Origin of the sequence: Candidatus Electronema sp. JC (assembly GCF_048287365.2) — a bacterium.
Classification (GTDB): Bacteria; Desulfobacterota; Desulfobulbia; order Desulfobulbales; family Desulfobulbaceae; genus Electronema.
Window position 1 is genome coordinate 110,593 of record NZ_JBLWEM020000063.1, and the last position, 56,088, is coordinate 166,680.

At 58.1% G+C, this 56,088-nt stretch carries 54 protein-coding genes and 1 pseudogene (2 of these 55 cut by a window edge); 32 read left to right on the forward strand and 23 right to left on the reverse strand.

Annotated elements, in window-relative coordinates:
* On the reverse strand, positions 1–784 hold the 5' portion of the coding sequence (locus ACNKH3_RS10915) for a lysylphosphatidylglycerol synthase transmembrane domain-containing protein (RefSeq protein WP_417916545.1). 176 nt of this gene lie to the left of the window's left edge; only the first 784 of its 960 coding nucleotides appear in the window; it begins with the start codon at positions 782–784; its stop codon lies off the left edge, out of view.
* Positions 781–1,521 (reverse strand): acyltransferase, encoded by a 741-nt coding sequence (locus tag ACNKH3_RS10920; RefSeq protein ID WP_417916546.1) that lies wholly within the window; start codon positions 1,519–1,521, stop codon positions 781–783. Before ACNKH3_RS10920 ends, ACNKH3_RS10915 begins: the two co-directional genes overlap by 4 nt.
* A 181-nt stretch (positions 1,522–1,702) precedes the next feature.
* Between ACNKH3_RS10920 and ACNKH3_RS10925 the strand changes: the two genes are divergently transcribed.
* A complete protein-coding gene (locus ACNKH3_RS10925) occupies positions 1,703–2,644 on the forward strand; it encodes a DUF1566 domain-containing protein (protein ID WP_417916547.1) in 942 nt (313 codons plus the stop codon).
* Between the two features lie 67 nt (positions 2,645–2,711).
* Here ACNKH3_RS10925 and ACNKH3_RS10930 read toward each other — a convergent pair whose 3' ends face one another.
* Entirely contained in the window at positions 2,712–3,800 is a 1,089-nt protein-coding gene (locus ACNKH3_RS10930; protein ID WP_417916548.1) for a D-alanyl-D-alanine carboxypeptidase family protein, read from the reverse strand.
* A gap of 139 nt (positions 3,801–3,939) precedes the next feature.
* A complete protein-coding gene (locus tag ACNKH3_RS10935) occupies positions 3,940–5,598 on the reverse strand; it encodes a hypothetical protein (protein WP_417916549.1) in 1,659 nt (552 codons plus the stop codon).
* A gap of 176 nt (positions 5,599–5,774) precedes the next feature.
* Between ACNKH3_RS10935 and ACNKH3_RS10940 the strand changes: the two genes are divergently transcribed.
* Together ACNKH3_RS10940 and ACNKH3_RS10945 are read left to right on the forward strand one after the other, a co-directional pair.
* Positions 5,775–6,443 carry an XTP/dITP diphosphatase gene (locus tag ACNKH3_RS10940; protein ID WP_417916550.1) on the forward strand — a complete coding sequence of 223 codons (669 nt, stop codon included), beginning with the start codon at positions 5,775–5,777 and terminating at the stop codon, positions 6,441–6,443.
* A 253-nt stretch (positions 6,444–6,696) separates the two neighbouring features.
* Positions 6,697–7,056, forward strand: a pseudogene (locus tag ACNKH3_RS10945) (group I truncated hemoglobin); the annotation flags it as partial.
* A gap of 37 nt (positions 7,057–7,093) precedes the next feature.
* Here the strand turns inward: ACNKH3_RS10945 and ACNKH3_RS10950 are convergent.
* The gene (locus ACNKH3_RS10950) at positions 7,094–7,801 is read right to left on the reverse strand and encodes a Crp/Fnr family transcriptional regulator (RefSeq protein ID WP_417916551.1); all 708 of its coding nucleotides are present in this window, start codon (positions 7,799–7,801) and stop codon (positions 7,094–7,096) included.
* 297 nt (positions 7,802–8,098) lie between these two features.
* On the opposite strand from ACNKH3_RS10950, the gene napF reads away from it, so the two are divergent.
* From napF to ACNKH3_RS10990, 8 genes are all read left to right on the forward strand, one after another.
* Positions 8,099–8,629, forward strand: a complete 531-nt coding sequence (gene napF, locus ACNKH3_RS10955; RefSeq protein WP_420209269.1) for a ferredoxin-type protein NapF — start codon at positions 8,099–8,101, stop codon at positions 8,627–8,629.
* Between the two features lies 1 nt (position 8,630).
* Entirely contained in the window at positions 8,631–8,927 is a 297-nt protein-coding gene (locus ACNKH3_RS10960; protein ID WP_420209270.1) for a chaperone NapD, read from the forward strand.
* Entirely contained in the window at positions 8,924–9,154 is a 231-nt protein-coding gene (locus ACNKH3_RS10965) for a chaperone NapD (protein WP_420209271.1), read from the forward strand. The genes ACNKH3_RS10960 and ACNKH3_RS10965 overlap by 4 nt, the downstream gene beginning before the upstream one ends.
* 77 nt (positions 9,155–9,231) lie before the next feature.
* Positions 9,232–11,724 (forward strand): nitrate reductase catalytic subunit NapA, encoded by a 2,493-nt coding sequence (napA, locus tag ACNKH3_RS10970; RefSeq protein ID WP_420209272.1) that lies wholly within the window; start codon positions 9,232–9,234, stop codon positions 11,722–11,724.
* 11 nt (positions 11,725–11,735) lie between these two features.
* Positions 11,736–12,608, forward strand: coding sequence for a ferredoxin-type protein NapG (gene napG / locus ACNKH3_RS10975; RefSeq protein ID WP_417916453.1), 873 nt, complete (start codon positions 11,736–11,738; stop codon positions 12,606–12,608).
* On the forward strand, positions 12,605–13,441 hold the full coding sequence (gene napH / locus ACNKH3_RS10980) for a quinol dehydrogenase ferredoxin subunit NapH (RefSeq protein WP_420209273.1): 837 nt from the start codon (positions 12,605–12,607) through the stop codon (positions 13,439–13,441). The genes napG and napH overlap by 4 nt, the downstream gene beginning before the upstream one ends.
* 11 nt (positions 13,442–13,452) lie before the next feature.
* Positions 13,453–13,971: a nitrate reductase cytochrome c-type subunit gene (locus ACNKH3_RS10985; RefSeq protein WP_420209274.1), complete on the forward strand. Its 519-nt coding sequence runs from the start codon at positions 13,453–13,455 to the stop codon at positions 13,969–13,971.
* A gap of 250 nt (positions 13,972–14,221) precedes the next feature.
* The gene (locus ACNKH3_RS10990) at positions 14,222–15,571 is read left to right on the forward strand and encodes a multiheme c-type cytochrome (protein WP_420209275.1); all 1,350 of its coding nucleotides are present in this window, start codon (positions 14,222–14,224) and stop codon (positions 15,569–15,571) included.
* A gap of 109 nt (positions 15,572–15,680) precedes the next feature.
* Here ACNKH3_RS10990 and ACNKH3_RS10995 read toward each other — a convergent pair whose 3' ends face one another.
* A complete protein-coding gene (locus ACNKH3_RS10995; protein WP_420209276.1) occupies positions 15,681–15,893 on the reverse strand; it encodes a hypothetical protein in 213 nt (70 codons plus the stop codon).
* A 425-nt stretch (positions 15,894–16,318) separates the two neighbouring features.
* Here ACNKH3_RS10995 and ACNKH3_RS11000 point away from each other — a divergent pair, with 425 nt between their 5' ends.
* The 4 genes from ACNKH3_RS11000 to ACNKH3_RS11015 all read left to right on the forward strand — a co-directional run bounded on the left by ACNKH3_RS11000 (position 16,319) and on the right by ACNKH3_RS11015 (position 20,552).
* Entirely contained in the window at positions 16,319–17,485 is a 1,167-nt protein-coding gene (locus ACNKH3_RS11000) for a type IV pilus twitching motility protein PilT (RefSeq protein WP_417916156.1), read from the forward strand.
* The gene (locus ACNKH3_RS11005; RefSeq protein ID WP_417916157.1) at positions 17,482–18,219 is read left to right on the forward strand and encodes a hypothetical protein; all 738 of its coding nucleotides are present in this window, start codon (positions 17,482–17,484) and stop codon (positions 18,217–18,219) included. Before ACNKH3_RS11000 ends, ACNKH3_RS11005 begins: the two co-directional genes overlap by 4 nt.
* Positions 18,220–18,395: 176 nt before the next feature.
* Entirely contained in the window at positions 18,396–20,147 is a 1,752-nt protein-coding gene (locus ACNKH3_RS11010) for a 30S ribosomal protein S1 (RefSeq protein WP_420209277.1), read from the forward strand.
* A 117-nt stretch (positions 20,148–20,264) separates the two neighbouring features.
* A complete protein-coding gene (locus ACNKH3_RS11015; protein WP_420209278.1) occupies positions 20,265–20,552 on the forward strand; it encodes an HU family DNA-binding protein in 288 nt (95 codons plus the stop codon).
* A 116-nt stretch (positions 20,553–20,668) separates the two neighbouring features.
* Here the strand turns inward: ACNKH3_RS11015 and ACNKH3_RS11020 are convergent, their stop codons facing one another.
* Positions 20,669–21,160, reverse strand: coding sequence for a hypothetical protein (locus ACNKH3_RS11020; RefSeq protein ID WP_420209279.1), 492 nt, complete (start codon positions 21,158–21,160; stop codon positions 20,669–20,671).
* Between the two features lie 100 nt (positions 21,161–21,260).
* On the opposite strand from ACNKH3_RS11020, the gene ACNKH3_RS11025 reads away from it, so the two are divergent.
* The 3 genes from ACNKH3_RS11025 to ACNKH3_RS11035 all read left to right on the forward strand — a co-directional run bounded on the left by ACNKH3_RS11025 (position 21,261) and on the right by ACNKH3_RS11035 (position 23,241).
* Positions 21,261–22,028 (forward strand): ABC transporter ATP-binding protein, encoded by a 768-nt coding sequence (locus tag ACNKH3_RS11025; RefSeq protein WP_420209280.1) that lies wholly within the window; start codon positions 21,261–21,263, stop codon positions 22,026–22,028.
* Positions 22,028–22,741 (forward strand): ABC transporter ATP-binding protein, encoded by a 714-nt coding sequence (locus tag ACNKH3_RS11030; RefSeq protein ID WP_420209281.1) that lies wholly within the window; start codon positions 22,028–22,030, stop codon positions 22,739–22,741. Before ACNKH3_RS11025 ends, ACNKH3_RS11030 begins: the two co-directional genes overlap by 1 nt.
* Before the next feature lie 212 nt (positions 22,742–22,953).
* A complete protein-coding gene (locus ACNKH3_RS11035; protein ID WP_420209282.1) occupies positions 22,954–23,241 on the forward strand; it encodes a DUF2442 domain-containing protein in 288 nt (95 codons plus the stop codon).
* A gap of 170 nt (positions 23,242–23,411) precedes the next feature.
* Here the strand turns inward: ACNKH3_RS11035 and ACNKH3_RS11040 are convergent, their stop codons facing one another.
* From ACNKH3_RS11040 to ACNKH3_RS11090, 11 genes are all read right to left on the reverse strand, one after another.
* On the reverse strand, positions 23,412–23,726 hold the full coding sequence (locus ACNKH3_RS11040) for a type II toxin-antitoxin system mRNA interferase toxin, RelE/StbE family (protein ID WP_420209283.1): 315 nt from the start codon (positions 23,724–23,726) through the stop codon (positions 23,412–23,414).
* Positions 23,727–23,984 (reverse strand): hypothetical protein, encoded by a 258-nt coding sequence (locus ACNKH3_RS11045; protein ID WP_420209284.1) that lies wholly within the window; start codon positions 23,982–23,984, stop codon positions 23,727–23,729. It lies immediately after the preceding gene.
* 216 nt (positions 23,985–24,200) lie between these two features.
* A complete protein-coding gene (locus tag ACNKH3_RS11050; protein ID WP_420209285.1) occupies positions 24,201–24,521 on the reverse strand; it encodes a hypothetical protein in 321 nt (106 codons plus the stop codon).
* A 202-nt stretch (positions 24,522–24,723) separates the two neighbouring features.
* Positions 24,724–25,026 carry an addiction module antidote protein gene (locus tag ACNKH3_RS11055; RefSeq protein WP_420209286.1) on the reverse strand — a complete coding sequence of 101 codons (303 nt, stop codon included), beginning with the start codon at positions 25,024–25,026 and terminating at the stop codon, positions 24,724–24,726.
* Between the two features lie 3 nt (positions 25,027–25,029).
* Positions 25,030–25,326, reverse strand: coding sequence for a type II toxin-antitoxin system RelE/ParE family toxin (locus tag ACNKH3_RS11060; RefSeq protein ID WP_420209287.1), 297 nt, complete (start codon positions 25,324–25,326; stop codon positions 25,030–25,032).
* 232 nt (positions 25,327–25,558) lie between these two features.
* Positions 25,559–25,933: a hypothetical protein gene (locus tag ACNKH3_RS11065; protein ID WP_420209288.1), complete on the reverse strand. Its 375-nt coding sequence runs from the start codon at positions 25,931–25,933 to the stop codon at positions 25,559–25,561.
* 17 nt (positions 25,934–25,950) lie between these two features.
* The gene (locus ACNKH3_RS11070) at positions 25,951–36,294 is read right to left on the reverse strand and encodes a SpvB/TcaC N-terminal domain-containing protein (protein ID WP_420209289.1); all 10,344 of its coding nucleotides are present in this window, start codon (positions 36,292–36,294) and stop codon (positions 25,951–25,953) included.
* 140 nt (positions 36,295–36,434) lie between these two features.
* Positions 36,435–38,303 carry an asparagine synthase (glutamine-hydrolyzing) gene (gene asnB / locus ACNKH3_RS11075; RefSeq protein ID WP_420209290.1) on the reverse strand — a complete coding sequence of 623 codons (1,869 nt, stop codon included), beginning with the start codon at positions 38,301–38,303 and terminating at the stop codon, positions 36,435–36,437.
* A 115-nt stretch (positions 38,304–38,418) separates the two neighbouring features.
* Positions 38,419–39,426, reverse strand: a complete 1,008-nt coding sequence (locus tag ACNKH3_RS11080; RefSeq protein WP_420209291.1) for an NAD-dependent epimerase/dehydratase family protein — start codon at positions 39,424–39,426, stop codon at positions 38,419–38,421.
* 70 nt (positions 39,427–39,496) lie between these two features.
* Complete coding sequence (locus tag ACNKH3_RS11085) at positions 39,497–40,399, reverse strand: lipid-binding SYLF domain-containing protein (RefSeq protein ID WP_417916576.1); 903 nt, start codon at positions 40,397–40,399, stop codon at positions 39,497–39,499.
* A 73-nt stretch (positions 40,400–40,472) separates the two neighbouring features.
* Positions 40,473–40,628, reverse strand: a complete 156-nt coding sequence (locus ACNKH3_RS11090; protein WP_417916575.1) for a rubredoxin — start codon at positions 40,626–40,628, stop codon at positions 40,473–40,475.
* A gap of 267 nt (positions 40,629–40,895) precedes the next feature.
* Between ACNKH3_RS11090 and rplU the strand changes: the two genes are divergently transcribed.
* The 7 genes from rplU to bioD all read left to right on the forward strand — a co-directional run bounded on the left by rplU (position 40,896) and on the right by bioD (position 46,437).
* Complete coding sequence (rplU, locus tag ACNKH3_RS11095; RefSeq protein WP_417916574.1) at positions 40,896–41,207, forward strand: 50S ribosomal protein L21; 312 nt, start codon at positions 40,896–40,898, stop codon at positions 41,205–41,207.
* Between the two features lie 49 nt (positions 41,208–41,256).
* The gene (gene rpmA / locus ACNKH3_RS11100) at positions 41,257–41,571 is read left to right on the forward strand and encodes a 50S ribosomal protein L27 (protein ID WP_417916573.1); all 315 of its coding nucleotides are present in this window, start codon (positions 41,257–41,259) and stop codon (positions 41,569–41,571) included.
* A gap of 100 nt (positions 41,572–41,671) precedes the next feature.
* Positions 41,672–42,589, forward strand: a complete 918-nt coding sequence (locus ACNKH3_RS11105) for a HindIII family type II restriction endonuclease (protein WP_417916572.1) — start codon at positions 41,672–41,674, stop codon at positions 42,587–42,589.
* Positions 42,590–42,593: 4 nt separating this feature from the next.
* Positions 42,594–43,565, forward strand: coding sequence for a DNA-methyltransferase (locus ACNKH3_RS11110; RefSeq protein WP_417916571.1), 972 nt, complete (start codon positions 42,594–42,596; stop codon positions 43,563–43,565).
* A 6-nt stretch (positions 43,566–43,571) separates the two neighbouring features.
* The gene (gene obgE / locus ACNKH3_RS11115; RefSeq protein WP_420209292.1) at positions 43,572–44,597 is read left to right on the forward strand and encodes a GTPase ObgE; all 1,026 of its coding nucleotides are present in this window, start codon (positions 43,572–43,574) and stop codon (positions 44,595–44,597) included.
* Positions 44,594–45,769, forward strand: coding sequence for a glutamate 5-kinase (proB, locus tag ACNKH3_RS11120; protein WP_417917058.1), 1,176 nt, complete (start codon positions 44,594–44,596; stop codon positions 45,767–45,769). The genes obgE and proB overlap by 4 nt, the downstream gene beginning before the upstream one ends.
* Positions 45,766–46,437 (forward strand): dethiobiotin synthase, encoded by a 672-nt coding sequence (gene bioD, locus ACNKH3_RS11125; RefSeq protein WP_417917057.1) that lies wholly within the window; start codon positions 45,766–45,768, stop codon positions 46,435–46,437. The genes proB and bioD overlap by 4 nt, the downstream gene beginning before the upstream one ends.
* Positions 46,438–46,764: 327 nt before the next feature.
* Here the strand turns inward: bioD and ACNKH3_RS11130 are convergent, their stop codons facing one another.
* A complete protein-coding gene (locus ACNKH3_RS11130; protein WP_420209293.1) occupies positions 46,765–46,923 on the reverse strand; it encodes a hypothetical protein in 159 nt (52 codons plus the stop codon).
* A gap of 82 nt (positions 46,924–47,005) precedes the next feature.
* On the opposite strand from ACNKH3_RS11130, the gene ACNKH3_RS11135 reads away from it, so the two are divergent.
* The 7 genes from ACNKH3_RS11135 to ACNKH3_RS11165 all read left to right on the forward strand — a co-directional run bounded on the left by ACNKH3_RS11135 (position 47,006) and on the right by ACNKH3_RS11165 (position 51,684).
* A complete protein-coding gene (locus ACNKH3_RS11135) occupies positions 47,006–48,271 on the forward strand; it encodes a glutamate-5-semialdehyde dehydrogenase (protein WP_417917056.1) in 1,266 nt (421 codons plus the stop codon).
* 5 nt (positions 48,272–48,276) lie between these two features.
* Positions 48,277–48,915, forward strand: coding sequence for a nicotinate-nucleotide adenylyltransferase (gene nadD, locus ACNKH3_RS11140; protein ID WP_417917055.1), 639 nt, complete (start codon positions 48,277–48,279; stop codon positions 48,913–48,915).
* 75 nt (positions 48,916–48,990) lie between these two features.
* Positions 48,991–49,278: a type II toxin-antitoxin system Phd/YefM family antitoxin gene (locus ACNKH3_RS11145; protein WP_417916289.1), complete on the forward strand. Its 288-nt coding sequence runs from the start codon at positions 48,991–48,993 to the stop codon at positions 49,276–49,278.
* Complete coding sequence (locus tag ACNKH3_RS11150) at positions 49,275–49,706, forward strand: type II toxin-antitoxin system VapC family toxin (protein WP_417916290.1); 432 nt, start codon at positions 49,275–49,277, stop codon at positions 49,704–49,706. The genes ACNKH3_RS11145 and ACNKH3_RS11150 overlap by 4 nt, the downstream gene beginning before the upstream one ends.
* Positions 49,707–49,846: 140 nt before the next feature.
* A complete protein-coding gene (locus ACNKH3_RS11155) occupies positions 49,847–50,008 on the forward strand; it encodes a hypothetical protein (RefSeq protein WP_417916291.1) in 162 nt (53 codons plus the stop codon).
* Positions 50,009–50,194: 186 nt separating this feature from the next.
* Entirely contained in the window at positions 50,195–50,968 is a 774-nt protein-coding gene (truA, locus tag ACNKH3_RS11160) for a tRNA pseudouridine(38-40) synthase TruA (RefSeq protein WP_417916293.1), read from the forward strand.
* A 26-nt stretch (positions 50,969–50,994) separates the two neighbouring features.
* Positions 50,995–51,684, forward strand: a complete 690-nt coding sequence (locus ACNKH3_RS11165) for an arginine N-succinyltransferase (RefSeq protein WP_417916294.1) — start codon at positions 50,995–50,997, stop codon at positions 51,682–51,684.
* Between the two features lie 22 nt (positions 51,685–51,706).
* Here ACNKH3_RS11165 and ACNKH3_RS11170 read toward each other — a convergent pair whose 3' ends face one another.
* The 4 genes from ACNKH3_RS11170 to ACNKH3_RS11185 form a co-directional block, all read right to left on the reverse strand.
* Complete coding sequence (locus ACNKH3_RS11170; protein ID WP_417916295.1) at positions 51,707–52,714, reverse strand: SGNH/GDSL hydrolase family protein; 1,008 nt, start codon at positions 52,712–52,714, stop codon at positions 51,707–51,709.
* Positions 52,711–53,442, reverse strand: coding sequence for a hypothetical protein (locus ACNKH3_RS11175; RefSeq protein ID WP_417916296.1), 732 nt, complete (start codon positions 53,440–53,442; stop codon positions 52,711–52,713). The genes ACNKH3_RS11170 and ACNKH3_RS11175 overlap by 4 nt, the downstream gene beginning before the upstream one ends.
* A 50-nt stretch (positions 53,443–53,492) precedes the next feature.
* Positions 53,493–55,430: a hypothetical protein gene (locus ACNKH3_RS11180; RefSeq protein ID WP_417916297.1), complete on the reverse strand. Its 1,938-nt coding sequence runs from the start codon at positions 55,428–55,430 to the stop codon at positions 53,493–53,495.
* Positions 55,431–55,538: 108 nt separating this feature from the next.
* On the reverse strand, positions 55,539–56,088 hold the end of the coding sequence (locus tag ACNKH3_RS11185; protein WP_420209294.1) for a ribonuclease catalytic domain-containing protein. It continues 1,460 nt past the right edge of the window; 550 of the gene's 2,010 nt are visible here — the last part of the coding sequence; its start codon lies beyond the right edge, outside the window — the gene reads right to left on this strand; its stop codon occupies positions 55,539–55,541.

A 56,088-nucleotide genomic window follows, 5' to 3' on the forward strand; every position in this document is an offset into this window, starting at 1 on the left:
CCGGCAGGGCTTCCAGCAGGGTGATCAGCGGCACAAACGCGCTGAAATAGAAAAAAGCTGTCTGCGCATGAAGAGAAAGGGCCAGCAGCCAGACGATGACGATCACCGAGAGCTGAAACGCGAAGGAGATGGCCATCACCTGCGCCAGCAGTCTGCGGCTGGCTCCGTAGGCTTGAAAGGAGAGGAAAAATTTTTCCGCCAGACCGGTGAGGAGCGGGAAGCGGTCCAGTCTGGTGACGGCGAAAAAGATGCGCACCGGCTGCTCTTTGACCAAGGCGGCCAGCACGGCCAGCAGAAGCAGCAGAATGGTGAGCGGGGCGAAGAAAAACAGCAGATTGTCAAACTGCCGTGCAACAAGCACAGACGAAAGCAGGCTGAGGATGACCAAGGCGAGAAAGCCGGACAAGCGGTCAGCGAAAACCGAGGCGGCGGAACGAACTCCGCTGCTGCTTTTTTTGGCGATGTCGTAAATCCGGTAGGAGTCGCCGCCAATGTTTGAGGGCAGGAAGAGGTTGTAAAAGCTGCCGATCAGATAGGTGACGGTCAGCGTCCGCAGCGGGATGTCCACGCCGTCCGCGAGCAGAAAAATCCGCCATTTCCATGCGCTGGCCGCCGTGTTGAGAAAGAGCAGCAGCAGGATCAGCGGCAGAAAGCGGAAGTCTATCGAGGCGAACAGCGCGGCCAGCTCGCCCGCCGGAATCTTCCGGTAAAGCAGGAACATCAGCGTGCCGCTGAAAAGCATTTTCCCGGCCAGCAGCAGCGTTTTTTTTATCGTCCGGCTCATGGCGCCTCGTTCCGCATTTTGATGATCTTTGCAGGCACGCCAGCGGAGATGGTGTGCGGCGCAACTGATTTGGTCAGCACCGCGCCTGCTCCAGCCACGCTGCCCCGGCCCATGGTCACGCCGCCCAGCACAGTGACATTGCCTCCGAGCCAGACATCTTCCTCCAGCCGCACGCCGCCGTCGTTCCTGATTCCCTGCCTGCGGATGGGCATGTCCAAGCAGCCGATGTTGTAACTGCCGCCGCCGATGATCAGGCAGCTCTGGCCGATGACGCAGTCCGGGCCGATCTCCACAGGGCAGCCGTTCGTTGACTGCACGATAGTCTGGGCGTTGAGGCCGCAGTCGCTGCCGATGCGGATCGTGCCGTTTTTGCAGGAGAGCATGACGTTATTCGACAAAATCACATTGTCGTCGAGGCGGATGGAGACCGCCGCGCTGCTGTGCCGGGCATCGAGGACGCAGCCCTCGCTGATGACCGTCGAGTTGCCGAGGCTGATGCGGCCCGGATGGCGAAGAGTGATGCCGGGGGCGAAGAGGCAGCCCTTGCCGCACCCGGCGAACAGACGCGGCCAGAACATCTGCCGGAGCAGCATTCCGGCAGCTCCAGGCAGCGGCCCCAGCATCATGCACCATTCGTAATATAAAAAAGTCAGCAGCGAACGGCTGCCGACCATCACATCCTGATATTTGGCCAAAGGCGAGCCTGTGCCGCTGACAGCTTGGTGCGTTTTCTGCATGATTCAGACAGGGAGGAAAGAGGCTGAAGCGTTCCTGAAAGAGTACCCGGAGCAGGCGGGCGGCGCAACTGCAAAGCGGCGGCTGGAAAAGGACGGCCTCTTGCGCTATAATTGATCTGAACGCCAGCTGCGGCAGCCGCAACGGCCTGCACGCCCTGCTCATCCCAATTCAGGAGGATCTATGGGACTTTTTGACGCATTGCATCTGACCGGCAATCCGACGGCGGTGGACTGGGAGATGACCCCGGAATACACCTTCGGCACCTTTGAAAGCTGGGGCGGTCGGGAACGCGTCCGCAGCAGCAAAGAGCGGATTTATTATTTTTTCATTGATGCCTGGGGCAAGGAGCCGAAGCTCTGCCTGATGGAGCGCGGCATCAAGTACGCCCGCGTGGTGGCTGAAATTCTCGCGCCGCCGGAGCTGCTCCGACGCTGCGTGGCAGGGCAGGGCAAGGTCGCCTATTTTGAGCGCACTCATGCCATTGACGAGGAGCTGAAGCAGTGGCTGATCGACAACGTGATGAGCAGCGCGGACAACTCCAAGGTGGTGCCGGTGGCGAGCGAGGACCGCAGCGACCGGCTGGGGTCTGCTGGTCTGCCGGGGCTGGACGAGCCGCTGCCAGCCGGGCTGGCGCCGGTACAGCTGCCGGACAGTCCGGCGGAGCTGACCGAGGAGGAGGCGGACCGGCTGATCCGCGAGCTGGGCCTGCTCGACCATGAGCGCAACCCGGCGGGCGGCTTCAACGCCTTCTTGGTTGACAACGGCGACGGCCTGACTGTGACCGACAAAGTCAGCGGCCTGACTTGGCAGCGCGGCGGCTTGGACATCATGAGCAGCCGGATGCTGCGCAAGGCGGTTGAGGAGCTGAACCGGGAGGGCTTTGCCGGGCATTCGGACTGGCGGCTGCCGACCTTGGCCGAAGCGCTCTCTCTGATGCAGCCGGAGATGAATGCCAAAGGCCAGCACATACATCCGGCTTTTTCTTCCGACCAGCCTTTCATCTTTGTTGACGCAGTGCGGAAGCCTGGCGGCCAGTGGTTTGTTGATTTCAAGCACGGGCGCGCCTACTGGGCTTCCGGCACCATTCCCGGCGGCTTTGGCCGTCTCTGCCGCAAGGCGTGAGAAAAAGGGAAGCCGACCTCACAGCGCAGGGCGCGGATTCCTGATTCTTTCCCTTCAGACCGGATGTTCAGCGCAGCTCTGTTCTTCCTGACCGGGCCAGCTGCGCCAGCCGGATTTGCTCCTTGCGCTGAAAGCCGTATTCAACCAGCCGTTTGATATCCGACCACATGGTTTCGCTGCCCATGATGGCCACCACAATCGCGTCGTCGCCCCGCTTGAATTGGCCGACATAAGTCTGTCTCGCTCGGCTGGTGAAGCCGGTTTTGCCGCCCACCGCACCTTCCACCTGCCAGAGGGCCTTGTTGTGGTTGCGCAGGGTCTTGCCGCAGGCGGTGCTGGCCTTGGTCCGCCGCATCCGCTCGGCAAAGTCGCGGTCCTGCATGGCATGACGGAAAATTTCCGCCAAATCCCGCGCCGTGCTCTGCTGTCCTTCGGCAGTCAGTCCGGAGGCGGTGCGGCAGATGGTGTTCTTCGCCCCCCAAAGCCGGGCATGCAGGGTCATCAGTTTGGCGAAGGCCTCCTCGCTGCCCGCAATTTTCTCGGCCAAAGCCACGCTGGCATCGTTGGCTGAAGCCAGCAGCACGGCGTTGATCAGGTCGTCGGCTTTGTAGCGTTCCCCGGCGTTGAGATAAATTTTCGAGCGGGGCATGGATTCGGCATGGGAGCTGACAGCAACCTTCTCGTGCTCCTCCAGCCGCTTGAGGGCGATCATGCCGGTCAGAACTTTAATGGTCGAGGCGGGCTGGCGGGGGCTGTCCGGAGCTTTGGCGAAAAGCGGCTCGCCAGTCTGCGCGTCCAGAATCATCACGCTCTTTGAGCTGATCTGCCGCTCCACTTCGGCAGCTGCGGGAGCCTCTTTGAAAATCCGGCTGACCGCAGCCTGCACCTGCTCCTTGAACCTGCTCTCAGCCAGCAGCTCGGCGGCGGCTCCAGCCCGCACGGTCTTTTTCACCGCAGCAGGTTTCCGCTTGACCGCTTTTCTGGCGGTTTTCACTGCCGCCTTTTTTTTCGCCGGAGAAACGTTTTTTTTCAGCCCGGCGGCCTGTACCCGTTTTTTGCCGCCGGACAGCAGCGGCACAGCGGCGGCGGCCTGAAGCTGGACAACGAGAAAGCAGGCTGTCAGCAGGTGAATGAGGAGGAGTTTGGACTTGGTCATGGTCAACAGTGCGGCTGCATGATAGGTTCAGGTCTGCTTTCTTAGATAGCAAGTCAGGCTGCTGGCTGTCAAGCGGTTTGGCCGCTTATTTTTGAGAAAAATTCCTATTCTCCGAGCGGCGGCAGCAGCCTTCCACCTTTTATTGTACTGCTTTTTTTCTTAAAACGAGAAATAAAAGCGCATGATTGTCCTCAGTTTGGCTCCAGCCTGCGGCTAAATCCAAGGTCTGAAAAAGTTGCGTCAGCTCGGCCCGCAGCTTTTCGGTCAAAACAGGAAACGCAGGCTGAAGCCAGCCCGCCGCCTGCTGCATTGCAGCGGCCAGCCGCGCCGGGCGAAGGACAAAGGCCGCGCTGTCAGCCGCGCTGAACGCCGCCGCCAGCTCCGGGCCGAGCAGCTGAAGCATGGCGCCTTCCTCCTGCTCCTGGGCCAGCAGGCGTTGCAGTCTCGATTCACCGTTGGCAAAATACAGCAGGCCGCCGCTCAGGGCAAGAGCCGGATGCGCGGCATCAGCAGGCAGGAGGTTCCAGTGGTGCAGGGACTGGCCAGCTGCCTCTGTCGTCTGCTCGGCGGCCAGCCGTCCCAGTTCGGCGGCCAGCCTGCTCCGCAGGGCGGTCAGAAGCTGCCGCGCCTGCTCCGGCTGCCGCGCTTGGACAGCAAGAGAGACTGTCGGCACAGGAAAAAGGCCGGTGCTGGCCAGCTCGCCAAGGCTCACGGCGGCCTGCGGCCCCAGCGCGGCCATGACTTCAGCAAAGGGCAGGCCGAAGAGCTGCCGCGCCTTCTCATCCAAGCTGGTCGGATCAGCGGCGGAAAAAAGGTCAGTCTCCAAGCCGGAGAACCAGAAATAGAGCAGACTCTGCTTGTTGAGCAGATGCAGGGCCAGATTCCGCTGCCCGCGCTGCCGCGCCCGCGCCTGCCGGACAGCCTCGTGCAGCCGGGCCGGCTCGCAGTCAGTCCGGCTGCGGAAGCGCAGCTCGCCCTGCCGCTCCGCCGCCGCCGCGCTCAGGCTGGTGAAGCCTTGCAGGCGGACGGCTGCCTCGTGCTGCCCGGCTGCGGCCAAGGCGGTTTGAAGCGTGGCCACATTGCTGTAAAATTTGGCGAAAAAATGGCTGTCCGCCGCCTCTTCCGCCCAGAATTTCTGCGCCGCCGCAAACTGCGGGCTGCTGTCCAAGCCGCCGCCCTGCTCCTGCTGCCGGATTGCCGCCGTCACAGTCTCCGGGCTGTAGGCAAGGATGATCACGCCGTCGCGGACAGTCCCGTAGAGCGATTCGTCATCATCCAAATGGATGCGGGTCAGCTCCAGCCCTGCCGCTGTCTGCTCTTGGCTCACCTCGCTCATGGTCAGGCGGGCAAGAGCGGCCACCGTGCTGGCCGCCGCCGATGAACCAAAGGCCAGCAGCGTCCGCCGCCGCTCCGCTTCCGGGTCTTGGCGCAGGCGGGCCGGATCAGGGGCGAGCAAGGCCAGCGTCGCGTCGTCGCCGAAAAGCCGCTGCAAAACCGGGCTGCGGAACAAGTCCGCCGCGCCGTCATAAAATTTCTCATAACGGCGGACAGCTTCCTCATCCGCGCCTCTTTCGGCGAGGAGGCCGCGCATGGTCTCTTTGGCAAAAAATTTTCCCGGCGCCGAGTCAGGAAAGGCGCGGGACAGCCCGCGCAGATCAAAAAGACTGAGAACAGCCCACGTGTCGGCAGGAAGATAGGCGGCATAATAGGCGCTGTCCGGGTCCGGCGCGGCTGCCGACCGGAGGAACCAGAAGCCCGCCCCGGCCAGCAGCAGGAGAATCAATATGATTTTTTTCATTTTTTCATTTTCTGGGAGCGGCAAAGGGAAAGCAGCGGACAGGGAAATTGTACTGCAAGCCGATGCAAAGTCAATCCGCATCAGGTATGATGGACGCGGCCTGCAAGGGGCGACGAACTGTTTTTTTCAAATTTAAGCCTGCGGACAGCAGCGCTGTCTGCGGAAGGAGCTGCGCAATGGACAAGATCATCGTGCTGGCCACCAGCAACCAGAACAAAGTCAAAGAGCTGCGGGAACTGATCAAAGGCTTTCCGGTGGAAATCAAATGTTTGAAGGATTTCGGCCCGCTGCCCGAGGCGGTTGAGGACGGCGCGACCTTTGAGGAGAACGCCTATAAAAAAGCCCTGCATTACGCCCGCGTGCTGGGCCTGCCTGCGCTGGCCGACGACTCCGGCCTGTCAGTGGATGCCCTGAACGGCGCGCCCGGCGTGTATTCAGCCCGCTACAGCGGCGAAAAAGCTGCGGACTGGGATAATTGCGAAAAACTCCTGCGGGAGATGGAGGGCAAAACAGACCGCGCCGCCCGCTTTGAGTGCGTTCTCTCGCTGGCCGTGCCGCACGGCCCGGCTTTGACTTGGGAGGGCCGCTGCGAGGGCCGGATCACCGGACAGCGGCAGGGAGAGGCCGGTTTCGGCTATGACCCGGTCTTTTTTTATGAAGAATTCGGCAAAACCTTTGCAGAAGTGAGCATGGCGGAGAAAAGCCGGGTCAGTCACCGGGGCAGGGCGATGCGCGAATTCGCCGCTGAATTTGACAAAGTCATGCAATGGCTTAAACAGCGGATGAGCGAGATCAAGCCGCCCAAGCCGGACCACAGCGAATTTGAACACAACGACTGGTCCTGAGCAGCGCAATCTTTTTCCATTTCTTGATCTGCGTCAAGGAAAGGAGTATGCTCTTCAAATATACTGTTCCTTACATGCGGCGGAATTTCATCCGCCGCCCTCACCGCAACGAATATACGGAGACTTTTTCATGAAAAAAATTATTCTGTTCGCTTCCGCAGCCGCTTTTCTGGCCATTTTCGGCGGCCACAACGCCTTTGCTGAAGACAAAGCCGCCGCGCCTGCCGCCGAGGCGGCCAAACCTGCCGCGCCGTCGCTCTACGAACAGCTGGGCGGCGAGAAGGCCGTTGACGCGGCTGTTGATCTGTTTTACAAAAAAGTGCTGGCTGACGACCGCGTCAACGGCTTCTTCAAAGGCGTGGACATGAACCGCCAGCTGGCCATGCAGAAGGGCTTCCTCACCTTCGCCTTCGGCGGGCCGAACAGCTATGAGGGCCGCGACCTGCGCGGCGCGCACACTCATTTAGTGCAGCGCGGACTGAACGACACGCATTTCGATGTCATTCTTGAGCACCTTGGCGCGGCGCTGAAAGAACTGGGCGTGAAGGACGAGCTGATTCAAAAGGCTGCTGATGTCGCCAACAGCGTGCGCAAGGATGTGCTGAACAAGTAAGTTTTTTTGCCACCGCAAAGCAGGCTGGCCGCAACGGTCAGCCTGCTTTTTTTTGTGTCATCTTACCCCCCCCCCATGAAATTTTTCCTTGCAATTCTGAATAACTAAGCAGGTTGATCTGCCGTCCGTCCACCCGGATCAGCCCTGCCGCGCTCAGATCGCTGAAGATGCGCGACAGCGTTTCCGGGCTGGTGCCGAGGAGATTGGCCAGCTGCTTTTTCGGCATGTCCAAAACCACCTGATCTCTGCGCTTCTGCTGCTCTGATAAATAAAGAAGATGGGCGGCCAGCCGCTCCGGCGCGCCTTTCAACGCAAGGCTTTCAATTGCGGCGGCGAAGCGGCGCATTCGCTGCGACTGCACGCTGAGGACGGACAGAGCCAGCTCTGGGTGGCTGGCGGTCAGAGCGACGAAATCAGGACGGGGAAAGAACAGGGCGACAGCTGCGCTCATGCTGGACGCGCTGGCCGGAAACAGCTGGCCGTGAAACACTGGCACGAGGCCGAACGGCTCGCCCGGGCCAAGCACATACAAAATATGCTCCCTGCCGTCCGGAGCCATTTTGAAGACCTTCACTTGCCCTTCGGCGACCACATAAAAGCCGCCGCTCGCCGAGCCTTCGGTGAAAATCATCTCCCCCCGGCGGAAACGCTTCTCCACAGCGATGTCCGTCAGCTGCCGCAGCAGCGGCTCGGCCAGCCCTTTGAACAAAACCGATGCCGCCACCGCCCGTTCTTTGCCTTTCATAAAATTGCGCAATGTTTTTTCTTTTCTTGATCTACATCAAGGAACAAGGCTTGCTGTTGCAAGTATAGTATCCCTATATGCGGCAGTCGCCTTGCAGGTCGGCACCGCAGCGGCTGGCGGAACTTTTTCTTTGACAGCAGGATTCATTTGGCATATAGAAAATATTCTATACCACAAAAATGGACTCATGTCTTCAAAATTGAGCGGAGAGCTTGACTGCTCACAGGTTCAGCCTTAACTGATAAAGATTCTCATTTTTATCTTTGCAGGTTTTTCTCAGAAAAAATCTGCTTTATGATGAACTTATCTGCAATACTTGCCAAGAAATTTTTTGAATATCTCCTTGCTGAGAAAAACTCTGCGCAGAGGCGGCAGAATGCCGGGCGGACAACTCCTCTCCTGCCGCCTTGGGCATCTGCCGCTGAAGCCTTCCGCCGCCTCTGCAACGGCTGCGGCGCCTGCGCCCAAGCCTGCGGCAGCGGCATCATCAGCATGGACAAGGACGGGTTTCCGATTGTTGATTTCAAGCAAGGCAGCTGCACTTTCTGCGGCGACTGCGCCCGCAGCTGCCTGACTGGCGCATTGCAGTTTGACCCAGAACAAAAGCCGTGGACTGTTGCCGCCCGCATCAGCGAGAACTGCCTGCTCGGCAGCCGGGTTCTCTGCCGCACCTGCGGCGACTGCTGCGAGCATGGAGCGATTCATTTTCCGCTGGCGGAAGGAAGGCGGCCTCAAATTTCGCCGGAACAATGCACCGGCTGCGGGGCCTGCGTCAGCGTCTGTCCGGTCGGAGCGGTTTCCTTAGCAACCTGCAACAAAGGTGAGTGAAATGAATTTATCCGGCATCGTGGCGCATGTCCAGCCGGTCTGCCCGGTCGCCCTGCGCGGACGGCTGGCCGATCTGGCCGGAGTGGAAATCCACGCGATCAAAGAAGACGGGCGGCTGGTCATCAGCGTTGAGGACGCGCCGGAAACAGCGCCGGCGGAACTGCTGGAGCGGGTGCGGAACCTGCCGGATGTGTGCTGCGCCGCAATGATCTACAGCTATTCCGGCTCAATGCAGAAGAGCGCGTCCTTGTTCGCTCAAAATTATGACCGCTGGCGCGGCAAAGGAGGTCTGGCATGAATATTTCCAGCATTGTGGTGCATTCCCGCCCGGAGAGCACAGAAGCTCTGCGCAGAGAGATGGCGGCCTTGGCCGGTGTTGAGGTCCATGTGGCCCAGCCCGACGGCAGGCTGGTGATCACGGTCGAGGACACCCCGGACGCGGCTCCGTCAGACACAATTATGAAGGTGCAGCTCATGCCCGGCGTGCTGGGTGCGGCAATGATTTATAACTATTGCGATGAGTAGGCTGCGGCATATGCGAACAAACGCGGCGCAGGAGCAGTGCCGCATATATAACAGTGACTTCACAAGGAGGAGAAGTTATGAAACTCAACAGGCGTGATTTCATCCGGGCAAATGCTGCTGCGGCAGCTGCTGCGGTGGTTGGCGTGAATCTGCCAGCAGCCGATGCGCTGGCGCAGAAAACTGATGACAGCGGCATCCGCTGGGACAAGGCACCCTGCCGCTTCTGCGGCACAGGCTGCACCGTCCTGGTTGGTGTCAAAGACGGCAGAGTGGTCGCAACGCAGGGCGACCCAGACGCGCCAGTCAATCGCGGCCTGAACTGCATCAAGGGCTACTTCCTCTCTAAGATCATGTACGGCAAAGACCGTCTGACCCAGCCCCTGCTCCGCAAGAAGAATGGCCGATACGATAAGAACGGCGAGTTCGCTCCGGTCTCATGGGACGAGGCCTTTGACATCATGGAGCTGAAGTTCAAGGAGTCTATCAGGAAGAACGGCCCGGACTCAGTGGGCATGTGCGGATCAGGGCAGTGGATGATCTGGGAAGGCTATGCCGCGCAGAAGTTCATCAAGGCAGGGCTGCGCACCAACAACCTTGACCCCAACGCCCGACACTGCATGGCCTCGGCGGTCACAGGCTTTATGCGCACCTTTGGCATTGACGAGCCGATGGGCTGCTATGATGACATTGAGCATGCTGACGCGTTCGTGCTCTGGGGCTCAAACATGGCTGAGATGCACCCGATCCTGTGGTCGCGAGTCACCAGCCGCCGCCTTACCGCTGAGCACGTCAAGGTCGCGGTGATGTCCACATACCAGCATCGCAGCTTTGATCTTGCGGACTTGCCGATTGTCTTCAAGCCCCATTCCGATCTGGTCATCCTGAACTACATCGCCAACTACATCATCCAGAACGGCAAGGTCAATCAGGACTTTGTTAAACAGCACGTCAAGTTCAAGACCGGCACCACGGACATCGGCTATGGCCTGCGTCCTGAGCATCCTAAGGAGAAGGCGGCCAAGAACGCGGGCAAGGCCAATGACGCGGTTGATTGCAGCTTTGAGGACTACGCCAAGTTTGTCGCCGAATACACCTTGGACAAGGCGCATGAGATGTCTGGCGTGCCAAAAGAAACGTTGGAAGAGCTGGCCAAGCTGTATGCTGATCCCAAGCGCAAGGTAATGTCTTTCTGGACCATGGGCTTTAACCAGCACACACGGGGCACGTGGGTCAATAACATGATCTACAACATCCATCTCTTGGTGGGCAAGATCTCCGAGCCAGGCAACAGCCCATTCTCGCTCACCGGCCAGCCTTCAGCCTGCGGCACAGCCCGTGAAGTCGGCACATTCGCCCATCGGCTGCCTGCGGATATGCAGGTCACTAACCCTGAGCATCGGCATCACGCTGAGGAGATATGGAAGCTGCCGGAAGGAACCATCCCGGACAAGGTTGGTTATCACATTGTCCAGCAGAACAGAATGCTCAAGGACGGCAAGCTGAACGTCTATTGGGTGATGTGCAACAACAACATGCAGGCCGGTCCCAACCTGAATGAGGAGAGCTATCCAGGCTACCGCAACCCGGACAACTTCATCATTGTCTCAGATGTTTATCCGACCGTCACGGCGCTGGCCGCTGACCTGATCCTGCCTGCGGCCATGTGGGTGGAGAAGGAAGGCGCCTGGGGCAATGCCGAGCGGCGCACGCAGTTCCTGCGCCAGCAGGTCAGGGCTAAGGGCGAGGCCAAGAGCGACCTGTGGCAGATCGTCGAATTCTCCAAACGCTTCAAGACTGACGAGGTTTGGCCTAAGGAGCTGCTGGACAAGAACCCGGCTTACAAAGGCAAGACGCTGTATGAGGTGCTCTATGCTAACGGCCAGGTGAACGAGTTCCCTCTGAGCCAGCTGCAAAAGGGCTTTGACAACGACGAGTCGCATTATTTCGGCTTCTACATCCAGAAGGGGCTGTTCGAGGAATATGCCAAGTTTGGCCGTGGCCATGGACATGATCTCGCGCCGTTCGAGATGTACCATCAGGCGCGCGGCCTGCGCTGGCCAGTGGTGGACGGCAAGGAGACTTTGTGGCGTTTCCGCGAGGGCTATGATCCCTATGTGAAAAAAGGCGAGGGCCTGAAGTTCTACGGCCACAAGGACGGCAAGGCCGTGATCTTCGCCCTGCCCTACGAGCCGCCGCCGGAGATGCCGGACGCGGAATATGACATCTGGCTCTGCACAGGCCGGGTGCTGGAGCACTGGCATTCCGGCTCCATGACCCGCCGGGTGCCGGAGCTGTACCGGGCTGTGCCGGACGCGCTGCTTTACATCCACCCGGAGGACGCGAAGAAGCGCGGCCTCAAACGCGGCGAGCTGGCAAAAATTGTCTCCCGCCGGGGCGAGATCACCTGCACAGTGGAAACGCAGGGCCGCAACAAGCCGCCGCAGGGACTGGTCTTCATTCCGTGGTTTGACGAGGGCCGCTTGGTCAACAAACTGACCTTGGACGCAACCTGCCCGATCTCCAAGCAGACCGACTTCAAGAAGTGCGCGGTCAAGATCATGAAGGCGTGACGGAGCGGATTATGAGCAATGAACAGCCTGCCAGCCCGGCGCGGCGGCGGCTTTTAACTGAAACTCTTCCGGCGGCAGCAGGCGCGGCAGTCCTGGCCGTCCTGCTTGGCGGACATCAGCAGTCGGCGCAGGCCTTGCCGCCCCATGCAATCAGGCCGCCGGGCGCATTGCCGGAGGAGGACTTCCTGTCCGCCTGCCTGCGCTGCGGCCAGTGCGTGCGTGCCTGCGAGAAGAATCTGCGCCAAGACAAGGGCGGGGAAACAGCGCAGCCGGAAGCCTTCCCGACAGACGCGGGGGCGTTCGTCTCGCAGTTAGCTGAGCTGGGGACAAACGCGCCGCTGGAAACAGCGGTGCCGGTGCTGCGTTTGGCCGAGTTCGGCAGCGGCATTCCGGCGGGCACGCCGTATTTCGTCCCCCGGATCAGTCCTTGCCGCCTCTGCGAGGACATGCCCTGCGTCAAAGCCTGTCCTTCCGGCGCGCTCAACAAGAAACTCCCCTCGATTGACAAGGCCAGAATGGGGCTGGCCGTGCTGGTGGATCATGAAAACTGCCTCAACCATCAGGGTTTGCGCTGCGATGTCTGCTACCGCAACTGCCCGGTGATTGACAAGGCCCTGACCTTGGAAATGCAGGTCAACCAGCGCACCGGCGTTCATGCCCGCCTGATTCCGACTGTGCATTCCAAGCATTGCACCGGCTGCGGCAAGTGCGAACGATCCTGCGTGCTGGAAAATCCGGCGATCAAGGTGCTGCCGCTGGCGCTGGCTAAAGGCGAGCTGGGCAGGCATTACCGGCTGGGCTGGGAAGAGAAGGAAAAGGCGGGGCATTCGCTGATTCCGCCAGTCCTGCAACTGCCAGTGCGCAAACCGGAGGAGCTGCCATGAAACAACGCATTGCAGGCCGTGAGGCCGTTGCAAAAAAAGGCTGGCTGCGGGCGCACAAGTGGCTGCTGCTCCGCCGTTTGTCGCAGCTCGGCATCCTCGGCATCTTTCTGCTGGGGCCGCTGGTTGGCATCTGGATCATCAGCGGGACGCTTTCGGCCAGCACAGTGCTTGGCTTTCTGCCGCTGACCGATCCGCTGCTCTTGGTGCAATCCTTGGTGTCCGGGCATCTGCCGGAAACAGCCGCCGTCTTTGGTTTCATAGCTGTGCTGGTCATCTACAGCCTGCTTGGCGGGCGGACGTACTGCGCTTGGGTCTGCCCGGTCAACCTTGTCACTGACGCAGCCGCATGGACAAACCGGCGGCTGGAACTGAAGAAAAACCTCAGCCTGAGCAAAACCACCCGCTGGTGGCTGCTCGGCTTCATCATCGTCTTGTCCGCGCTGACCGGCAGCATCGTTTGGGAAGCGGTCAATCCCGTGACCGCCCTCCAGCGCGGCCTGCTTTTCGGCATGGGACTGGGCTGGCTGCTGCTCGCCGCGATCTTCGTCTTTGACGCATTTGTTCTGCGGCATGGCTGGTGCGGCCACCTCTGTCCGGTCGGCGCGGCCTACAGCCTGCTTGGCTTCACCGCCGCGCTGCGGGTCAAAGCCGCTGGCCGCGACCGCTGCACCGACTGCATGGACTGCTTCACCGTCTGCCCAGAGCCGCAGGTCATCCGGCCCGCGCTCAAGGGCGACGCAAGCCCGGTCATTCTTTCCCATAACTGTCTCAACTGCGGACGCTGCATGGATGTCTGCCCGCAGGATGTGTTTTGCTTCTCTCAACGAACCTGATGGAGTTTGTCATGAAAAAGACCATTCTCACACTCTCTCTGCTGACTGCCGCCCTCACCTGCCCGCCAGCTTTTGGCGGCAAGGACGATAATTCTCCGGCCCCGGCGCAGGACAATGTTCAGGCGCAGACTGCTGTGCAAGCAAAAGCTGCCGGGCCGTTGAAAGGTTTGCGTAAAAATGAAATCAACGGCCCGGAAGACGCGCCGGTGGATCCGAACTGGACCACCAAGGATGCCAAGGTGCCGCGCACCTTCATCCATCAGCCGCCGGTGATTCCGCATGACATCAGCGGTTTCACGCTCAACACCGCGCAGAATGACTGCCTCGGCTGCCACGGTGTCGAGGGATCCGGCGCGCCCAAGCCCTTCAAAACCCACTACACGGACCGAGACGGCAAACCGACGGAAACGGTTTCCAAACGCTGGCATTTCTGCCTTCAGTGCCATGTCGGCCAAGTGGACGCGCCGCCTTTGGTGGAAAATGTTTTCGGCAGCGGCAAGGGGAAATATTCATTAGGAACCAAGGAGTAAATCCGGCTAAATATATTTTTCAGATTCAGCGAAAAATAAACTTGCATTTTTCGCTGAATCTGAGATACTGCTGTTTAAAAAAATAAAATTTTTTAAAGGTCAACTTTCTGACCTGAAAAAATCAAAGATGGAGGAATGTATGAAGGTGAAGGCCGCAGTTTGGTCATGCGCTGCTTTGCTTGCCGCAGGCGCAGCTCATGCCGCAGAAGACAGCCGTCCTGCCGCATTGTCGCAAGAAACGAAACAATGTTTGCAATGTCACAAAGACATCAACACCGGCATGTATCAGGAGTGGGGCGAAAGCAAGCATTTCGGCGCAAATGTCGGCTGCTACGAGTGCCACAAGGCGGAAAAAGGCGAGAAAGACGCGATTGACCACAACGGTTTTTCCATCTCCGTCATTGTCTCGCCCAAGGACTGCTCGCGCTGCCACGCCAAAGAGGTGGAGGAGTTTGAAGGCTCCCACCATTCCAAGGCCGGCCAGATTATGGGTTCCTTGGACAACACCTTGGCTGAGGTGGTCGAAGGCAACAAGGGCATGAAAACCGAGGCCTTCCCGAAAGGCGTTTCCGCAGCGGCGGTCAACGGCTGCTGGCAGTGCCACGGCAATGTGGTGCAAGTGCTGCCCAACGGCAAGCTGGATCCTGCAACTTGGCCCAACACCGGCATTGGCCGCATCAACCCGGACGGCAGCGAAGGCAGCTGCGCGGCCTGCCATTCACGGCACAACTTCTCCGCTGCTCAGGCCAGAAATCCTGAGAACTGCGGCAAGTGCCACATGGGGCCGGATCATCCGCAGATCGAGATATACAACGAGTCCAAGCACGGCATTGCCTATCAGGCCAACAAGGACCGGATGAACATGAATTCCTCCAAGTGGATTGTCGGCGAGGATTACTCAGCGGCCCCGACCTGCGCCACCTGCCACATGTCCGCGACCAAGGACATGGATGTTTCTCACAACGTCGGCCTGCGCATCAAGTGGAACAACCGCCCGGCGATCTCCAAAGAGACGCACACAGTGGACGCTGGCTGGGGCTTGGAGTCCGCCAAAATCACCGGCGACGAGCGGCGGGTCAACATGAAGAAGGTCTGCATCTCCTGCCATAACGTCAACTTCACGGACAATTTCTTCATTCAGTATGAAGAGCTGATGAAGCTCTATCATGAGAAGTTCGCTCATCCCGGCATCAAGCTCTACGATGCGGCCACCAAAGTGCTGAAGGCAATCAAGGGCAAAGAGTATGTGCAGTTCGCCCAAGCTATTGACTTCACGTGGTACGAGATATGGCATCATGAAGGCCGCCGCGCACGGCATGGCGCAGCGATGATGGCTCCTGACTACACCCATTGGCACGGCACCTACGAGGTGGCCAAGCATTGGGCTGCCAAGTACATTCCTGAACTGAAGGAAGTCATTGAACAAGGCAAGCACAGCGAGAACAAAGAAGCAGTTGCTGCGGCTGAAGAGCTGGAGAAGCTGCTGACTGAGACGCTGGAGAGCGACAACCACAAGTGGTTCATCGGCAAGGAAGACGCTGCTGACAAAGAAGAACGGGCGAAACGCGCTGAGGAGTTCAAGGCGAAGTACGCCAAATAAGCTGGCGTGAGCAGGCGGGGTCGGTCGGCCCCGCCTGCCGCTGCATTTCTGCAAAACAAAAGCCGGAGAAGCGGTGCTTCTCCGGCTGGATTGGCGGCGCGGGATATCATCAGAACTTGCTCATCTGATTCATCAGCTTGAGTTTCTCCGCGCCCATGTTTTTCTGCATCATCTGCGGCTGAATGACCTGCATCATGTAATTCTGCCCGGCGCGCTCGGTCATCATCTTGCCGCGCATCTGCTCCTTGAACGGCATCTCAGGATAGACGGAAGACATTGTCTGCTGCTGCATCTCCGTCACGATCTCGTTAATTATTTTCAAGATCGACGGATCCAAATTTAATTTCTCGGCAGCATGAGAGACGGAAAAAGACAATGCTGAAGCAAATGCGGTGACAGTCAGGATTGACTCTGATTTTTTCAGTGTGCTCATTTTATTTTCCCCCTCTCAGTTCAGTTGAATAACCTCTCCTGTTTTCAGGATACCGTAAACATCCTGCGAAAGTCAAGAGAGCATCTCTCTTTTTTATTTTCTTTCCCGTTTGTATGCAATGAAAAACGGCTCTGTTTCGCCGTTCTCCTGTTTCAGCCTGCTTCCTCGGAAAAACAGCCGGATCTGCCTGTGCGGTCAAAAAATGCTTGCAGTTTGCCCGGCGGAATTTCATACTTGAGCTGCGTCCGGGCTGACAGCGCAGTCTCACCGGGCCGACCTGACCTGTTTTTTCAACCATCAGCGCGGAGGTGCGCATGAAACAGCCGGAAACCGCCTACTGGGTCGCGTCCATGCTGGGCAAGAAAAAGGGCGTGTCTGATTTGAACGTCACTGTGGGCAAGCCGCTCCAAGTCGAGATTGACGGCGCGATGACACCCGTGGAGGTGGAGCCGCCGGTGGAGGAGCTGACACCGTTCCAGACCGAGGTCTTCGCCCTGAATCTGATCAACGGCAACCAGCGCCTGCTCAAGGACTTGGTCGCCACCGGCTCCTGCGACACCTCCTACACCTTGGAGGGGAAAGCCCGTTTCCGCGTCAACGTCTTCACTCAGAAAAGCTGCTTTTCCACCGTGCTGCGCAAGCTGGAGACCAAGATTCCTTCGATCAGGGATTTTGGCTTTCCCGACTGCTTCTACAAAATGGCCAAGGAGCGCAACGGCCTGATCCTCTTCACCGGCGGCACCGGCACCGGCAAGACCACCTCGCTGGCCTCGATCCTCAACGAGATCAACGAGACCCGCGCCGTTCATATTGTCACCTTGGAAGACCCGATCGAATACGTGCATCCGCATAAAAAAGCCACCTTCAACCAGCGCGAGCAGGGCGAGGATTATGACTCCTTCGCCAACGGCCTGCGCGCCGCCCTCCGCCAGGCGCCGAAGGTGATTTTCGTCGGCGAGATCCGCGACCGCGAGACGCTGGAGATCGCCCTCACCGCCGCCGAGACCGGCCACGTGGTTTTCTCCTCCATGCACACCATCGACGCGGGCCAGACCGTCAACCGAGTCATCGGCATGTTCGAGCACGACGAGCAGGCGCAGATCCGGGTGCGCCTGGCTGACACCATCCGCTGGATTGTCAGCCAGCGCCTGCTGCCCAAGCTCGGCGGCGGCCGGGTGGCGGCACTGGAGATCCTACACACCAGCCTGCGCGTCAAAGACCTGATCCTCAACGGCGAGGACATCCCGGCGGACAAAACTTTCTACAGCATCCTCACTGAGGGCGTGACCTTGGACATGCGCACCTTTGACCAGCATATCCTCCAGCTCTTCGAGCAGCAGCTCATCAGCGAGGATGTGGCCATGACCTACTGCTCCAACCGCAGCGTGATCAAGCGGGGCATGGACACCATCAAGGCCACCAAGGGCGAAAGCACATCCAGCATCACAGGGCTGGCCATGGAGCAGGAGGAGAAAAAATGATCAGCAGCTGCCCGCACTGCCAAGGCGCGCTCAAATTCAATGCCGCCCAGCTCGGCAAAATCGAGCAGGCACTGAAAGGCCTCAAGCCGGGCCAGCGGCTGCCGCTTAAATGTCCGCACTGCACCAAGCCGATGAACCTCGACGCGGCGGGCAACGCGGAAGGCCCGCCCAAGGCCGCCGCCGCGCCGCCGCCCAAGGCGCCTGATCCTGCCGCCGAGGAGGTCAAGCCGCCGCCGCCGCCGAACATGGACTGGCTGAAGAGCATGAAGAACGAGGAGATGCAGTTCAGCGATCATGCCCGCGACGTACCGATGGCTCTGGTGCTGCACAGCGATGACAACATGCGTCATCTGATCAAATCCTCGATGGAGGCCCTGGGCTATCAGGCCTCCTCGGTCAACACGCCGGATGAGGCCATCCACGAAACGCAATCGGTCAGCTACGCCTGCATTGTCTATCATACAGGCTTTGAGCCGGGCGGGTTGGAAAAATCTATTTTCCATAGCTACATGCGCAAAATGCCGATGTCCCGGCGGCGCTATATTTTCTACATCCTCATCGGGCCGGAGTTCATCAGCCTCTATGACATCCAGGCACTCGGCAACAGCGCCAACCTGGTTGTGTCGGAAAAGGACATGAAGGATTTCCAGCCAATTCTGCACAAGGCCATTCCATATTACGAGCAGCTCTTCGGCCCGCTGCTCGAAGAGCTGGCCAACTACGGCAAAAAATAGCCTCCTTGAAAAAAAAGACGGGCTTCCCGCAGGAAACGGTTGTTTTTCAGGGATATCTCTGGTAAAAGCCTTGTTTATCGCCGCTGCTCATGGGGGGCAGCGGACAACATCAACGGCGCAACGCATCTCATTTGACTGACGACCGGCCAGCTCCGGCGCAGAGGAACGACAAACCCATGACTGAAAAGGCAATTCGGCCCGCTCCGGCGGCGGAAGAAAGTGGCATGGAAGACATCAGCTTCGCTGAACTCTTCGAGCAGGAAGACAACAACACGGTCATCAACGTCCAGGAAGTTGTGATCGGCACTGTGGTCGAGGTGAAGCCCGACGCGATTCTGATCGACGTGGGCGACAAGGCGGAGAGCTACATCGCGATCAGCGAATTCCGCAATGAAGACCCTGACCGGGTGATCAAGGTCGGCGACAAGTTTGAAGTCTTCATTGAGAAACGGAAGGAGGAGGGTGGCCTGCTGCTTTCCCGCGAAAAGGCCATTGCCATCAAAGTCTGGGAAGAAATCGCCAGGATCCAGGAGGAGGATCTCACCATCCAAGGCCGGATCGACAGCCGGGTCAAGGGCGGCATGTCCGTCGACATCGGCGTGCCCGCCTTCCTGCCGTACTCGCAGATCGACCTGCGTCCAGTCAAGGACATGGACGAGCTGATCGGCCAGAGCTTCGAGTTCAAAATCCTCAAGTTCAACCGCAAGCGCAACAACGTCGTCATCTCCCGCCGGGCCATCCTCGAAGAGCAGCGGGCCAAGCTGCGCGAGGAGATGCGGGCCACCCTCAAAGAGGGCCAGACTGTGGTCGGCGCGGTCACCAACATCACCGACTACGGTCTGTTCATCGACCTCGGCGGCATGGACGGCCTCTGCCACATCACCGACCTGTCCTGGGGCCGGGTCTCCCATCCCTCCAAGCTCTACGCGGTGGGCCAGGAGATCGAGGTCAAAGTCCTCAAGTACGATCAGGAGTCTGACCGGGTCTCCCTCGGCATCAAGCAGCTCCGCCAGGATCCGTGGGAGACTGTGCCGGAGAAGTATCCGGCAGGCAAGAAGGTCGTCGGCAAGGCCGTTTCCATCACCGACTACGGCGCCTTTGTCGAGCTGGAGGAAGGTGTTGAGGGCTTGGTGCATATCTCTGAAATGAGCTGGTCGAAAAAGCCTCGCCATCCGTCCCGGATCGTCAGCGTCGGCCAGGAGATCGAGGTGCAGGTGCTGAAGGTCGAGGCTGAGACCAAGCGCATCTCCTTGGGCATGAAGCAGCTCCAGCCCAATCCTTGGGATGTGGTCGAGGAGAGCTACCCCATCGGCGCGATCATCGAGGGCAAGATCAAAAACATCACCGATTTCGGCGTGTTCATCGGCATTGAAGAGGGCATTGACGGCCTGATTCATGTCTCCGACCTCTCGTGGACGGAGCGGATCAAGCATCCTTCGGAGAAATACTCCAAGGGCGAGTCCATTCAAGCCGTGGTGCTGAAAATCGACAAGGAAAACGAGCGGTTCTCCCTTGGCGTGAAGCAGCTCAAGCCCGATCCGTGGCAGACTGTCTTCACCAACTATCCCATCGGCAGCTTTGTTGAAGGCACCATCACCAACGTCACCGACTTCGGCATTTTTGTCCAGCTCGAAGAGGGCATCGAAGGGCTGGTGCATGTTTCCGAGATCAGCCGGGACAAGGTCAAGACTCCGGTCGGCCTTTACAACATCGGCGACACTCTGAAGACAATGGTCATCAATGTTTCCTCCGAGGACCGCAAGATAGGTCTGTCGCTCAAAGCCTTGGACGAGGACGGCGGCAGCAGCTCAGGCGATGCGGGCAGCGTGGAAGAGGCGGGGCAGCGGATGCAGCAGCAGAAAAGTTCCGCTCCGACCACCTTCGGCGACCTGCTGAAAGCGGCGGCGGCTTCTGGAGACGGAGAGTAAGACGGCGCGCCGTTTTCCGGACAGCGGCGGAAGGGCCGGGCCTCCCGTTCGGCGGAAGGCCCGGCCCTTCTCTGCGTTTCAGCATTTATTTATCAAGGAATATCGTGTGAAAACATCATGCTCAAGCGTGAACTGATAAGCGAGGCCGCCGGGCAGCTGGATGAGTATTACAAACAGGATGTCGCTCAGGCTCTTGATGTCATTTTGGAAGAAATCGCTCAGGCGCTGACCTCCGGGCGCCGGGTGGAGATCCGGGGCTTCGGCAGCTTCTCGGTCCGCACCCGCAGGCCGAGGACGACTAAAAATCCGAAAACCGGCAGAATGATGGACATTCCAGCCCGGAAAACCCTGCATTTCACCATGAGCAAGTCGCTCAAGGAAGTTCTGATCGAAGACGAGCAGTGACCGCAAGAATGATGCCGCTGCGTGATGCTGAAGCCGGTCCGCCCCCGCAGGCGGTCCGGCTTTTTTGCGCTCATGACGCGACGCTGCTTGATGCGGGACTGATGCGCCGCAGAGATCTATGGGCAGAAAGGGCGGGGCAGAGACTTCTCCAGCTCTGCGTTCATAATCATGAAAATGCCAAAACCAGCCGCCCGCAGCCGCTCCAGATCGGCGGCAAAACAGGCGGTCATTTTAGGCTGCATGACCTTCAGGAGTTCCGGCAGCAGCGGCACAAGGGCAAATGATTCGGTCTGAGTCATCAAACCTGGTTCAGGAGGACAGTGCTGCTCTCTGACTTGCCGCACTGTGTCATTAAAAATGCTCCTGAATGCTTGGTCATGCTGAATTGTCTCTTGACCTGCTTTGACAATGCAGTCCTTTTCTGCGGGGGTCATCTGCGCAGCTGCGCTCCCTGTGATGATTAAGAGAAAAAATAAATTCAGGAGCAATATGACATTCCATTGTCGCAAATAATTCATAAGGCAAAGCTCCTCCAAGCGGTGATGTTTAAATGAAGATTCTTTTGCATGTTCCCACGGTTCGCCTGTATTTGTCAAGCATTTTTTCAAAGCATGTTTTCCTTTTTGTCGTTGACAGATTTCTCTGTCTTTTCTATCCGGCCTGCTGAACGGACACACCCTTTAAAGTCAAACCAGCCTGAGATGCCTGATGCTCCTTGAAGTGAAGAACATGAGCCACTCTTTTGGCGGCCTGCGGGCGGTGAGCGGCTTCAGCCTCGCGCTGGAGCAGGGTCAGATTCACGGCTTGATCGGCCCGAACGGCGCAGGCAAGACCACGGTCTTCAACCTGATCACCGGGGTGCATGTGCCGGATCAAGGCGATGTCCTGCTGGAAGGCCGCAGCATTCGCGGTTTGGAGACGCACCGCATCGCCGCGCTGGGCATCAGCCGCACCTTCCAGAACCTGCTGCTCTGGCGGCACCTGAGCGTGCTGGATCACATCCGGCTGGCTCATTACAGCCAGCTGCGCTGCGGCATCTTTGCCGCGCTTTTCGGCAGTTCGGCCAGCCGCCGCCAAGAGCGGGAGATTGAGGAGCAGTCCCGCCGCCTGCTGGAAACTTTTGACATCAGCCGGTTTGCTGACCAGCTGGTCGGCAGCCTGCCCTATGGGGCGCAGCGGCGGGTGGAGATGGCGCGGGCTATGGCTGTCCGGCCTAAAGTTCTCTTTCTTGACGAGCCGACCGCCGGCATGACCCCGGACGAATTAGTGCGGATGATTGAGATCATCCGTCAAGTGCATCAGGAGTTTCATGTGGCCATCCTGTTGATTGAGCACCGGATGAAGTTTGTCATGGAGCTGTGCGACAGCGTGCAGGCGCTGGTCTTCGGCGAGGTGATCGCAGAGGGGCCGCCTGCCGCCATTCAAAACAACCCGCAAGTGATTGAAGCCTATCTTGGCCGGGAGGACATTCACTGATGCAGCTTGTGATCGAGAATCTTTCGGTTTCCTACGGCAACATCCGCGCCCTGCACGGCATCAGCTTCTCAGTCGCCCAAGGCGAGATCGTCACCATCATCGGCGCGAACGGCGCGGGCAAAAGCACCGCTCTGAGGGCAATTTCCCGCATGATTCCGGCTGAATCTGGCTCGCGGCTGGAGTTCATGGGTGAAAACCTGCTGAAATACAAGACCGACAAGGCGGTCTCCCGTCTGGGCATCTCGCACGTGCCGGAGGGCCGGATGATCTTCGGCAACCTGACTGTGCAGGAAAATCTCAGCCTCGCCTCTTTTGCCCGCAAGGACAAGGCGGCAGTGGCCGAGGACGAGCAGTGGGTCTTTGACCTCTTTCCCCGGCTGCGCGAGCGGCGCAGTCAGCTCGCAGGCACAATGAGCGGCGGCGAGCAGCAGATGCTCGCGGTGGGCCGGGCCTATATCAGCGGCAGAAAAATCATGCTGTTGGATGAACCTTCAATGGGCCTCGCTCCCCTGCTGATGCTGGACATGTTCAAAGCCCTTAAGGAGATCAACCGCAGCGGCACCACGATTCTTTTAGTCGAGCAAAACGCCCGCCTCGCCCTCAAATTCGCCACGCGCGGCTATGTGCTGGAAAACGGAAAGTTAGTGCTTGAAGGCCGGGCCGAGGATTTGCTCAACAGTCCGGAGGTGAAGAAAGCCTATCTGGGCGCCTGAACTTGCAGCGCAAACGTATAAGGGTTCCTATAAAAATACCGCATTCATTTTGCTTTTTTCTGGCTGTTGTTATTTAGGGAACCTCGAAAAATTAGTATTTTTGGTAGATTGTGCATTGTAACTGCTTAATTATTCGATGACGATTTTGGTTAAATCGATATTTTTCGAGGTTCTCATATCGGCGAACAGAGATGATTTAATGGAGGCATGGCATGACCTCAGCAAGTAAGACACCTTGGAAAAAAGCGGTCGGCGCGAAGCCGCATCAGGGGTATCGGCTGCATGTGATAATGGAGGATGATGAAGCATTAGATTTGGATATGACCACTCTGATTACACAGCGTGAGTCTTTTTGGCGACTGAAGAATTTTACGTATTTTCAGAAAGTCGCCGTTGATCCTCTGGGCGGTTTATGCTGGCCGGGCGGTGAGGATATTGCTCCGACCAGAATTCCGTATTATGCTGTTGAGACGGAAAATAGTGCCGATGAATTATTCTGATCTCTCATAACTTTATGAAACAATCCCTGCGTCTGCAACAATCCCAGCCCCTCATTGCAAGGCAATCCCCTTTTTCCATCTCCTTTCCGGCCCGATGCGGGGAAATCCCGCAGGTGGGAATGCGGGCCGCTTTGGGGAAGCGAAGAGTTGCCCGGCCTACAGGGCACTGCTCACTTCTTTCCATAGGCGGCATCATGCGGACCGACGATAACAAACTTGATTGTCTCATCGCCGGTTTCAGCGCAATCGGCGCAGGCTACATCGACATCATCACCTTTTTTTCGGCAAATACCGCAATACAGATAGATGATGATGAAGCTCTTTTTTACCGGGCAGGAATAGAAACCGCGAAAATTGCCTTTTAACGGTTCACCAAGCTCGACAGGATGCTCAATGAGCTGGCGAACCTTTTGCTCAATCTGCTTCTTGATTCCGGCGTGTTTTTTCACGGCCTTGAGAAAGGCTTTTTCAAAGCGGACATCCATTTACTCACCGAAAACTTCGGCAAAGGTGTGCCACTGGGCGGAACCGTCTTTGATTCTGTCGTGCGCTTCTGTCAGGGCTTGAGAGAACTCCGGGTCGGAAATAATGGTTTCGCTGTGCCGCCGGTGCGATCTTCGTTTCAGGCCGAGGACAAACTGGGTGATCACCTTGGAAGCGGTGGTGCGGTTTTCTTGGGCATAGAGTTTAATAAAATCGGCAAGGTCGTAATCAAGGCTTATATTTAATCGTGTTTTAGGCATATAATCCCCTTTTTGAATTATCACTGTGTGCATATTATGCGCACAAAGGGAACGTATGTCAAGAATGTAAAACGAACGCAAGAGATCCCCCAAGGGGTGAAGAGCAACCCCCCTCCGCCGAAGCACAATCCCCCTGTGCCGATACCCGCGCCCCTTGTGCCGAGACATTATCCCACCGGGGAGAACCCTTCAGAGCAGGGGGATGCGAAAGAAAAACTACTTCCGAAACTTCCGCATCTTCTTCACCAGCTCGTTTTCCTTGCCCAGCAGGCCGGAAATCAGGTCGGCGATGTTGGAGGCATCTTTGTAGGCATCGTCGAGCATGAGATTGGAGTGCGTCGTGGCCTCTTTGGCTTTGGCGGCGGCTTCCTGCTGGGCTGTTTCGGCCTGATCCGCGTCTGTCTTTTTTATTTTCAGGTCGGCGAGTCTGGCGGCGGGGTCAAAGCCCTGGGCGGTCAGGGCTGCTTGTTCTTTTTCGACAAGGGAGATGATCTGGGCGACGAAATCGCGTTTTTTCGCTTCGTTCATTTTGCTCATGGGATTTGCGGGTTGATGGTGAGCGGTTGTTGTTTGCTTGTGGTCGGGGTGTAAAGGGTGCTTTTGCCGGGTTCGTTCGATTGCCTGCCGCAATATTTTCCGGCATTGCGGTTTTATGGAAAAGAGGCCGCTGCCGGAAGGGCACCACCGTGAAGAAGAAGGTTCCGCCCGGTAAAAAGGGTCGGGGATAATTTGACTGTCCTCAGTGAACAGGTTGGGCAACAAGGCGGACACCGAGGGCGGCGCACACCCGGTTTATGGTATCAAATCTCGGTTTCGCATTAGGTGAAAGTGCTTTATACAATGCCTCTCTGGTAAGACCTGTGGCCTTAGCGATTTCTGTCATACCACGGGCCTTGGCCGCGATGCCCAGAGCGTGAGCAAGCTCGGCGGCATCTCCGTCTTCAATCACCATAGTCACATAAGCGGCAATATCTTCTTCGCTCTTGAGCTGCCGTGCCATATCAAACTCAGGCAGATCGGCAATGCGTGTTTTACGGGGCATGGTTTATTCCTCCAGTTTTGCGTAAAGTCGTTTGGCTTTTGCAATATCCGCCTGCTGTGAACTCTTGTCTCCGCCTCCGAGCATAATGATCAGGGTGTCTCCTTTTTTGGCATAATACATGCGCCAGCCGGGACCGAAAAACTCCCTCATTTCAAATATGCCGTCACCCACCGGCTTGACATCACCGAGGTTGCCGCACTGTGCCCTGTCCAGACGACGGCTCAACCTGAGACGGGTCACACGGTCTTTCAGACCGTCGAGCCAAGCATCGAATGCGGGAAGTGTTTTAACTGTAAACATACGCTAACTGTAGCCAAACGATTACAGAATATCAAGAAAATATGTAACAGCATGGAGAGTTGAGACACCACAACAACAATCCCCGCGTCGCAAAGCCCTCAGCTTCCCCCCTGTGACGCAGGATAATCCCCCTGGGGACAGGACTTCGGGGGGAAGGGCGTGCATCACGCAGGGTGGTGTGGCAAGCGGGGATGCGGGGCACTTTGGGTGAACCAAAGGAAGCCCGGTGGCCCTACGAGGCTGAAACAGCAAGCTGAACTGAACCAACAAGAAAATTCATTCCTGTCTGTTCTTGCAAAACTTCAGCTATCTGATCAGAATCCAAAATTCTCCCTGTTGGTTCATATAAGAGGTTGGAAGTAATCCTCTCACTTACTAAAAGAGAATTAAAGTTTTGATCGGCATATCTTTTAACTGCAACGACATTCGTGATTATATTTCCTTTACTGGAAAAAGGAGATATATTACACCTGAGCCATTCAGTTCCATTTTCGCCAGAAACTAAATCTATGTACCCTGTCAATATATTTTCACCGGCATTAGATACAAAATCCCATGGCTCGCCAATTGATATTAAGACATTTTTATTGATTAACTCCTTCAGCATATTTGCTCCTCTGCCTTTCAGTAAGGCTGAATGTTTATTATTTCAACCTCTACCGGATCTGTAGTCATAAATTCTTTACCGCCACCTCGCCCCCCATAATCTGGCGTTACTCTGGTTCCATTACGTGTTGGAGAAGGGTTATTCTTTATTTGGAATTCCATCTGAACCTCTGGACGCTCCTGCAAAGACAATCGATCTTTAGCTTTATCTCCTGATCTGAATCGAGAATCTGTAAAAAATGTTTCTCCAGATTTGCCACCTCTCAATTTACCTGTTTTTTGAATATCTAACGCTTCTGCCTTACTCATACTTCTGTAAAAAGTCTTTCCCTCTTTGAACCCCTCCTTTGAGGCATGAAATGCATCATCAAAATATTTAGCATTTCTTGCTAGTTTAGTGCCTCCAGCAGGTATTCCTGGAATGGCGGTCGCGAAGGCATCGGCACCAAAATCAACACCGGACCACAAGAGTTCCTTTCCATATTTCTGAAAATGAGTCTTGCAATCTGCCATCAATATATCATTGTCAGTGAAATAGCCATAGACATAAGCCCCTGCCGCTCCAAACGTTTCTGATGCATTATAAAAAGCATTCCCTAAGTCATACACAAGATTTGCAAAATCCCATCCAGTCTCTACGATATTCCCATCAGGATCAGTGAATTTAGTAGGGTTATTCCATCCATAACTGTAAAGTCCAAGATTGGTCGAAATATATATTCCACCATTAATTCCGTCCAAATAACCACTTAAAATCGGATCAGGCGACTGCCACACACTCGTTCTCGGATCATAATACCGCGCTCCGAAGTAATACAGCCCGGTTTCGCGATCAAGCTCCTTGGCCGTGAACAGGAACGGCACCCGGTGCTGATTGCTCACCTCTTCAATCCAGGTCTCGCCGAACGGGAAGTTCTCCAGATGCTGATACAGTTCGCCGTCCGCATCGGAGATAAAGGTGCTGCTGCCGAGGTGATCGGGATGGTAGTAGTAGATGTCCTTTTCAAAGACAATATTGCCCTTACCGGGCGCACCGCCCCCTGAACCGCCGCCGTTATTCCCCTTGCCGCTATGCCCCGTAGCCTTACCGGACGGATCACTCTTGCCCGGATGGGTCACATCCCCCGGTGTGGTCACATTCTCCTGCCCCTTGACCAGCTTGGTCACGATCCTGCCCGTGCCGACAAAGACATGCTTGCTGCCCACTTCGCGGTTGCGGACGCTGTAGAACTGGTTCACATACACGGTCTCGCCCTGCGGCCCGGTCTTGATGACCCGCTCGCCCGCATCGTTGTAGGCGTAGCGCATGGTGTGGCCGTTATCGCTGATCTCCTGAATCCGGTTCTCCTCATCCCAGACAATGGTGCGGCGGGTGCCGTTTGCATCGCTCTCCCAGCCGGTCTGATTGCCGTTGGCATCATAGCTGAAGGCCCGCTCGCCGATCTGGGTCGGGGCATGGGGCCGCGAGCTGGCGTAGGCGTAGTTATAGTCGTAGGTGGTCTTTTTCTGGGTGATCGCGCTGCCGCCGGGCACAATGCGGATATCCTCCTGATTCTTGCGGACAATATTATGGATGCTGTCGTACTGCATGGCCAAGGTGTAGCGGTACTCGGTGTTCGGCTTCTGCTCCAGCAGGCCGGAGGCGGAAGTCAGGCGGTAGAGGTCATCATAGCCGAAACGCTGCTGCGATTTACCGCCGAACTCGTAGGGTTTGCGCACGGCTGCACCATTGTCCAGGCCCAGGATATTGCCCACCGGATCGTAGTCGTAGGACAAATCCATGAACTCCCGGCCCGCTGCCGCCGCCTTGAGAGTCGCCAGCCTGCGGTTGCGCGGATTATAGCTGTACTCGGTTTCCGCGCCGTTGCCCTGACGCATGAAGACCCGCTGCTCGAACTTGTCGTAGGTCAGGGCCTTGAGATAGGGATAGTCGTACTCGCCCTTGGTGCCGGAGGCGGACTCGGCCAGACCGCCGGAGTTATAGGCATAGGTCAGCACCTCGTTGTCCGGGTAAATGAGCCGGCGCAGGCGGTTATAGGTGTCGTAAGTATATTCGATGATATAGATTTCCGGCGAGTTGGCGGCCTTGCCTTCAGTCTTGGAGGCCACGTACTTGATGGTTTTAATTGTCTCGCCCAGCGGGCCGTAAAAGCGTTCCTCGCTGCCGGACTCGTCGGTCACCGTGACGATGCGGTCGGCCCGATTAGAGGCCGCGCCCGGTTCGCCGTAGGTGTAGCTGACATTATTGCCCGTATAATCAGGATACTCGATACCGTCCAGGCGGTTATAGGTGTAATCGTACTTGATCGCCTTGCCCTCGGCCCGCAGATTGGCGGTGATCTTTTCCACCAGATTGGAGGCCGGATCAAAGACGTACTCGGTCAGGCCCGCATCCGGGGAGTCGATCCGGGTGCGGCGGCCCATGAGGTCGTAGCCCACCTTGGTCAGGTTGTTTTTATCATCCTTGACCTGGATAATCTGCCCCAGAGGATCATAGGAATAGCTTGTCCAGATCGTCTCGCCCTTGTTGAACTCCTTGACCGCTGTGATGTGCTCGCCTACATCCTTGAAGGTCTCCTTGGAGTTGCTCTTGGCATCCGTGACCCTGGTATGGAAACGGGTCGCGCCGTCCCGATCCTTGCCGAAGCCGTAGGCAAAGGTGGTGCTGGTGTCATCCGGGATGGTGGTCTGCAATACCCGATCCAGCACATCATGTCGGGTTTCGGTGGGCTGAATGCTGTCAAAGGCGGGATTGAAGATGCCCTGCTTACCGAGGTTCTCGGTCACCGGATAATATTGCTTGACCACTCTGCCGACAAAGTCGAAGATCACCCGACCGGAGACGATCATCACGTCCTTTGTGTTCTCCTTGCCGGTGCTGACAGCCCCGTCCTTCTTGGTCTGCAATTCCCGCTTCAGGCCGTCCATAAAGACCACGGTCTCCAGCGGGTCGTCTTTCTGCTGATAATTATCAAAATGGCGGGTAAGTGCCCAGGGCACAGCGGCCTCCGGGTGATAGGCGAAGACTATGGTCTCCCGGCCCGTGCCCTGCTGATACGGCCCAATGATGCCGGCCACCCGGCCCACGCTGTCGTGGCGGTAGGTGATGGACTGATTGTTCAGGTCGGTGGAACGGGTGATCTCGCCCCATTTCAGATCATAAGCCGCAGAGGAGCTGTAGCCAAAGCTGTCCTTGATCTTGGTGACGTAGGTGTTGACATCAGAGTCATAGGTATAGTCCATGACATAGCGTTGCCCCTTCGTATTGGCCGGACCTTTCCTGCTCCTGATGTTGCCGTACTGGTCATAGCTCAGATCATGCACTGCCATGCCGCCGCTGCCAAAGGACAGGCCCACCTGACGAATATTGCCGGTGCCGTTCTCAATCACGGCCTCTCGCTGACGGTAGAGCGTGCCGTTGCTCTTGACCTCAATCTTATCCGCCTTGCCGACAATATAATTGGCCGTATCGCTGTGATAGCCGATAAAGGACTCCACATCATCCTCTGCCCCGGCATCGGCGGCATCAAAGAAATGGGTCACATTGCCCAGCGCGTCGTAGGCAAAGGTCTGATAGGTGCTGATGCCCGGCTCGTCTTGGCCTTCGTAGAATTTCTTGTCCGTGCGGATCATCTCCGGGAAGACCGTGGCAGTCAGGCTGTCCTTGAACTCGCCTTGCAATATCTGGCCGCTGTCCACATCACGGAGCTGGTAGCTGTTCAGGGTCTTCAGATACTTTTTACCTGCCCCGTCCTGCACGATCTCAGAGATGAGCAGGCCCTTTTCATAGTAATTCCGGTTGAGGAAGGTCTGCACTGTGCTGCGATAAACGGTATTATCCGTCGCATTGCGCTGCTCCGTGGTCACGGTCTTGTAGCCGAAGAACTCGCGCTCCTGCCGATGATGAAAACCGTCCTCGTATTTGTAGGTGGTGGCTAAGGTGTCCACGCCGTCCCCGGCAAAACCGTCATTCACCTCGACGCGGGTCAGGTTCCAGCGGCTCTGGGGCAGCTGGTAGGTGTTGCCGTCCCGCTCATACTCCAGAGTGAAGCTCGCGCCCAGCGGACGCTCCACCTGCATGAGCAGATTGGTTCTGCCGATCTGATTGCGCCGCACCTGAATGCTCTTGTCCCTGTCCGATGAAAGATGATCAGGAAAGCCGTCACCGTCAATATCCATGATGGAGACTTCCGGTCGGCTCATGCCCTTGCTTACATCAAAGCCGGGGTTGATGATGAGACTGAAAGGTGTCGGAAGAAGCCGAATAGCAATCGTAAAATAGAAGCCGCCTCCTTGGCTGAAGTTGACGCTTTCGGAGAAATTACCAGCCCCGGGATACGACATGGACACAAAGCCATTGCCGGCATTCAGGGCGACATTTAATGCGCCGCCGCTCTGCCGGACATAATCCAGCAATCCATCACCGTTAATGTCTGTCCAGCCTTTTTTCCCTTCCTGCTCTCCCTTTGAAAGACTTACACCTCCTCCTAAGCCGTAAATACCGTCATTAAAACCGGCCCCTGCATTGACATTCTGGCTCTCTCCTTCGCTGACTTTAATTGTCCCCCAATGCTCCTGCGCTGCAAAGCCATAACCTAAGTTCAGGGCAACATTTCCGTTGGCAAAGAGTTTATCCGGCAGCCCATCGCCGTTGATGTCGCTTAAATCATACTTTCCCTCATCTCCTGATGTAGCAAAACCGCCGTTTACGCCCAAGGGAGGCATCTGAAGATTTGCTTCACCGTCTTTTTCGTGGGCAAAACTTCCACTCACGCCAAAGCTGAGTGAATCGCTTTCTGTCTCCCGTATCCCGGAGAGCACCGACTTGCTGCGCCCTTCAAGCCCGCCGGTCATGGGGCTGTATTGAATCCCGCCAGTACTCACTACATCTGGAAAGCGGTCGCCGTTCATATCCATGAAATCAAGCAACGCCTTATGTTCTCCACTCGTATATGAGGCACTGGCACCAAAGCTGTTACTATTGGGATTACCGGAAGGAGTACTGAGACCAGCGAACACACCGAGTTGCCTATTTTTGGATAACCTGCTGACAGCACGGGCACCGGCATACTGTTCCGCCTTAGGCACAGAGATATAATCCGCTCCCAGCCGAGAACTGCTTTGTGTTTCTGCTGTCACCCAAGTGCCGTCATCAAAGCCGCGCCAGCGATTTTTGGCCGGTTCAGGATAGAACATGATTCCTTCCAGCTTTTCCGGGGTAAACTGGGGATCAAGCTCTTCCGGGTCTTGCGTCTGCTTATTTTTCTCAAATTGCTCCGCATCAAAGTCTGGCACCACCAAATCTGCTTCAACAATAGGCTGCTCCGCTTTTTCGCCTTCGCCCTTATAGCCCGCATACGTCCAGCCCCGGTACGGCTGCCCGAAAAAGCCTTCTGCTGCCGGATAGTTCAGGGCTGCCGGCACAGTCAGGGCATCATGCCCGTCATACTGGACCGTGATGCTGTAGGAACTGATCTTTCGGCCCAGCTCCCGATCACGGGTGCTCAGTTCAAAATAGAGCTTTTCGCCCTGTGTCACCTCAATTGGCAGCGCAACGCTATTGTCCGCACTGAGATCAATGAGCTTTTTGCCCAAGAGTTCCTGATTCCGTTTCACGGTCAGGGCCGCAATGCCGCTGCTGCCGCCTCCGGCAATGATCGCTTTTAACGTTATTGTGCCGGACTGGGGCGCAGTCCAAGTCTTCGGCGGTGCAGCAAGATCGTTATCGCCATAGATGTCCATGACATAAGGCGGATCGAAGGCAATAACCGGATTGCCATCAGGGTCATACAGGTTCTCAACACCTTCGGCGGCGGTGTATTCCAGATGCGGCTGCCAATGCACTTGGGTCGCGTCAATCGGTGAATCTGTCTCGATCTTGAACTGAATCTGATCGTCTTTGCTGACATTGAGGCTGAGGTTGAGCGAAACGCTGCTCGCTTGTCCAGCAATGACTGTCTGGCTGAACTGCTCTGCATCGTTGAGCAGCACCTTGACCGTGATGTCATCAGAACAGGGTGCAGCTATCTCCACATTTCCGCTCAGAGAAACCGTGCCCGAGACAGGCAGGGTGGTCGATATGCCGGTTCTGCCGGTCGGAATGAAATCGTCAGCCGCCTGATACTGATACGGATCAAGACCGTTGGCATCCGGTGCCGCAGTCACGTTCTGATAACTGATTTCCGGGTTCCACTCGACCTGATCGTAGGCACCGTCAAAACGGGACTGCACCCGGAAGTAAATGCGGTCGCCCTTGCTGACTTGGATGGAATCCACATTTTCCGGGGACACCGGGCTGTAGTTATCCGCTTCCAGCACTGTTGCCCAGAGTTCGCTACCGTTGTGCTGAATCGCAACCCGCACGCCGTCCGCAGTGGCATACTCCTGCCGCTCTTCACTGGTATCCTCCAGCAGAGCTGCCTGCCCGCTGATGCTGATTCGGCCATCATAAGGTGCAGTCCAACGGCGCAGGGTGTCATGGAGCGGGCTGGCCGCCAGCATCTCCTGATATAGCTCCTCCATATCTTCGAGCAGATTCTGGCCGTCAACCGCCCCTTTGCCGATGGGATACGGCGTAATAGAAGAATCTAAACCATACTCCGGGATTGGTCGTGTTTTTTCCGGGTCGTCCGGCCTGCCGAAACGTACAGAACCATTACTGACCAAATCGGTTAAACCATCCCCGTTGACATCGCTTAAATAAGAGCTGGTTTCGCTGAAGGTGTTGCTCCAATTTAATCCGATGGAAGCACTGCCAGGATAGCCTTCAGGGCCAGCAGAAACCATAGTTGATTTTTCTTTGGAAATGCCCCCTAATTTGATGGAGATCGGATCGCCGAATGCCGTGCCGCCAGCCGGACCGGAAAGGTTAGGCCGGAAAACAGTGCCAGAACCGAAAACCTTGTCGGCCAAACCATCACCATTGACATCTGTTAAAGCCAGCAAGCCCTTGCCGTTACTCCGGTTAAAGCCGACTTTACCACCAACTGAATTCTTTTTATCATTACCAAAACCAATTCCGACATAGAGATGGCCACCACCGCCACTGTTTTTATTGCCACCAATAGCACTTGCGTCACCTTCCAGAATCAACCCGCCATCAACACCATCATTGCCGGTGTCCCAGTTTTCAGAAGCTCCGAAACCCTTATAGGCACCGTCCCCGTTTCTGGCCTCGTCGTAATAGCTGAACTGGTGGTGATTGAACTCGTTGCCGTCCTTATCAAACTGCGTAATCTTATCCAGCAGGGTCTTTGCAAAGGCACCGGTACGGTAACTGAACTGGCATGAGCGGACAGATTGATCCTTATAACGCACCTCAATCCGGCGCAGCAGGTCGGCTGTCACCTTCTTGAAACCCAGCCGGGCATCAATGCCCACGTCGATTCGGCGGGACTCGTCAAGCTGGCGATCCCGGATAAATCGCACCTCATAGGGGCCTTCCGTGGAACCGTAGCCGGTATAGGTAATCCGATCCAAATACAGCTCATACCCCGGCACCCCGCCCTGCCCATTGCCGACCCCGGAGTCTTCCTGCAAGGCATAGTGATAGCGCATGGTATTGCCGTTGCTGTCCTGCACTTTGCGCAAGGCCCATTTCGCCACATTGCCCTTGTAATCTTTCAGCACCGCATCGTCGAGCAGCCCGGCAGACGGATCGCCGCCATAGAAAAAATGAGTGCCGTTCTTGTCGATCACCTCCCACCAATAGTCAGCCGGATGATCCCCGTGGCGAATGATCTTCTGAAAGGCACCTTCGGTGCGGGTATGGAAAATCTTTTCCGCTGTGCGTTCGACCAGCTCGCCGCGATGGGCCAAGGGCGTGAGCTGCTGACCGTTCAAGGTGTAGGTCTCGGTTTCCTTGGCCGCATCATAACGCGGCACACCCCAGCGGGTGTCGATACTGACCGCCTGCGTGGATAGATCCCAGCCAAGCCCCATCCAGCCGTTGCCACCGCCGGAACTGTACTGAACAGCCAACTGCGGCTGCATTCCCCTGCGGCCCGGCGGCACCTCAATGGGATAGCTCAGGCGGGCATCGCCCTGATTATTGGCCTGCGGCGGCTCAATCAGATTGACATTTGCCGCCGGATTGGCAACCTTGATATCCTTGATCTGCGTCGGATTGAAATTGACCTTTTCCGGCGATTCCGGCACTTGGACCACCGCATTGATCATATCGGTGAAATGGTCGGTTTCGCTGACTACTCCGCTGGTTGCCATATCCACGCTGTCCCGTTCCAGAACTGCCCAACGGCCTGCCGCCTCGTCAAAGAAATAGGTGCGGACATCCTCGTCCTTGAAGCCCTGCGGAATGAGCTGCTTGCTGTAGGGCAGCTTGACTTTGACCTTCTTGTCAAATTTCATCCCGTGCGGCAGAAAACGGAAGCCCTTGGCCTTGCCGGTGACGTTGACCATGCCCGCATCCAAGGCAGGCAGGTCCCGGTCACGCAGGGTCATCATCCTGATCTTGGTTGTCTGACGCACCGCCCCTTTGTCCGCAGCAATCTCCGCACCAGTCTTGCTGGAATGCAGCTTCTGGGCTGCTCCGCCGGTCAGGGTGAAATCTTCAATCAGATTGACATTGTTGTATGTTCCGTCAGCACCTGCTGCTGTTGCATTCTCATCCGCTGTTTCCTCGTCTTCGGTCTCATCAATCAGGTTCCGGTATTCACGAACTTCAATTTCGCTGTTTTCCTCCAGCCGATCTTTGCGCAAAGGAATCAGACTGACCGCTGTTTTGCCGTCAGGATAGACCGCCGTCACTTCAAGAAGGCCATCAGCGTTCGCGTCCGCTGTGTCCGCAACTGTCTCGAACTCACCGTTGACAGCAGCAATTTCCTGTCTGCCGACATAGATTCTGGCTGCATCCGCGCCCTTGTCAGGGGCGGCAAAACCGCGCACATAGACCTTGTCCCCAAAATACTGGCCTGCGTCAGGACAGGTAATATTGATGACCGGCTCATCGCCCGCGCCAAGATTCGAGCCGCTGGCCCGCACCTCGCTGATCTTTCCTTGACCTGACATTTCTGCAAAAATCAGCCGGACAGCTTGAGCATCCTCACCGTCCGAGATGCTGAGATGCCGCCAGCCAGCCTTTTTGACATCTTCTTCGCCGGAAGCCGCGCTTTCAAGCCAGCCGTCCTGTTTGCGAAGCAGGATGCTGACATGACCCTTGATCTTGCCGGTGGCATAAAAGCTGACCGCTGTCAGATCGGTCAGCCGGTCAAAGGCCAGCTCGACCGCCGCGCCATTGACTTTTGCTTCCTCTGCCGCAGGCTGCCAGAGCTGCCGCTCCCAGCCGGTAAGCAGCTTTTCTTGCTGCTGCACTGGGGCCAGACCTGTGCCTGTGTCGCCGTCATAGAGACTGGCAGCCTCAGCTTGGTTTTTTCCCATATTAGTGCTGACTTTGCGGACAAAATTCGCCCCGTCATCCAGCTCGATCAGCACCTGCACGTTGCTGACTGTATAGACGGAATCAGCATCCACAGGGACAAAACGGATTTGATTGCTCCCCTGCCGCAGCCATTCCGGGGCAATCGCCTCAATCTGCCGCCCGCCTTGGCCGCGCTCAATCACATAGCCGCCCATCGCCGTCTGCTCGTTGATGCTGCGGATGGCACTGGTCCAATGGGCCAGCCCGGACAGCTCATAGCTGAGATAGGCCCGCTTGATCTGCTCAGGCCGGTAGGCCAGATCAAAGCGGAAGGTGTTGTCGCCCGCAGTATCCACATGCTCGCCAGCCTCCGGGCCGATCACGCCGCTGGCAGGTTCTGCCTGATATTGGCGACTTTGCTGCACGGCAACACCTTGATCCAGCAGAGAACGCAGTTCCATGCCCGACCGGATTGGCTCATGCTGTCCCGGCGACCAGAATTCTATTTCCCTGATGCCCTGCGCATTTCCCGCCTCAGCTGTCGGGACGAGCTGAAGCCGCAGCGCATCCGCCGCCAAAGCAGGCTCGCAGGCATAACTGTGCCACTGCTCCTCCTGAATGCTCAAATCCACATCGGTGAGGGACTCCACAGCAAACCATTGGCCGTTGACCTGTTCCTGCACAGTCAGGAGGTACGAGGCCGGGCCGTACACACGGATTTCGCTGATGGTCTGCGGACTGTCGAACTTGACATCAACCAAAGCAGGCGCCGCCGGTGTGTAGGCAGTGCCGGTGTTGCGGTCAAAGAGCTTGACCAGTTCCTGATCTGCTGCGGAAGTGCTGAGGCTGGTGACAGGGGTGATCTTGACTGCCGGGAACTGCGCCGCACTCCGGGCAATGGCATAGGCGGTGCAGATGTCTAAATGAACCCAGAGCAGCAGGGCGAGGAGAGAAAGGGACCGTTTGAATCGGCGGGCGAAAAACATGAAAGAACCCTCAAGCTGAAACTGGGAAGCGAGGCAGCTGCATTGATCGGCAAACTTTTACCTCGTTTGCCGAAACTTGCAAGCAAAAAGATGTGAAGAGCAGAAAAAATCGGCTGAACAGAACGTCAGCCGGGGAGAGGTCACTTGAAGAAGCGATTGTGCCAGATGGCGATGTTGATCAAGGCCCAGAGGATGTGATTATGGTTGTGCTTGAGGGCGCAATGCTCCTCAATGAGCTGATTCACATAGGGCAGGTTCATGTTCTCCCTGATCACGGCTGAATCATTGAGCAGCTCGATCATGTACTGCTTCAGTTCGCCGCGCAGGAGATGCTTGACCGGCAGGCTGTAGCCCTGCTTGCCGCGATGGACGATCTTTTCCGGCAGCAGGCCCTCTAAGGCGGCCCGGAAGATGTATTTAGTGGTCATGCCCTTCAGCTTCCAGTCGCCGGGCAGCGAGGCCATGAACTCGACCAGCACGTGGTCGAGCAGCGGCACGCGGATTTCCAGCGAGCTGGCCATCGACATCCGGTCCACCTTCATCAGCACCGAGTCGGTCATCATGAAGCGGGTGTCCAAGTAAATCTCCCGGTTGATGCGGTCTGCGCCCGCGTCGCAACGGGCGTTGTGCTCGCGCACGAGGCGGAACGGGTCTGCCATGATTGCGCTGCGGAAGCCGCTGCTGAAGAGCTTGCCAGCCAGCGATTCATTGAGAAAATACTGCCAGCGCAGGTGCTGGCCTGCTGGGTCAAGGTTCGCGCCCTCGATGAAGCGCTTGAGCATGTTGACCGCCCCCTTCTTCTGCGGCTGATCCGGCAGCAGGGCCGCCATCCGCCCGACCATCTTTTTGCGCACAACACTGGGCAGCAGACTGAACCAAGCGTTCATACGGCTGGCCTTGAAGCGGTCATAGCCAGCGAAGCTCTCGTCCGCGCCCTCGCCCGACAAGCAGACCGTGACCTGCTCCTTGGCCTGCTTGCAGAGCAGATAGAGCGGCACGGTAGAGAGGTCAGTCATTGGCTCATCGAGATGCCAGAGCGTCTGCTCCACGTAGTCTGGCTTTAGGCTGTCGAGCAGCAGCACTTGGTGCTCGGTCTGGCAGTGATCAGCCACAATCTGGGCGTAGTCCAGCTCGCTGTAGGACTTGTCCTCGTAGCCGATGGTGAAGGTCTTGAGCGGCCCGCTGATGTGCTTGCGCATCAGGGCGACTATGCAGCTTGAATCCAGCCCGCCAGAGAGGAACACGCCGAGCGGCACGTCGCTGACCAAATGGCTGGCAACCGCCTGATCCAGCAGCTCGCGCATCCGCTCCACGGCCTCATTGAAGGAAAGCTTGTTCTGGCCGGGACAGAACTGCAAATCCCAGTACTGCCGCGTGCTGATCTGCCCGTTCTCCAAGACCAGCAAGTGCCCGGCAGGCAGCTTGTGAATGCCCGCAAACATGGTTTCCGGCGCAGGCACGAACTCAAAGCCAAGGTAGTCGTACATGGCCTGCTGATTGATGCGCCGCTCCACCTGCGAATCAGCGAGGATGGCCTTGATTTCCGAAGCGAAACGCAGCCTGCCGTTTTGCCAGGAGTAATAGAGCGGCTTGATGCCGATGCGGTCGCGGGCCAGCAGCAGCCGCCTGCGCTTCTGGTCGTAAATGGCAAAGGCGAACATGCCGCGCAGGCGATGGACGCAGTCGTCGCCCCATTCCTCGTAGGCGTGGAGGATGACTTCCGAATCCGTCTCGCTGTGGAAGACGTGGCCCTTCTGCTCCAGCTCAGGCCGCAGCTCTTGGAAGTTGTAGATCTCGCCGTTGAAGACCAGGCAGAGCGTGCTGTCCTCGTTGAACATCGGCTGGCGGCCCTGCTCGCTCAGGTCGATGATCGACAGCCGCCGGAAGCCGAGCGACATCTCGTCGCAGCAGAAGCTGCCCTTCTGATTCGGCCCCCGGTGTTCAATGGTTGCCGCCATCGCCCGAATCAGGCCCTCGTCATGCCAGTTGAAACCGCAGATGCCGCACATAGTCTGTTCTGTTGTTAGTTATTTGATGCAGCACATATTTTGCTGCTCATCCTGAAGAACCGTCTGCATTCTGTAAAGGAATTTTTTGCCGCTTCCCGAATGCGGCGCGGGCGTATCAGCCAACTTCAACTTTATCCTGCCGCAGCCACGCCGTCAGCCTTTCCAAGCCCTCTTCGGTGGAAACCTGCTCCTGATAGCCGAGCAAGGTTTCCGCCTGCTGCTTGCTGAACCAGTGCGACATGGCCAGCTGTTCGGCCAAGAAGCGCGTCATCTTCGGCTCGCGCTCGATCTTCAGAGCGGCATAGACTTTTTCCAGCAGCCAGCCGACCGCTTTGGCCTTCTCCAAGCTGATTTGTTTCGTCACCGGCGACACGTTCATCCGTGCGAACAGCCCGTTGATCCACGGCCAGAGCCGCACCGGCTCCTGCTGGCCGATGAAGAAGGCTTTGCCTGCCGCTGTGCCGCTGCCGCGCAGATTTTCCTCGGCCAGCAGATGCGCGTGCGCCACGTTGTCGATGTAGGCGATGTCCACCCGGTTCTGGCCGTCGCCGACTATGCGCAGGCTGCCCTCGCGGCCACGGGCCAGCAGACGGGGAATCAGGTTGGTGTCGCCTGGCCCCCAGACTAAATGCGGGCGGATGGCCGCCGTGCGCAGCCGCCCGTCATTGGCCTGCAAGACTTCCTGCTCGGCGATGATCTTGGTGGCGGCGTAATGGCAGAGCGGTCGGGAGGCATAAGGCAGCGTCTCGCCGCCGCCCTCAATATCATGCCCGTCAAAGACCACGGAAGGCGTGGAGGTGTGCACCAGTGCCTGAATCTTGTGCTCGCGGCAGGCGGCCAGCACGTTGCGCGTGCCTATGACATTGATGCCCTGATATTCGTCACAGCTGCCCCAGATGCCCGCTTTGGCAGCGACATGAAAAACGCTGGAGCAGCCTTCAACCGCCCGGCTGACCGCCGCCGCGGCGCGGATGTCACCCTGCACGCAGACCGCGCCCGCCGCTTCTGCCGCAGGATAGCGGTGCCTGCCGAAAACGCGCACTTTCCGACCTTGACGGCGCAGCTCCCGCACTATGGCCAGACCAATGAAGCCGCCGCCGCCGGTGACTAAACTGTCGCTCATGATTGCTGTTTTCTTCGGAAAAAGGACAAAAAAAGGGCGATGTCTGTTCATCGCCCCTTGCTGCCGCCTGCTAATACCCTGGCAGTTCCTGCTGCTGGAGCGCGTCCGGGTTCCGCCACTCCTGATCTGGGTTGCGCCAGCCTTGATCAGGATTCCGCCAGCCGCTGCCGCCAGTGCCCGGATAGTCTTGGGCCGCAGGCGGCGGATACGCCGGAGCGTCGTAACCGTAGCTCGGACTGGCCGGATAGCCGCGGTATGGCTCCTCCTGCTGCCGGGAGAGCGTGTGCGGCCTGCTGCCGCCGGGCAGGGCGCGGCGCAGCGGCTCGGCCTGGCGGTTGCTCACTGTCCGCCTGACGAGAATGTCCATCGGACTGATCAGCTCGGTGGAATAATAGTAGGCCCGGTTCCAGTCGTAGCGGGGGGCGAGCACCGCGCCCTCAACTGACACGCCGCCGAATACGCCTTTGGAGCGGCCAAAGACCAGCACGTCGGCGGTCTGCGCCTTGGCGTTCTTGCCCATTGGCCCGGCGGCCACAGAAATGTCCGCGCCGAGCTTCAGTTCGGTGGAGAGCAGGGCGTTCAGACCTTCCTCGGTCATGACCAAGAGCACCAGCTCGGAAGCGTCTGCCCCGGCTTGAAGACCAAAAGAAAGCGAGCCGACGGTGTAGAAGGCCGGATGGCTCCACGAGCCGCTGCGGCTGCGGGCTAATAATGCGCCGGAGCCGCCCGCGCCGCCGACAATGAAGCCGCCCCGGAGCATCTGCGGCACAATCATGATGCCGACAGCCCTGTCCACATGATCATGAAACCAGACCAGATTGGGATCGTTCATGAAACTTCTGAACACGGCATTGCTTTTCAGCACCAGCGCCTCTGCGTCGTTGAGACTGCCGGCGGCGGCGCGGCTGCCGGAGCAGGGCAGGGCGAGCAGGGAAAGAAGCAGGGCGAGCACGGGAAGGCGGAGCGGCAGCATGGGCGTTTTCCTCTAAGTTGGTGTGAAACAGGGCGCAGACCGGCGGCAGGTCCGTCGGTCTGCGGGAACACTGTCAAGCCGGATAAAAATGCTCTTTTTCAGCCTGGCATTTCGGGCAGACCCAGTCGTCGGGCAGATCTTCAAAGGCGGTGCCTGGCTCAACGCCGCTGTCCAAGTCGCCTTCTGCCGGATCGTAGATGTAACCGCAGGGGCATTCGTACTTTTTCATAGTTCTTCTCCAAAATAGGGATGAAAGAAAGATTCCGGTTCCGCCTGAGCAGGCGCACAGGCCCAGCCTGCTGACAAGTATAATGAAACGGCGGACATTAGGCAAGGGAAAGGAGGGCTGCCGCAGGCGCTCTGGCAGAGATTCGGCGGCGGGGCTTTTTTTGCCCTTGACAGGAGACTCTGTTTTGTAGTCTAATTAAATGTTTCGCGTAAACAAGCCGATAAACTATTTGTCAATGATTTGATTCATATACAGGAGGACGGGCGCATGTATGCCATAGTACGCACTGGCGGCAAGCAGTATCAGGTCGCAGCCGGGGACAAGTTGAAAGTCGAGAAAATTGAGGGAGAGATTGGCGACACCGTCGAGCTGTCCGACGTGCTGCTGCTGGCTGACGGCGACAACGTGCAGATCGGCGCGCCGGTCGTGGACGGAGCCAAGGTCGTGGCCAAGATCGTCGAGCAGGGCCGGGACAAAAAGGTGCTGGTCTTCAAAAAGAAAAGACGGAAGAACTATCAGGTGCTGCGCGGCCACCGCCAGCCCTTCACCGCCCTGAGCATCGAGCAGATCGCGCAGTAAGGCCGGGCGGCTGCTTCCATTTCACATTTTATCTTTCGGAGAACATCTCATGGCTCATAAAAAAGCGGGCGGCAGCTCCAGAAACGGCCGCGACAGCGCGGGACAACGGCGCGGCGTGAAACGCTTCGGCGGCCAGAGCGTGACAGCGGGCAGCATTCTTGTCCGCCAGCTCGGCACCAGAATTTATCCGGGCACCAACGTGGGTTGCGGCCGCGACTACACCCTCTTCGCCAAAGTAGACGGCGTGGTGAAGTTTGAAGCCTTTGGCAAAGACCGCAAGCGGGTTTCGGTGTATCCGGCTGCTGCGGCCTGCTGCGAGGCTTCCTGCGCCTGCACCCAAGAGCAATGCGGAGCAGGCTGCTGATCTGACCGCGCCGCAACGGAGCAGGCAGAAAAATTGACCCGGCGCCAATTTGGTGTCGGGTTTTTTGTTGGCATTCCGAGTTGATGAAGGCTGATTTGTTATGAAGTTGACAGCGACGGCAGCGCAGGAGCTGAAAAACCGGCGGTGCTGGGTCGAGAAGATCAGCCGTCTCAGCGGCAATTTTGGCGTTGACGCAGAGCGGGTGCAGCAGGAGCTTGCCGCAGAAATTCAAAAAGACGGTCTATCTTCCCTGCTTGGCCATCTCAGGCTTTGCGGCATGATCCCCGAAGGATACGCCCATGACAGCAGCGAGGAAAAACTGTATTCAAAATATACTGATGCCGTCATTCATGAGGCATACGCGGCGATGGGCTTCACCAGCTTGGTGCTGAAGGAGCGGGCCGATGCCGCAGACGTTGAATGCGTATGTGATGGATACAGTTTTGTTGCTGATGCCAAAGCCTTCCGACTAAGCCGCACCGCCAAGAATCAGAAAGATTTTAAAGTCCAAGCTCTCGACAACTGGAAGCGCGGCAAGCCCTTTGCAATGGTGGTCTGTCCTGTTTATCAGTTGCCTGCCCGCACCAGTCAGATTTACCAGCAGGCTGCCGCCAGATCGGTGTGCGTCTGCACCTACACGCATCTTGCCGTCCTTGTCCGGCACACTGAATCCGCAGGAAAAATCGCCGCTGTTTCCTTGCTGCACAATATGTTCAAGGCTGTTGAAGCCATGAATCCGTCGCAAAATGCCGGAGCATATTGGCAGACGCTGAACCGCACCCTGCTTGGCTCGGATGACCGCCTTGCCGCCATTTGGCGGGAAGAGAAAATTTCGGCTCTTGAGTCCATACAAATCGCCCAAGAAGAAGCGCTCGCCTTTCTTGCTGCGGAACGTGAACGGATCATGCGGCTTTCGCGCGAGGAAGCTGTCCGGGAAGTGCTCAAATCGCGGAACATCGAGAACAGAGAACGGGCAGTCAAGGCAGTGGCGGACAACGGCTTGCTGGAGCTGGGATGAGGCCATGAATAAGGGCTATTTAAACACGATCATCTGCGCAGACTGCCGCGAACACTTGCCGCTGCTTGCAGACAGCAGCATTGAGCTGTTTCTGTCAGACATTCCTTACGGCATCAGCTTGGATGACTGGGATGTGCTGCACAGCAACACCAATTCAGCCCTGCTGGGGCAGTCTCCGGCGCAAGTCGGCAAGTCGGGCTTCAAACGCCGGGGCAAGCCGATCAATGGCTGGTCGCAGGCGGACCGGCACATGGGCAGAGAATACGAGGACTGGTGCGGCACGTGGGCGGAGCTGATTCTGCCGAAACTGAAGGACGGCGCATCACTCTTTGTGTTTGGAGCGAGACGCACAATCCACCGCGTGATCAATGCCTTTGAAGACTGCGGCTTTCTCCTGAAAGACATCCTTGCGTGGAAAAAGGACGTAGCGCATCATCGGGCGCAGCGGGTGAGCATCATTTTTGACCGCCGCAATCTGAAAGAGGCGGCGGCGGCTTGGCAGGGCTGGCGGCTCGGCAATCTCGCCCCTATTTACGAGCCGATCGCATGGTTCATGAAGCCCTACAGAATTGGCGGCACCATCGCCGATAACGTGCTGGAGCATGGTGTCGGGGCGATGAACATCGAGGACTGCCAGATACGCGGCACCAATCCGACTAACGTGCTGGAATTCGGTTTCGGCAGGCATGAGAAAAAAATTCATGAGGCGCAGAAGCCCTTGCAGCTGATTGAATTTTTGATCAGGCTCACTACACGAGAAGGACAGACTGTGCTGGATCCGTTCATGGGCAGCGGGACAACCGCAGTGGCTGCCGCCCGCCTGAAACGGCATTTCATTGGCTTTGAGGCGGCAGCGGACTTTCATGCCGCTGCGCTTCAGCGTCTGGCCGACGAGACAGGTCAAGGCATCTCCGTCCGCGCAGCATCGCATTTTCAGCCGCTGCTGTTCAGCAAACCCTGCAAAGATTACCGGTAAAAGATAATGGCTTTCGTAGATGAAGTAAAGTTTTTCGTCAAGGCCGGGGACGGCGGCAACGGCTGCGTCAGTTTCCTGCGGGAGAAGTTTCTTCCCAACGGCGGCCCCAACGGCGGCGACGGCGGGCGCGGCGGCAGCGTGTATCTGGAGGCTGATCCGGGCAAGCATTCACTCCTCGATTTCCGCTACAGCTCCCATTTCAAGGCCGAGCGCGGCGGCCACGGCATGGGCAGCGACATGCACGGGCGCGGCGGCAAGGATTTCTTCATGCCGGTGCCCGTTGGCTCCGTGGTGAAAGATGTGGACACCGGCGAGGTGCTGGCTGATCTGACTGAGCCGGGCCAGCGGTTTCTCGCCGCGCAGGGCGGCAGAGGCGGCTTGGGCAACACCCGCTTTGCAACTTCCACCAACCGCGCCCCTCGCAAGGCCACGTCCGGCACGCCTGGCGAGGAACGCTGGCTGCGGCTGGAGCTGAAACTTTTGGCCGATGTCGGCCTGATCGGCCTGCCCAACGCGGGCAAATCCACGCTGCTGTCCAAGCTCTCCGCCGCCAATCCCAAGGTTGCGCCGTATCCCTTCACCACGCTGGAGCCGCAGCTGGGCGTGCTGCATTTCCGCTTCGAGAAGCCCTGCATCATCGCTGACATCCCCGGCCTGATCGAAGGAGCGAGCGAAGGGCTTGGCCTCGGCCACCGCTTCCTCCGCCACATCGAGCGCACCAGCATCCTGCTGCATCTGATAGACGCATCGAGCGAGGATCCGCTGGCGGACTACAAGGTGCTGGCGACGGAGCTGGCGGCCTACAAAGAGGAGCTGGCCGACCGCACCCGCATAGTTGTGCTGAACAAAATGGACTGTCTCTATGAGGAAGAGCAGGCGGCGGTCAAAGCTTTGTTTGCCGACAACGGCATGAAGGACGTGCTGCTGATTTCCGCTCTGGATGAAATCGGCATTGACGCGCTCAAGAAACGCATCGGCAGTCTGCTCGAAGCGCAGCGGGAGGCGGCAGAAGCAGAGGAGGCGCAGCCATGACCTTTCAGGTGGACCGCGAGGACGGCCTGTTTTACCGCCAGACCCTGTTTGATCAGGCGAAAACCGTGGTGCTGAAAGTCGGCAGCGCGGTTTTGACCAATGCTGACGGCCTGAATCTTGAATTCATCGACACGCTCTGCCGCCAGATCAGCTTTCTCCGCTCCACCGGGCGCGAGGTGATTCTTGTCACCTCCGGCGCAGTGGCAGCCGGGCGGCGGCGGCTGGGCGTGGAAAAGCAGCCGGGCGAGCCGCTGAAGGTCAAGCAGGCCCTTGCCGCTGTCGGCCAAGGACTGCTCATGCAGGCTTACGAGCAGCGGTTTGCTGATCAGGGCGGCCAGCAGGTCGCCCAGCTGCTGCTCACTCACGCCGACCTCTCCCAGCGCGACCGCTACCTGAACGTCCGCAACACCATCCTCACCTTGTTTGAATTCGGCGCAGTGCCGATCATCAACGAGAACGACACTGTTTCCGTGCGCGAGCTGCGCTTCGGCGACAACGACACGCTCGGCGCGCTGATCACCAACATGATCGGCGCGGACATGTACATCATGCTCTCCGACGTGGACGGTCTCTGCACCGCCAATCCCGCCCTTGATCCAACGGCGAAGGCGATTTACACCGTGGCCAAGGTGGACAGCACAGTCGAAGCGATGGCGGGCAACAGCGGCAGCTCGCTCGGCACCGGGGGAATGCAGTCAAAAATCCGGGCGGCGAAGATGGTCGCGGCCTGCGGCGGCAGCTCCTTCATCGGGCCGGGCCGCAACAAAAACGTGCTGCGGGAGCTGTTCTCCGGGGCGATGGTCGGCACCTTTTTCCTGCCGGAGAAAGTGAAAATCAGCGGCAGGAAGCACTGGATCGGCTACGTCCTGCGGCCCGACGGTTTTCTTGATCTCGACGCAGGCGCCTGCCGGGCCATTGTCGAGCGCGGCAAAAGCCTGCTGCCTTCAGGCATCGTCCGGGTGGAAGGCGGCTTCAAGGTCGGCGCGCCGGTGCATTGCCGCTGCCCGGACGGACGGGTGGTGGCCGCTGGTTTAGTCAACTACGCGGCGGCGGACATTGACAAGATCAAGGGCTGCAAAACCTGCGACTTGGCGGGAATTCTCGGCTTCCGCGACAGCGACGAGATTATTCACCGCGACAACCTCGTCCTGCTGGCCGACGGGGAGCGATGAATCCGCCTGTCGCTGTCTGCGGCATCGACACAGGGGTCGGCAAATCGGTCGTCACCGGTTTGCTCGCCCGCCATCTCCGCGAGCAGGGCGCGTCGGTCATGACCATGAAGCTGGTCCAGACCGGCTGCACGGAGCCGGAGGACATCCGGCTGCACCGCAGGCTGATGGGCATTGCTTGGCAGCCGGAGGACGAGCAGCGGCTGACCTGCCCGTACTGCTTTCCGCTGGCCGCCTCGCCGCATCTTGCCGCAGAAAAAGCGGGCGCGGCGATTGATCCGGCCCGGCTTGATCAGGCCGCCGACAAACTGGCCGGGCAGTTCGGGCAGCTTGTTGTCGAAGGCGCGGGCGGCCTGCTGGTGCCGCTGACCCGCTCGCTGCTCCTGCTCGACTATCTGCGCGCCAAAGACTGGCCGCTGATTCTCGTCACTTCCCCCCGCCTCGGCTCGATCAATCACACCTTGCTTTGCCTTGAGGCAATCAAACAGCGGCAGATGCGCCTGCTCGGCTTGATCTATAATCTGCACGGCAGTCATCCGCCGGAAATTGTCAATGATTCGCTCCGCTTTTTCCGCGACGCGCTGGCCAAATACGGCTTTCCAGAAAAAATTGTCCTGCTGCCTGATTTAAAAGAAAGCCGGGCGGCGAACTGGAATGCGCTGCTGTTATGACAATTGTTCCGCCGCGCTGCGTTGTCCCATTCAGCCGTTGCTTACAGCCCGAAATTTTTATTTGGTCTGCGGCGGATGAAACTTCGGCCTCTCATCGGAGAATCAAATGCGGCGTTGCAGGCTTCGGGCGCTCTGCTTATCTTTCGGAGGACGCAAATAAAACTGAAAATGCTGCAACTGAGACTTCAGCTATTTCGCTGAAAATACGCTGCTGCGATTCAGGCTTTGTCTGCGCTGCCTGTCTTTCGGAGGACGTAAACGAAATTTAAAATGCGGCAGCCGAGACTTCAGCTGTTTCGCTGAAAATACGCTGCTGTGTTTCAGTCTTCATGCGTGACAGCCATCTTTCAGATGACTCAGAAAAATTTCAGCGGCGGCGTTATATGTTCCCTGCGCGGCATCTGTTTTTTGGCTAACCCAAACAAAGTTTGAAATGCCTTGCCGGAACGTCAGGCGAGCCGCAAGCGGATTCAAAATCCATCCCAACCCACCTGCTGCTCGCCTGAAAGAAAATCAACTGAATCCATACCTGAACGTGCATCATTAATCTTGAAAAAAGGTGATCATCATGACCAACACCGAAATCGAACAGCTCATCATCGGCATGGCGGAGAAAGGCCGCAAGGCCGCCCGCAAACTGGCCGCTCTGCCGACCGCCGTCAAAGACAGCATCCTGCTCGCCGCAGCCAAGGAGCTTGAGGCGCAGCGGGACTTCATCAAGGCGGAGAACAAGAAAGACGTGGATGCGGGCCGCGAGAAAGGGCTTTCGTTAGCCATGCTTGACCGGCTGACCCTCAGCGACAAGGTCATCAACTCGATGATTCAGGGCCTGCATGAAATCGCCGCGCTGCCGGATCCGGTCGGCAAAATGGACGAGATGAAGCGCAGGCCAAGCGGCATCACTGTGGGCCGGATGCGGGTGCCGCTGGGCGTGATCGGCATGATCTACGAGGCGCGGCCCAACGTGACCATTGATGCTGCCGCCCTCTGCCTGAAGGCGGGCAACGGCGTGCTGCTGCGCGGCGGCTCCGAGGCCATTCATTCCAACCTTGCTTTGGCCGGACTGCTGCAAAAGGTTTTGGTCGCACATAACGTGCCTGCGGAGGCCGCTCAGGTCATTCCTGTGACCGACCGCTACGGCATCAACGTCATGTTGGCGCAGGAGCAATTCATTGACGTGATTATTCCGCGCGGCGGCGAAGGGCTGATCCGCTTTGTCACCGAGAATTCAAAGATTCCGGTGCTGAAGCATTACAAGGGCGTGTGCCACATGTATGTGGACGAAAGCGGGGATGTTGCTACCGGCATTCGTCTGGCGATGAACGGCAAGACGCAGCGGCCCGGTGTCTGCAACGCCTTGGAAGGAATGCTGATTCATAAGGCGATTGCCCCCTGCTTCCTGCCTGCGGCGGCCAAGGAGCTGATGGCTGCCGGAGTCGAGCTGCGCGGCTGCGAGCAAAGCCGAGCCATTGTCCCGGAGATTGTCCCGGCGCAGGATTCCGACTGGGGCACCGAGTTCCTTGAGCTGAAAATGATTATCAAAGTGGTGGACGACATGGACGAGGCTATCCGCTACATCGAGCAATACGGCTCGCAGCACACCGAGGTGATCGTCACTAATTCGTATGCGAACAGCCAGCGGTTCCTGCGCGAGGTGGATGCCTCGGCAGTGATGATCAACGCCTCCAGCCGCTTCAACGACGGCGGCCAGTTCGGCCTTGGCGCGGAAATCGGCATTTCGACCACCAAACTGCACGCCTACGGCCCGATGGGCTTGGAAGAGCTGACCACACGCAAGTTCGTGGTCTATGGGGCGGGCGAAATCCGCCAGTAAGGGCGATGGAGCGGATCGGCCTCTTCGGCGGCACTTTTGACCCGGTTCATACCGGGCATCTGGCGATTGCGGAGCAGGCCGCCGATGAGCTGCGCTTGGATCAGGTGCTGTTCATCCCGGCGGCTGATCCGCCCCACAAACGGAAAACTTGGGCCAGCTACGGCCAGCGCGTCGCCATGCTGGAAGCGGCTTTGGCTGGCTGCGCCCGCTTCAGCATCTCGCTTATTGAGGCCGAGCTGCCCGCGCCTTCCTACACGGTGGACACTCTGCGGGAGCTGCGCCAGCGGCTGGCCGGGCAGTTTTATTTCCTCCTCGGCGCGGATTCCCTGCTCGAACTCCATCTCTGGCATCGTTTTCAGGATTTGCTCAAGCTGACCAAGTTCATCGTCATCTCCCGGCCCGGCATTCCGCTCGCGGCCATGCGGCAGGCGATGGAGCGGCTGCCCGGCCCGTTCCTTCCCGATGCGGCGGAAATGCGCTGGCAGCGGGCGGACGGGGCGGAGTTTGTCTTGCTTGTCAACCGGCTGAAGGAGGATATTTCTTCGTCAGCAATTCGGGAGCAGATAAGGAGGGGTAACGAGCCGGTAGAATTGAACGAGCATGTGCGGGAGCATGTTGCAAAGAACAGCTTGTACAGCCTCTGAAATTTGACAAACCTGTTTCTTGTGACTACAATAACCACATGTAGGCACAACCTGCAACCGTACAAGGAGTTTGTCATGGCAACAGTGCAAACAGTCGGCATCCGGGAAGCAAAGGCGCATTTGAGCAGATACCTGCACAGCGTCCGGCAAGGCAATGAAATTATTCTGACAGACCGAAACCGGCCTGTGGGCAAGATTGTTCCCATTCCGGCAGAGGCGCTTTCGTTGGCAGAACGGCTCCGCAGCTTGGAAGAAAAGGGGCTGATCCAGCCGGAAAACGCGGCGGTTAAGCGTAACCTCTCGCCCGTGCCGTTGCCGCTTGGACTTGCCCAAGCCCTGCTTCAGGAAGACAGAAACAAATGAGTGATGGAGCCGTGGTTTTATACTGGGATGCTTCGGCGGTGCTTTCCCTGCTGTTTGACGACATCCACAGCCAAATCGCTTTGAACTGGTGGAGGCAAGAAAGCGCGGTTCATCTTCTCTCCTCGTTGGCTTATATTGAGGTCGCCGCTGTGATTGCCCGCTTGGAGCGGACAGGCGCTTTGGATGCCGCTTTAGCGGAAACCGCGCTTGCAAATCTTGTCACTTGGGGCTGGCGGAGAACAGCTATTCAACCGGATCATGATCTTGTTGCGCCGCTCGCCCGACGTTGGCCGCTGCGGGGCGCAGACCTTTGGCACCTTGCCTGCGCCTGCACTTTGCACAAGCAGTTGCCGGAACTCAGATTGCTGACGTTTGACAGCAGGCTGCATGATGCGGCGGCTGGAGAAGGAATTGCGGCAAGTCTTTGAAGCAGGAGGAAGTCAACTGGGTGAAAAAACGGAGCTGTTAGACAGGCGGGTGATGGGGCATATTGAGAGGGAGGGCTGGTCATGCACAGCCCTCCGCTTTTCGGCAGAAACCTATCGGCAATGATGCGGTTGATCAAGCAATGGAGCTGATCGAGCGAGGCAATTTCTCACCTGCCGAAAAACGGCGGCAGTATCGTCTTCTTGTTGAAAAAGTCGCCAACGCCGCCGCCCTGAAGCAGGAATTTCAACGTGAACTCAAAAGCATCGAGAAAAGCCTTGCGGCGGAAGGGAAAACGCCGTGACAACGCAGAAGACGGCGTGTGCGATGTGTTGCCCAACTGCCACCAAGTTCATCTTGTTCGTCAACCTGCTGAAGGAGGATATTTCTTTGACGGCACTTCGTGCGCAGTTGCGGCGTGGCGGGAAAGCTGAATTCGATGGACAGCTCTGCCGCGCGCGTCATTCAGAATGAACGCCTCTTTCTTTCCATGAACCAGAGAAACATCCGCCTGCGCGTCGCCTACGACGGCACCGGTTTCTGCGGCTGGCAGCGGCAGAAGAACGGGATGAGCATTCAGGAGCTGCTGGAGGCCGCGCTGGCCCGCATCACCAAGGAGCCGGTCGAGGTCAGCGGCGCGGGACGCACGGATGCCGGAGTTCATGCCGAGGCGATGACCGCCAACTTCCACACGAATGCGGCCATGCCTGCGGCGGCCTTTCAGAAAGCTCTGAACTCCATGCTGCCCAAGGCCGTGCGTGTTGTCGCCGCCGCCGAAGCTGCGCTCGATTTTCATGCCCGCTTTTCTGCCATCAGCAAAACCTACCGCTACGACTTTTTCACCGGCGCAGTGCAGCGGCCCGCCGAACGTCTCTACCGCACCCACGCGCCCTGCGTCTTCATGCCAGAGCACGTGCGGCCCTGTTTGGAACTGCTCCTCGGCAGCCATGATTTTTCCAGTTTTGAAGCCGTTGGCACCCGCGACCGCAGCAAGACCGGGGGGCGGGGCGCAGTGCGCACCATCTTCCGCGCCGAATGCACGGCTGATCCAGCCCGGCCTGAGCATTTCTCCTTCCGCTTCACTGGCGACGGCTTTCTCCGCTGCATGGTGCGCAATCTGGCCGGAACTCTGATCTGGGCTGGCGCAGGCAAATTGAGCTGCGAGCAGTTTGCTGCTATTCTTGCGGCACAAGACCGCAAACAGGCAGGGCCGACCGCCCCGGCCTGCGGTCTGTTTTTAGAGCAGGTGAACTACCCTGAATGAATTCAAATTTTGCACAAGCGTTTGCCATGAACACCCCGCCCCTTGCGCCGACACCCAAAACAGGTTTTTCCCTCAAACAGCTGCTGGCCGTTGCCGCCGGAGTGATGCTGCTCACTGCGGCGGGCGCGGCCTTGGCTGTGAAAATCTGGCTATTTCCCCAGCCTCTCGAGCCGGTGGTGCTGGATCAGCAGGAAGAGCGGCGGCTGGAGGAGAAGCTGGAGCGGCTGGAGGCGTTTTCCGTCCCGTCCGGCAGCAGCACTCCGCCGGAAGATTTTGAGGAGGACGGGCGGCTCCGGCCTGAGCCGTATTCCGAGGACGGGGCCAGCCGGGATATCAGCTTCAGCGAGCGGGAGATCAACAGCCTGCTGGCGAAAAACACCGATCTGGCCGACAAGCTGGCTGTGGATTTTGCTGAGAATTTAATCAGCCTGCGCCTGCTGCTGCCGCTCGATCCTGATTTTCCGGTCATGGGCGGCAAAACCCTGCGGCTGCGGGCCGGGGCGGAGCTGTCATACCGCGACGGCCGGCCCGCAGTTATTCTGAAAGGGATTTCGCTGATGGGCGTGCCGCTGCCCAACGCCTGGCTGGGCGGCCTGAAAAACATCGACCTGATGCAGGAGTTCGGCGGCCAGCCCGGCTTCTGGCAGAGCGTGGGCGCAGGGCTGGAGAGCGTCAGCGTGCAGGACGGCAGCATTTCGCTCAGACTGCGGGAATAGCCCCGCAGCCTGTTTTTTCGCATTAAGCCCGGCGGCGGTTCCGGCGGGCCGCCATCAGCAGCAACGCCGCCGCCAGCAGCAGAGCGGCCTGCTGCGCCAGCGTCGCCTCGACCAGCAGCCAAGCGGTGGCGAGCAGCGGCAGCAGAGCCGCCCGCGCTCCCAGCCGGAGCAGCTCGTGCCGGGCGATGAAGTCCGCCGCTGGCGGGGAATGCTGGTAATACCAAGCCACAAACGCCCGGCCCGGCCCGTTGGTCAGCAGACGGAGATCGCGGAATTTCCGCAGCAGAACCACCTGCGGCTCCAGCGCGCTGCCGTAGGCCGCCGTGGCGATGAAGCAGCCTCCTCCGCCCCCTCCTCCTGATGCCGCCTGCTCCTCGCTGCTTTTCAGCGTCTTGATCTGCTCGGCAAAGCCTTCAGCGATTTTCTGCGCGCCGACGCGGGTCGGGTGCAGGCCGTCAAAAGTCAGATTTTTCCAGTCAGTGATCAGTCGGCTGTAGGTGTCCACCAGCGTGTAGCCGCCGTTGGCGGCGGCGGTGACGATGAGCGGATTGTAATTTTCCGGCGCGTGGTTTGGCTCTGAGTTCGGGGTGATGGTGGACATGACCGGAGTGGCTCCGGCAGCCTTGGCCTGCTGGGCCATGTTCTCCAGATTGAAGGCGGTGGTGGCCGGCGAAATGCCCTGAATGATGTCGTTGGCCCCCTCCATGATGATGACGTGTTTCGGCGCATGTTTGGTCAGCACGTCCGCGATGCGCTCCACGCCGCTGTAGGTGGCTTCCCCGCCCTTGCCCGCGTTGACGATAGTGAACGCGGTTGGATCGAGCATGTCGGGCAGATAGGCAGGATAGGCGGTTCGGGTGTTGCCTTGATAGCCTTGGGTGATGGAGTCGCCGAAGCAGACCACCACTGCCTTTTTAACCGTGGCCGCGCTGGCCGTCGTGGTTCCGGCTGTCTGCGCCTGCGCCGCGCCGCTCAGACAGAAGAGCAGCAGGCCCGTCCAGATCAGCATGTTCCGCCGCGTCCGCATCATTCCGCCTCCTTGCCCGCCGGAACCGCCAGCAGCACGTGCTGGCTGTCCGCAGGCAGAAAATCAGGCAGCTCCTCCGGCTCCGCCGCCTGCTCCTCTTCCTCGATAAAGTCCTGCTCCGGCGACCAGCCTTGACCGGCATACACCGCCGCCAGCCATTTGTATTTGCCGTCGCGGAAACCCTGCCAGCGGACTTCCACCTGCCCCTGCTTGTTGAGCAGGAGTTCCGGTTTGACATCCGGAACTTGATTGGCGGCGTTGATCTGCTGAGGCGGCAGCCAGGCGGCGTTGACAAAACGGCTCCAGTATATTTCATCCTGGCCGCCGTCGTTGCCCGCCCAAGCTAACCAGAGCGTCTGGTCCGGCCCGATCAGGGCGGCTGGGGTGATCGCCGTGGCATGGCCGCTCTCCAGCTGAACCGGCTGCGTCCAGCGGCCTGCCTTGCCGACTGTGTATTCAATGCTGATGCCGTCCGGATTGACCGCCGACCAGAAAATCCAGCGGCTGCTGTCCGGGGCGATGACAAAGGCCGGATGCAGGTTGTTGGCATTGTTGTCGGTCAGCTGTTCTGGCTCAGACCAGCCTGCCGCTGTGCGCGCGCTGTGATAAATCTCCTGCCGCAGCCCGTCCGACTGCGACCAGACCAGCTCCTCCAGCACGGCATTCTCTGCCGCATGGCCTGGCGGCGCGGTCAGCAGCAATGCCAGCAGCAATTTCTTCCAGTTGTTCATTGCGTCATCCTTTGGGCAGGCTGAACATGAAAAAAACGGCGGTTCGCCTGTTAAATCACCGTCTTGCCAATGTCGTGCAGGCCGACGAAAATAAAATTATACACCGACAGCAAAAAAAGAAGAAAGAAGAAACTGTAAAAAATCGGCTTGATGACAATCCGCGCGTAATGATAGCAGAGCATGGCGAACATCGGCGCCATCGGCAGCAGATAACGGCCTTGCGCCTGAAAATCCACTGTCCAGGCGTGATAGATCAGCCCGGCGAAGAAAAAGGCGGTCCAGCCGGCAGCGAGGCCAAGCAGGGTCAGCGCAGGCAGCCCGCCCCGGCAGACTGCGGAAAGGGCCAGCGTCAGCAGCAGAAGCAGGCCGACGGCACGGACATAATCATAATAGGCAAAGGGAGCCGGATATTGCGTGTAGCCATAGACACCGAAGGCGGTGCGGAAGGATTTTTCGCCCCAGCGGTCAAGGGTGAGGAATTCTTTGAGCGTTTTGCCCCGGTCGCGCATCTGAAGATAAATATGCTTCTGCGCCAGCGGAGTGCTGGGCTTGTACATTGGCTCGGCGTACTGCTCGCGGGCGGCAAGCTCCAGCTCGCCCTTCCTGAAGCCGTTGATCCATGCGTCGGTGATTTTGACCGCCGCGAAAAGAGAGCCGCCTATCAGGACGACGGCGGTGAAGCGCGCCAGCGTTCTCCGGCTCCAGACCGGCGGGGCCAGCCGAAGCCGCCAGAAAAAATAAAGGAGGAAGAAGACGTAGAGAAAATAGAAATTCTGCTTCTGAAGGAGGAGCAGGCCGAAGAGCAGGCCCAGACAGAGCGGCGCGGGCCAGCTGGATTGCGGCTCGTCCCGCAGCAGGCGGTTGAGCGCGGACCGTTCCGCCGCCAGCTGCCAGGCGGCGGCCAGACAGAGGGTCACGGCCAGTGCTTCAGAATCTGTGTAGCTGAAAATATACCAAATTTGCGGCGAAATCAGCAAAGGCAGAAAAAAATAGCGGAATTCAGAATTGCTGAGGGCATACAGCATCAATGCGCAGAAAAGCAGCGCGTTGAGCAGCCGCAGGGCCAGATATGGCTCCAGCTGAAAGGGGTTGAGAAAATGCAGACCCTTGCCGGCCAGCAGATAATATATTTCCCCTGAATGCAGCCGGGACACCCCATAGACGCTGTAGGTGTGGGCGATGGCCGGGTCGCCGACGCGCGGCGGCAGGCTGTGATCCTGATAGTAAAGGCTGGCCGCCACATGGACTTTCTCATCCGGGTGGGCGTTGTAGGCGCTGATCACGGCCATGACTAGGATCAGGGCCAAAACGAAGGCGCCCAGCACCGGAACAAAATCCAGCCGCCGGAAGAGCAGGCGGGAAAGAAAGAAGCAGCTGGCCGCCAGCATCAGCAGAGCCAGCCCATGCTCCAGCTCCTCCAGCCAGGATATTTGCCGCTCTGACTGCCGCAGGGCCAGCTCCAGCTGCGGGTCATGGCCGCGCACAGTCATGCTGACCCCGCCCTCCGGCAGCGGAGCCAGTGCGTCCACCTCTGCCACAGCCTTGAGCCGGGCGGCGAAATCCTCCCGGCTGCGCAGCTGATCCAGCGGCAGGCCGCTCTGCCGCAGGGTGACGTGCCGGAGAATGATGCTGGCAGGCTTGTTCTCGCTCGGATCAAGCCGGAGGCGGTCCAAGCCGGAGAGATTGGCGAGCCGGAGCTGATAGCGGCTCTGGCCGGGTTTGATCAGGAGCTGGGCTGATTTTTTTTCGCTGTAGTTGCCATGCTGGTTCGGCCAGTACACTTTGAGGATGGTGCGGGTGTCGGTTTCCAGCTCCAGCTCGATCAGCGCCTTGTTGAAGATAAAGAAATAATAGGCCGCGCTGAAGACCAAGGTCAGCATCAGGATCGCGGGCCATTGTTTGGCCAAGCCGGCTTTTTTTTCGTCAGGCAGAGCCGCGTCTCCGCCCAGACCGTGCAGCGGCTGGGCGGCAAAAACGGATCGGAGCAAGGAAGATATCTGCATGATGAGCACAGGTTGACAGGAATTGCGCAAAATTAAACGCAGTATTTCATGGAATTGTTTTTGCTGATGCGGCGGCTGCGGACAAACGTGCCGCTACCACTCCACCCGCAGCGTGTTTTCCAGCGCGTCGGCCTTGGCGATGCGGACTTTGACCTCGTCGCCCGGCTCGGCCTGCAAAGAGGGATGCGGCGGCAGGTCGATGTCAAAGAGGCAGTCTAAAAGCAGGGCGTTGATGCGCTGCGGGCCGCTGTTGACCACCAGCGCGGGCAGGCTTTTGCCGATTTGATCTTCCAGCCAGCGCAGGATCCAGTAGCGGTGCCGCTGCTGGCGCACCTTGTTGGCGCGGGAGAGCTTGTCTTGAATGATTCCGGCGAATTTCCGGCAGTCATCCATTGAGAAGAGTATGCCTTTGCCGCTGATCAGATTAGCTATTTGCAGCTGCACGGCGGTGTCTAAAACCCGGCGGATGGGCGACGTGACCGTGGTGTAGCAGTTGAGGCCAAGGCCGGAATGCGGCTTCGGATTGGCGGTCAGCTCGCCGCGCGCGAGAAAACGCCGCTGGCAGGCGATGTCGGCCAAACTGTTATGCACCCCGGAGATCAGCCGCTTTTTCGGCGGCGGCTGGGAGCGGAACAGGCCCGGC

Excerpts from the sequence above, each read along its gene's own strand:
- nadD (WP_417917055.1), top strand. The coding sequence starts at position 48,277 with ATGGAGCGGATCGGCCTCTTCGGCGGCACTTTTGACCCGGTTCATACC.
- ACNKH3_RS10965 (WP_420209271.1), top strand. The coding sequence starts at position 8,924 with ATGAATATTTCCAGCATTGTGGTGCATTCCCGCCCGGAGAGCACAGAA.
- ACNKH3_RS11000 (WP_417916156.1), top strand. The coding sequence starts at position 16,319 with ATGAAACAGCCGGAAACCGCCTACTGGGTCGCGTCCATGCTGGGCAAG.
- ACNKH3_RS11070 (WP_420209289.1), bottom strand. The coding sequence starts at position 36,294 with ATGTTTTTCGCCCGCCGATTCAAACGGTCCCTTTCTCTCCTCGCCCTG.
- ACNKH3_RS11155 (WP_417916291.1), top strand. The coding sequence starts at position 49,847 with ATGGAGCTGATCGAGCGAGGCAATTTCTCACCTGCCGAAAAACGGCGG.
- ACNKH3_RS10985 (WP_420209274.1), top strand. The coding sequence starts at position 13,453 with ATGAAAAAGACCATTCTCACACTCTCTCTGCTGACTGCCGCCCTCACC.
- ACNKH3_RS10930 (WP_417916548.1), bottom strand. The coding sequence starts at position 3,800 with ATGACCAAGTCCAAACTCCTCCTCATTCACCTGCTGACAGCCTGCTTT.
- obgE (WP_420209292.1), top strand. The coding sequence starts at position 43,572 with ATGGCTTTCGTAGATGAAGTAAAGTTTTTCGTCAAGGCCGGGGACGGC.
- ACNKH3_RS11090 (WP_417916575.1), bottom strand. The coding sequence starts at position 40,628 with ATGAAAAAGTACGAATGCCCCTGCGGTTACATCTACGATCCGGCAGAA.
- ACNKH3_RS11175 (WP_417916296.1), bottom strand. The coding sequence starts at position 53,442 with ATGAACAACTGGAAGAAATTGCTGCTGGCATTGCTGCTGACCGCGCCG.
- ACNKH3_RS11065 (WP_420209288.1), bottom strand. The coding sequence starts at position 25,933 with ATGCTGAAGGAGTTAATCAATAAAAATGTCTTAATATCAATTGGCGAG.
- ACNKH3_RS10920 (WP_417916546.1), bottom strand. The coding sequence starts at position 1,521 with ATGCAGAAAACGCACCAAGCTGTCAGCGGCACAGGCTCGCCTTTGGCC.
- asnB (WP_420209290.1), bottom strand. The coding sequence starts at position 38,303 with ATGTGCGGCATCTGCGGTTTCAACTGGCATGACGAGGGCCTGATTCGG.
- ACNKH3_RS11050 (WP_420209285.1), bottom strand. The coding sequence starts at position 24,521 with ATGAGCAAAATGAACGAAGCGAAAAAACGCGATTTCGTCGCCCAGATC.
- ACNKH3_RS11010 (WP_420209277.1), top strand. The coding sequence starts at position 18,396 with ATGACTGAAAAGGCAATTCGGCCCGCTCCGGCGGCGGAAGAAAGTGGC.
- ACNKH3_RS11165 (WP_417916294.1), top strand. The coding sequence starts at position 50,995 with ATGAACACCCCGCCCCTTGCGCCGACACCCAAAACAGGTTTTTCCCTC.
- ACNKH3_RS11045 (WP_420209284.1), bottom strand. The coding sequence starts at position 23,984 with ATGCCTAAAACACGATTAAATATAAGCCTTGATTACGACCTTGCCGAT.
- napF (WP_420209269.1), top strand. The coding sequence starts at position 8,099 with ATGAACTTATCTGCAATACTTGCCAAGAAATTTTTTGAATATCTCCTT.
- ACNKH3_RS11040 (WP_420209283.1), bottom strand. The coding sequence starts at position 23,726 with ATGGATGTCCGCTTTGAAAAAGCCTTTCTCAAGGCCGTGAAAAAACAC.
- napA (WP_420209272.1), top strand. The coding sequence starts at position 9,232 with ATGAAACTCAACAGGCGTGATTTCATCCGGGCAAATGCTGCTGCGGCA.
- ACNKH3_RS10925 (WP_417916547.1), top strand. The coding sequence starts at position 1,703 with ATGGGACTTTTTGACGCATTGCATCTGACCGGCAATCCGACGGCGGTG.
- rpmA (WP_417916573.1), top strand. The coding sequence starts at position 41,257 with ATGGCTCATAAAAAAGCGGGCGGCAGCTCCAGAAACGGCCGCGACAGC.
- napG (WP_417916453.1), top strand. The coding sequence starts at position 11,736 with ATGAGCAATGAACAGCCTGCCAGCCCGGCGCGGCGGCGGCTTTTAACT.
- ACNKH3_RS11080 (WP_420209291.1), bottom strand. The coding sequence starts at position 39,426 with ATGAGCGACAGTTTAGTCACCGGCGGCGGCGGCTTCATTGGTCTGGCC.
- ACNKH3_RS10950 (WP_417916551.1), bottom strand. The coding sequence starts at position 7,801 with ATGAAAGGCAAAGAACGGGCGGTGGCGGCATCGGTTTTGTTCAAAGGG.
- ACNKH3_RS11030 (WP_420209281.1), top strand. The coding sequence starts at position 22,028 with ATGCAGCTTGTGATCGAGAATCTTTCGGTTTCCTACGGCAACATCCGC.
- ACNKH3_RS11110 (WP_417916571.1), top strand. The coding sequence starts at position 42,594 with ATGAATAAGGGCTATTTAAACACGATCATCTGCGCAGACTGCCGCGAA.
- ACNKH3_RS11085 (WP_417916576.1), bottom strand. The coding sequence starts at position 40,399 with ATGCTGCCGCTCCGCCTTCCCGTGCTCGCCCTGCTTCTTTCCCTGCTC.
- ACNKH3_RS11025 (WP_420209280.1), top strand. The coding sequence starts at position 21,261 with ATGCTCCTTGAAGTGAAGAACATGAGCCACTCTTTTGGCGGCCTGCGG.
- bioD (WP_417917057.1), top strand. The coding sequence starts at position 45,766 with ATGAATCCGCCTGTCGCTGTCTGCGGCATCGACACAGGGGTCGGCAAA.
- ACNKH3_RS11135 (WP_417917056.1), top strand. The coding sequence starts at position 47,006 with ATGACCAACACCGAAATCGAACAGCTCATCATCGGCATGGCGGAGAAA.
- ACNKH3_RS10940 (WP_417916550.1), top strand. The coding sequence starts at position 5,775 with ATGGACAAGATCATCGTGCTGGCCACCAGCAACCAGAACAAAGTCAAA.
- ACNKH3_RS11035 (WP_420209282.1), top strand. The coding sequence starts at position 22,954 with ATGACCTCAGCAAGTAAGACACCTTGGAAAAAAGCGGTCGGCGCGAAG.
- ACNKH3_RS11150 (WP_417916290.1), top strand. The coding sequence starts at position 49,275 with ATGAGTGATGGAGCCGTGGTTTTATACTGGGATGCTTCGGCGGTGCTT.
- ACNKH3_RS11005 (WP_417916157.1), top strand. The coding sequence starts at position 17,482 with ATGATCAGCAGCTGCCCGCACTGCCAAGGCGCGCTCAAATTCAATGCC.
- ACNKH3_RS10935 (WP_417916549.1), bottom strand. The coding sequence starts at position 5,598 with ATGAAAAAAATCATATTGATTCTCCTGCTGCTGGCCGGGGCGGGCTTC.
- napH (WP_420209273.1), top strand. The coding sequence starts at position 12,605 with ATGAAACAACGCATTGCAGGCCGTGAGGCCGTTGCAAAAAAAGGCTGG.
- rplU (WP_417916574.1), top strand. The coding sequence starts at position 40,896 with ATGTATGCCATAGTACGCACTGGCGGCAAGCAGTATCAGGTCGCAGCC.
- ACNKH3_RS11145 (WP_417916289.1), top strand. The coding sequence starts at position 48,991 with ATGGCAACAGTGCAAACAGTCGGCATCCGGGAAGCAAAGGCGCATTTG.
- ACNKH3_RS11060 (WP_420209287.1), bottom strand. The coding sequence starts at position 25,326 with ATGTTTACAGTTAAAACACTTCCCGCATTCGATGCTTGGCTCGACGGT.
- ACNKH3_RS11105 (WP_417916572.1), top strand. The coding sequence starts at position 41,672 with ATGAAGTTGACAGCGACGGCAGCGCAGGAGCTGAAAAACCGGCGGTGC.
- ACNKH3_RS11055 (WP_420209286.1), bottom strand. The coding sequence starts at position 25,026 with ATGCCCCGTAAAACACGCATTGCCGATCTGCCTGAGTTTGATATGGCA.
- ACNKH3_RS11015 (WP_420209278.1), top strand. The coding sequence starts at position 20,265 with ATGCTCAAGCGTGAACTGATAAGCGAGGCCGCCGGGCAGCTGGATGAG.
- truA (WP_417916293.1), top strand. The coding sequence starts at position 50,195 with ATGAACCAGAGAAACATCCGCCTGCGCGTCGCCTACGACGGCACCGGT.
- ACNKH3_RS10960 (WP_420209270.1), top strand. The coding sequence starts at position 8,631 with ATGAATTTATCCGGCATCGTGGCGCATGTCCAGCCGGTCTGCCCGGTC.
- proB (WP_417917058.1), top strand. The coding sequence starts at position 44,594 with ATGACCTTTCAGGTGGACCGCGAGGACGGCCTGTTTTACCGCCAGACC.
- ACNKH3_RS11170 (WP_417916295.1), bottom strand. The coding sequence starts at position 52,714 with ATGATGCGGACGCGGCGGAACATGCTGATCTGGACGGGCCTGCTGCTC.